Source organism: Lentzea sokolovensis (assembly GCF_033949975.1).
GTDB lineage: Bacteria > Actinomycetota > Actinomycetes > Mycobacteriales > Pseudonocardiaceae > Lentzea > Lentzea sokolovensis.
Genome location: NZ_JAXAVU010000010.1, coordinates 621,416 through 676,723, shown reverse-complemented (window position 1 = coordinate 676,723; position 55,308 = coordinate 621,416). Strand labels below are relative to the sequence as shown.

Annotated in this window: 61 protein-coding genes (2 of these 61 only partly in view); 47 read left to right on the top strand and 14 right to left on the bottom strand. The window is 68.6% G+C overall.

Features of this window, described 5'->3' with window-relative positions:
* From SK854_RS25220 to SK854_RS25180, 9 genes are all read left to right on the top strand, one after another.
* Positions 1-1,300: the 3' portion of an FtsX-like permease family protein gene (locus SK854_RS25220; protein ID WP_319977571.1), read on the top strand. 479 nt of this gene lie to the left of the window's left edge; only the last 1,300 of its 1,779 coding nucleotides appear in the window; its start codon lies off the left edge, out of view; it ends in the stop codon at positions 1,298-1,300.
* 256 nt (positions 1,301-1,556) lie between these two features.
* Positions 1,557-2,900 (top strand): ammonium transporter, encoded by a 1,344-nt coding sequence (locus tag SK854_RS25215; RefSeq protein ID WP_319977570.1) that lies wholly within the window; start codon positions 1,557-1,559, stop codon positions 2,898-2,900.
* Complete coding sequence (locus SK854_RS25210; RefSeq protein WP_030479675.1) at positions 2,897-3,235, top strand: P-II family nitrogen regulator; 339 nt, start codon at positions 2,897-2,899, stop codon at positions 3,233-3,235. Before SK854_RS25215 ends, SK854_RS25210 begins: the two co-directional genes overlap by 4 nt.
* A gap of 17 nt (positions 3,236-3,252) precedes the next feature.
* The gene (locus SK854_RS25205; protein WP_319977569.1) at positions 3,253-5,577 is read left to right on the top strand and encodes a [protein-PII] uridylyltransferase; all 2,325 of its coding nucleotides are present in this window, start codon (positions 3,253-3,255) and stop codon (positions 5,575-5,577) included.
* A gap of 281 nt (positions 5,578-5,858) precedes the next feature.
* The gene (locus tag SK854_RS25200) at positions 5,859-6,869 is read left to right on the top strand and encodes a hypothetical protein (RefSeq protein WP_319977568.1); all 1,011 of its coding nucleotides are present in this window, start codon (positions 5,859-5,861) and stop codon (positions 6,867-6,869) included.
* Positions 6,870-6,938: 69 nt separating this feature from the next.
* Positions 6,939-7,499, top strand: a complete 561-nt coding sequence (locus SK854_RS25195) for an AAA family ATPase (protein WP_319977567.1) — start codon at positions 6,939-6,941, stop codon at positions 7,497-7,499.
* A complete protein-coding gene (locus SK854_RS25190; protein WP_319977566.1) occupies positions 7,496-8,110 on the top strand; it encodes an HAD family hydrolase in 615 nt (204 codons plus the stop codon). Before SK854_RS25195 ends, SK854_RS25190 begins: the two co-directional genes overlap by 4 nt.
* A 26-nt stretch (positions 8,111-8,136) precedes the next feature.
* Positions 8,137-9,702 carry a signal recognition particle protein gene (gene ffh / locus SK854_RS25185; RefSeq protein WP_319977565.1) on the top strand — a complete coding sequence of 522 codons (1,566 nt, stop codon included), beginning with the start codon at positions 8,137-8,139 and terminating at the stop codon, positions 9,700-9,702.
* Between the two features lie 2 nt (positions 9,703-9,704).
* Positions 9,705-10,760 (top strand): amidohydrolase family protein, encoded by a 1,056-nt coding sequence (locus SK854_RS25180; protein WP_319977862.1) that lies wholly within the window; start codon positions 9,705-9,707, stop codon positions 10,758-10,760.
* On the opposite strand, the gene SK854_RS25175 is transcribed toward SK854_RS25180, so the two are convergent.
* Complete coding sequence (locus SK854_RS25175; RefSeq protein ID WP_319977564.1) at positions 10,757-11,236, bottom strand: carboxymuconolactone decarboxylase family protein; 480 nt, start codon at positions 11,234-11,236, stop codon at positions 10,757-10,759. The two genes, SK854_RS25180 and SK854_RS25175, sit on opposite strands and share 4 nt — an antisense overlap.
* A gap of 115 nt (positions 11,237-11,351) precedes the next feature.
* Between SK854_RS25175 and SK854_RS25170 the strand changes: the two genes are divergently transcribed.
* From SK854_RS25170 to dprA, 15 genes are all read left to right on the top strand, one after another.
* Positions 11,352-12,227 carry an RNA polymerase sigma-70 factor gene (locus SK854_RS25170; RefSeq protein WP_319977563.1) on the top strand — a complete coding sequence of 292 codons (876 nt, stop codon included), beginning with the start codon at positions 11,352-11,354 and terminating at the stop codon, positions 12,225-12,227.
* Between the two features lie 320 nt (positions 12,228-12,547).
* Positions 12,548-13,324, top strand: a complete 777-nt coding sequence (locus SK854_RS25165) for a CPBP family intramembrane glutamic endopeptidase (protein ID WP_319977562.1) — start codon at positions 12,548-12,550, stop codon at positions 13,322-13,324.
* Positions 13,324-14,055: a LamB/YcsF family protein gene (locus tag SK854_RS25160; RefSeq protein WP_319977561.1), complete on the top strand. Its 732-nt coding sequence runs from the start codon at positions 13,324-13,326 to the stop codon at positions 14,053-14,055. Before SK854_RS25165 ends, SK854_RS25160 begins: the two co-directional genes overlap by 1 nt.
* 124 nt (positions 14,056-14,179) lie before the next feature.
* On the top strand, positions 14,180-14,623 hold the full coding sequence (gene rpsP, locus SK854_RS25155; protein WP_319977560.1) for a 30S ribosomal protein S16: 444 nt from the start codon (positions 14,180-14,182) through the stop codon (positions 14,621-14,623).
* Entirely contained in the window at positions 14,620-14,859 is a 240-nt protein-coding gene (locus SK854_RS25150) for an RNA-binding protein (protein ID WP_030479664.1), read from the top strand. Before rpsP ends, SK854_RS25150 begins: the two co-directional genes overlap by 4 nt.
* Positions 14,860-14,878: 19 nt before the next feature.
* Positions 14,879-15,394 (top strand): ribosome maturation factor RimM, encoded by a 516-nt coding sequence (rimM, locus tag SK854_RS25145; protein ID WP_093593367.1) that lies wholly within the window; start codon positions 14,879-14,881, stop codon positions 15,392-15,394.
* A complete protein-coding gene (gene trmD / locus SK854_RS25140) occupies positions 15,384-16,130 on the top strand; it encodes a tRNA (guanosine(37)-N1)-methyltransferase TrmD (RefSeq protein WP_319977559.1) in 747 nt (248 codons plus the stop codon). The genes rimM and trmD overlap by 11 nt, the downstream gene beginning before the upstream one ends.
* A 153-nt stretch (positions 16,131-16,283) precedes the next feature.
* Positions 16,284-16,643 (top strand): 50S ribosomal protein L19, encoded by a 360-nt coding sequence (gene rplS / locus SK854_RS25135; protein WP_319977558.1) that lies wholly within the window; start codon positions 16,284-16,286, stop codon positions 16,641-16,643.
* 3 nt (positions 16,644-16,646) lie between these two features.
* Entirely contained in the window at positions 16,647-17,387 is a 741-nt protein-coding gene (lepB, locus tag SK854_RS25130; RefSeq protein WP_406601825.1) for a signal peptidase I, read from the top strand.
* 4 nt (positions 17,388-17,391) lie between these two features.
* On the top strand, positions 17,392-18,255 hold the full coding sequence (lepB, locus tag SK854_RS25125) for a signal peptidase I (RefSeq protein WP_319977557.1): 864 nt from the start codon (positions 17,392-17,394) through the stop codon (positions 18,253-18,255).
* Positions 18,252-19,043, top strand: a complete 792-nt coding sequence (locus SK854_RS25120) for a ribonuclease HII (RefSeq protein WP_319977556.1) — start codon at positions 18,252-18,254, stop codon at positions 19,041-19,043. The genes lepB (SK854_RS25125) and SK854_RS25120 overlap by 4 nt, the downstream gene beginning before the upstream one ends.
* A complete protein-coding gene (locus SK854_RS25115) occupies positions 19,043-19,366 on the top strand; it encodes a DUF2469 domain-containing protein (protein ID WP_030468024.1) in 324 nt (107 codons plus the stop codon). Before SK854_RS25120 ends, SK854_RS25115 begins: the two co-directional genes overlap by 1 nt.
* A gap of 221 nt (positions 19,367-19,587) precedes the next feature.
* Complete coding sequence (locus SK854_RS25110) at positions 19,588-19,959, top strand: YraN family protein (protein ID WP_319977555.1); 372 nt, start codon at positions 19,588-19,590, stop codon at positions 19,957-19,959.
* Position 19,960: 1 nt separating this feature from the next.
* On the top strand, positions 19,961-21,481 hold the full coding sequence (locus SK854_RS25105) for a YifB family Mg chelatase-like AAA ATPase (RefSeq protein ID WP_319977554.1): 1,521 nt from the start codon (positions 19,961-19,963) through the stop codon (positions 21,479-21,481).
* A 1,197-nt stretch (positions 21,482-22,678) separates the two neighbouring features.
* Positions 22,679-23,824 carry a DNA-processing protein DprA gene (gene dprA, locus SK854_RS25100; RefSeq protein WP_319977553.1) on the top strand — a complete coding sequence of 382 codons (1,146 nt, stop codon included), beginning with the start codon at positions 22,679-22,681 and terminating at the stop codon, positions 23,822-23,824.
* Between the two features lie 25 nt (positions 23,825-23,849).
* Here the strand turns inward: dprA and SK854_RS25095 are convergent, their stop codons facing one another.
* Together SK854_RS25095 and SK854_RS25090 are read right to left on the bottom strand one after the other, a co-directional pair.
* Positions 23,850-25,382 (bottom strand): M48 family metalloprotease, encoded by a 1,533-nt coding sequence (locus tag SK854_RS25095; RefSeq protein ID WP_319977552.1) that lies wholly within the window; start codon positions 25,380-25,382, stop codon positions 23,850-23,852.
* Entirely contained in the window at positions 25,379-25,915 is a 537-nt protein-coding gene (locus SK854_RS25090; RefSeq protein WP_319977551.1) for a hypothetical protein, read from the bottom strand. The genes SK854_RS25095 and SK854_RS25090 overlap by 4 nt, the downstream gene beginning before the upstream one ends.
* A gap of 157 nt (positions 25,916-26,072) precedes the next feature.
* On the opposite strand from SK854_RS25090, the gene SK854_RS25085 reads away from it, so the two are divergent.
* A complete protein-coding gene (locus tag SK854_RS25085; protein ID WP_319977550.1) occupies positions 26,073-27,050 on the top strand; it encodes a tyrosine recombinase XerC in 978 nt (325 codons plus the stop codon).
* Entirely contained in the window at positions 27,025-28,020 is a 996-nt protein-coding gene (locus SK854_RS25080) for a FliA/WhiG family RNA polymerase sigma factor (protein WP_319977549.1), read from the top strand. Before SK854_RS25085 ends, SK854_RS25080 begins: the two co-directional genes overlap by 26 nt.
* Positions 28,021-28,555: 535 nt before the next feature.
* Here SK854_RS25080 and SK854_RS25075 read toward each other — a convergent pair.
* Complete coding sequence (locus SK854_RS25075) at positions 28,556-29,029, bottom strand: M23 family metallopeptidase (RefSeq protein ID WP_319977548.1); 474 nt, start codon at positions 29,027-29,029, stop codon at positions 28,556-28,558.
* Positions 29,030-29,401: 372 nt separating this feature from the next.
* Between SK854_RS25075 and rpsB the strand changes: the two genes are divergently transcribed.
* The 5 genes from rpsB (at position 29,402) to SK854_RS25050 (ending at position 33,517) form a co-directional block, all read left to right on the top strand.
* Complete coding sequence (gene rpsB / locus SK854_RS25070; RefSeq protein ID WP_319977547.1) at positions 29,402-30,250, top strand: 30S ribosomal protein S2; 849 nt, start codon at positions 29,402-29,404, stop codon at positions 30,248-30,250.
* Positions 30,251-30,322: 72 nt separating this feature from the next.
* On the top strand, positions 30,323-31,138 hold the full coding sequence (tsf, locus tag SK854_RS25065; RefSeq protein WP_093593403.1) for a translation elongation factor Ts: 816 nt from the start codon (positions 30,323-30,325) through the stop codon (positions 31,136-31,138).
* A 126-nt stretch (positions 31,139-31,264) separates the two neighbouring features.
* A complete protein-coding gene (gene pyrH / locus SK854_RS25060) occupies positions 31,265-31,975 on the top strand; it encodes a UMP kinase (protein ID WP_396426237.1) in 711 nt (236 codons plus the stop codon).
* Between the two features lie 61 nt (positions 31,976-32,036).
* On the top strand, positions 32,037-32,594 hold the full coding sequence (frr, locus tag SK854_RS25055) for a ribosome recycling factor (RefSeq protein ID WP_090066386.1): 558 nt from the start codon (positions 32,037-32,039) through the stop codon (positions 32,592-32,594).
* 68 nt (positions 32,595-32,662) lie between these two features.
* On the top strand, positions 32,663-33,517 hold the full coding sequence (locus SK854_RS25050) for a phosphatidate cytidylyltransferase (protein WP_319977546.1): 855 nt from the start codon (positions 32,663-32,665) through the stop codon (positions 33,515-33,517).
* A 4-nt stretch (positions 33,518-33,521) separates the two neighbouring features.
* On the opposite strand, the gene SK854_RS25045 is transcribed toward SK854_RS25050, so the two are convergent.
* Positions 33,522-34,340 carry a VOC family protein gene (locus SK854_RS25045; protein ID WP_319977545.1) on the bottom strand — a complete coding sequence of 273 codons (819 nt, stop codon included), beginning with the start codon at positions 34,338-34,340 and terminating at the stop codon, positions 33,522-33,524.
* Between the two features lie 95 nt (positions 34,341-34,435).
* Between SK854_RS25045 and SK854_RS25040 the strand changes: the two genes are divergently transcribed.
* Both SK854_RS25040 and SK854_RS25035 read left to right on the top strand, forming a co-directional pair.
* On the top strand, positions 34,436-35,179 hold the full coding sequence (locus tag SK854_RS25040; protein WP_319977544.1) for a class I SAM-dependent methyltransferase: 744 nt from the start codon (positions 34,436-34,438) through the stop codon (positions 35,177-35,179).
* Positions 35,180-35,200: 21 nt separating this feature from the next.
* Positions 35,201-36,178 (top strand): aldo/keto reductase, encoded by a 978-nt coding sequence (locus tag SK854_RS25035; protein ID WP_319977543.1) that lies wholly within the window; start codon positions 35,201-35,203, stop codon positions 36,176-36,178.
* A gap of 1 nt (position 36,179) precedes the next feature.
* On the opposite strand, the gene SK854_RS25030 is transcribed toward SK854_RS25035, so the two are convergent.
* Positions 36,180-36,566, bottom strand: a complete 387-nt coding sequence (locus SK854_RS25030) for a PadR family transcriptional regulator (RefSeq protein ID WP_319977542.1) — start codon at positions 36,564-36,566, stop codon at positions 36,180-36,182.
* Between the two features lie 194 nt (positions 36,567-36,760).
* Between SK854_RS25030 and rlmN the strand changes: the two genes are divergently transcribed.
* Genes rlmN through SK854_RS25010 form a run of 4 tightly spaced genes read left to right on the top strand, consistent with a single transcriptional unit; the run spans position 36,761 to position 39,629 of the window.
* Positions 36,761-37,867 carry a 23S rRNA (adenine(2503)-C(2))-methyltransferase RlmN gene (rlmN, locus tag SK854_RS25025; RefSeq protein WP_319977541.1) on the top strand — a complete coding sequence of 369 codons (1,107 nt, stop codon included), beginning with the start codon at positions 36,761-36,763 and terminating at the stop codon, positions 37,865-37,867.
* Between the two features lie 44 nt (positions 37,868-37,911).
* A complete protein-coding gene (locus tag SK854_RS25020; RefSeq protein WP_319977540.1) occupies positions 37,912-38,547 on the top strand; it encodes a hypothetical protein in 636 nt (211 codons plus the stop codon).
* Complete coding sequence (locus SK854_RS25015) at positions 38,544-39,188, top strand: hypothetical protein (RefSeq protein WP_319977539.1); 645 nt, start codon at positions 38,544-38,546, stop codon at positions 39,186-39,188. Before SK854_RS25020 ends, SK854_RS25015 begins: the two co-directional genes overlap by 4 nt.
* Before the next feature lie 12 nt (positions 39,189-39,200).
* Positions 39,201-39,629 (top strand): hypothetical protein, encoded by a 429-nt coding sequence (locus SK854_RS25010; protein ID WP_319977538.1) that lies wholly within the window; start codon positions 39,201-39,203, stop codon positions 39,627-39,629.
* On the opposite strand, the gene SK854_RS25005 is transcribed toward SK854_RS25010, so the two are convergent.
* Both SK854_RS25005 and SK854_RS25000 read right to left on the bottom strand, forming a co-directional pair.
* Positions 39,626-40,117, bottom strand: a complete 492-nt coding sequence (locus SK854_RS25005; RefSeq protein WP_319977537.1) for a beta-class carbonic anhydrase — start codon at positions 40,115-40,117, stop codon at positions 39,626-39,628. The two genes, SK854_RS25010 and SK854_RS25005, sit on opposite strands and share 4 nt — an antisense overlap.
* 117 nt (positions 40,118-40,234) lie before the next feature.
* Positions 40,235-41,428 carry a ricin-type beta-trefoil lectin domain protein gene (locus tag SK854_RS25000; protein ID WP_319977536.1) on the bottom strand — a complete coding sequence of 398 codons (1,194 nt, stop codon included), beginning with the start codon at positions 41,426-41,428 and terminating at the stop codon, positions 40,235-40,237.
* Between the two features lie 138 nt (positions 41,429-41,566).
* On the opposite strand from SK854_RS25000, the gene SK854_RS24995 reads away from it, so the two are divergent.
* Positions 41,567-43,126 (top strand): serine/threonine-protein kinase, encoded by a 1,560-nt coding sequence (locus tag SK854_RS24995; protein WP_319977535.1) that lies wholly within the window; start codon positions 41,567-41,569, stop codon positions 43,124-43,126.
* On the opposite strand, the gene SK854_RS24990 is transcribed toward SK854_RS24995, so the two are convergent.
* Positions 43,116-43,478, bottom strand: coding sequence for a winged helix-turn-helix transcriptional regulator (locus tag SK854_RS24990; protein WP_319977861.1), 363 nt, complete (start codon positions 43,476-43,478; stop codon positions 43,116-43,118). The two genes, SK854_RS24995 and SK854_RS24990, sit on opposite strands and share 11 nt — an antisense overlap.
* Before the next feature lie 103 nt (positions 43,479-43,581).
* On the opposite strand from SK854_RS24990, the gene SK854_RS24985 reads away from it, so the two are divergent.
* The gene (locus SK854_RS24985) at positions 43,582-44,481 is read left to right on the top strand and encodes an NADP-dependent oxidoreductase (RefSeq protein ID WP_319977534.1); all 900 of its coding nucleotides are present in this window, start codon (positions 43,582-43,584) and stop codon (positions 44,479-44,481) included.
* On the opposite strand, the gene SK854_RS24980 is transcribed toward SK854_RS24985, so the two are convergent.
* A complete protein-coding gene (locus tag SK854_RS24980) occupies positions 44,478-44,735 on the bottom strand; it encodes a DUF2631 domain-containing protein (RefSeq protein ID WP_319977533.1) in 258 nt (85 codons plus the stop codon). The genes SK854_RS24985 and SK854_RS24980 overlap by 4 nt on opposite strands.
* Before the next feature lie 155 nt (positions 44,736-44,890).
* Between SK854_RS24980 and SK854_RS24975 the strand changes: the two genes are divergently transcribed.
* Both SK854_RS24975 and SK854_RS24970 read left to right on the top strand, forming a co-directional pair.
* Positions 44,891-46,030 (top strand): ABC transporter ATP-binding protein, encoded by a 1,140-nt coding sequence (locus tag SK854_RS24975; RefSeq protein WP_319977532.1) that lies wholly within the window; start codon positions 44,891-44,893, stop codon positions 46,028-46,030.
* Positions 46,023-47,156: a polyamine ABC transporter substrate-binding protein gene (locus SK854_RS24970; protein ID WP_319977531.1), complete on the top strand. Its 1,134-nt coding sequence runs from the start codon at positions 46,023-46,025 to the stop codon at positions 47,154-47,156. Before SK854_RS24975 ends, SK854_RS24970 begins: the two co-directional genes overlap by 8 nt.
* Here the strand turns inward: SK854_RS24970 and SK854_RS24965 are convergent.
* A complete protein-coding gene (locus SK854_RS24965; RefSeq protein ID WP_319977530.1) occupies positions 47,143-48,255 on the bottom strand; it encodes a cytochrome P450 in 1,113 nt (370 codons plus the stop codon). The genes SK854_RS24970 and SK854_RS24965 overlap by 14 nt on opposite strands.
* Positions 48,230-48,769 carry a TetR/AcrR family transcriptional regulator gene (locus SK854_RS24960; protein ID WP_319977529.1) on the bottom strand — a complete coding sequence of 180 codons (540 nt, stop codon included), beginning with the start codon at positions 48,767-48,769 and terminating at the stop codon, positions 48,230-48,232. Before SK854_RS24960 ends, SK854_RS24965 begins: the two co-directional genes overlap by 26 nt.
* A gap of 114 nt (positions 48,770-48,883) precedes the next feature.
* On the opposite strand from SK854_RS24960, the gene SK854_RS24955 reads away from it, so the two are divergent.
* From SK854_RS24955 to SK854_RS24945, 3 genes are all read left to right on the top strand, one after another.
* Positions 48,884-49,723, top strand: coding sequence for an ABC transporter permease (locus SK854_RS24955; protein ID WP_319977528.1), 840 nt, complete (start codon positions 48,884-48,886; stop codon positions 49,721-49,723).
* Positions 49,720-50,526, top strand: a complete 807-nt coding sequence (locus SK854_RS24950) for an ABC transporter permease (RefSeq protein ID WP_319977527.1) — start codon at positions 49,720-49,722, stop codon at positions 50,524-50,526. The genes SK854_RS24955 and SK854_RS24950 overlap by 4 nt, the downstream gene beginning before the upstream one ends.
* A 77-nt stretch (positions 50,527-50,603) precedes the next feature.
* Positions 50,604-51,446 (top strand): ArsR/SmtB family transcription factor, encoded by an 843-nt coding sequence (locus SK854_RS24945; RefSeq protein WP_319977526.1) that lies wholly within the window; start codon positions 50,604-50,606, stop codon positions 51,444-51,446.
* Between the two features lie 72 nt (positions 51,447-51,518).
* Here SK854_RS24945 and SK854_RS24940 read toward each other — a convergent pair whose 3' ends face one another.
* Complete coding sequence (locus SK854_RS24940) at positions 51,519-51,977, bottom strand: peptidase inhibitor family I36 protein (RefSeq protein WP_319977525.1); 459 nt, start codon at positions 51,975-51,977, stop codon at positions 51,519-51,521.
* A 185-nt stretch (positions 51,978-52,162) separates the two neighbouring features.
* Between SK854_RS24940 and SK854_RS24935 the strand changes: the two genes are divergently transcribed.
* Positions 52,163-53,767, top strand: coding sequence for a sensor histidine kinase (locus tag SK854_RS24935; RefSeq protein ID WP_319977524.1), 1,605 nt, complete (start codon positions 52,163-52,165; stop codon positions 53,765-53,767).
* On the top strand, positions 53,764-54,414 hold the full coding sequence (locus SK854_RS24930; protein ID WP_319977523.1) for a response regulator transcription factor: 651 nt from the start codon (positions 53,764-53,766) through the stop codon (positions 54,412-54,414). The genes SK854_RS24935 and SK854_RS24930 overlap by 4 nt, the downstream gene beginning before the upstream one ends.
* A gap of 107 nt (positions 54,415-54,521) precedes the next feature.
* On the opposite strand, the gene SK854_RS24925 is transcribed toward SK854_RS24930, so the two are convergent.
* Positions 54,522-54,788, bottom strand: a complete 267-nt coding sequence (locus SK854_RS24925) for a GlsB/YeaQ/YmgE family stress response membrane protein (RefSeq protein WP_319977522.1) — start codon at positions 54,786-54,788, stop codon at positions 54,522-54,524.
* Positions 54,789-54,923: 135 nt separating this feature from the next.
* Between SK854_RS24925 and dxr the strand changes: the two genes are divergently transcribed.
* Positions 54,924-55,308, top strand: partial view of a 1-deoxy-D-xylulose-5-phosphate reductoisomerase gene (gene dxr, locus SK854_RS24920; RefSeq protein ID WP_319977521.1) — the beginning only. 746 nt of this gene lie beyond the right edge of the window; only the first 385 of its 1,131 coding nucleotides appear in the window; its start codon is at positions 54,924-54,926; its stop codon lies off the right edge, out of view.

Here is a 55,308-nt window from a genome sequence, read left to right as displayed (position 1 = left end):
TGCCGAGCCTGACCACGCGTTCTTCGCGTTCACCCGGATCGTTCTCGGGATCGCGGCGTTGCTGCTGCTCGTACCGGTCGCGGTGTTCGTGGCGATGGCGACCAGGATCGCCGCGGCCCAGCGGGAACGCCGCCTGGCCGCGTTGAGGCTGGTCGGCGCCACCCGATCGCAGACGGCGTTGATCGCGGCCGCCGAGACCGGGATCGCGGCTGTGGCGGGAACGTTCGCGGGGTGGCTCGCCTATGAGGGCCTGCGTCGAGTGCTCGCTTCTTCCGTGACGTACGAGGGGTTCCCGTTCCACGCCGCCGATGTGCGCGCGCCGTTGGCCGTGCTGGCTCTCGTGCCGTTGCTCGCGGTCGTGGTCTCCGTGGTCTCGTTGCGCCGGGTCGACATCGGGCCGCTCGGGATCATCAGGCGTGCCGCGTCGAAGCCGCCGACCGCGGTGCGCGTGCTGCCTCTGGTGCTCGGCCTCGGCGGGTTGTTCCTGGTCACGTACACCTCGTCCGCCGGTTTCGACGAGCTGGCGCCGTTGTTCGGGATCGCGACTGTTGTCGGCGTGGCGATCGTGGGGCCCTGGGTGTGCCTGCAGATCGGACGGCTGCTCGCGCACGCCTCCAACGCCACGACGGTGCTGGCCGCGCGCCGGATCGAGCAGGACCCGAAGGCGTCGTTCCGGGCCGCGAGCGCGCTGGTGTTCGCGGCTTTCGCGGCTACCTACCTCAGTGGTCTGGTCAGCGCGTACGGCGATCTGCCCGGCGCGGCCACCCCGCCTGGCGTCGTGACCGTGTTCGACGGCCGCGACCGTCAGATCGTCAGCGACGGCACGGTGGCCGACGAGGAACGCATCCGCACTCGCGAGGCCGTCGCCGCACCACGAGCCATCATCAACACCCGCCGCGAGTTCGTGCTGCGCGAGCAACGGCTCTGGGACGACGTCGAGTCCGTCGTCCACTTCGCTCTTGTCGTCGTGGTGGTGGTCGCGGGGTGCGGTCTGGCGGCAGGGGCGGTGGGAGGGGTGCTCGAACGGCGGCGGTCGTTCGCGTTGCTGCGGGCGTCCGGCACGACGCTCGGCCAGCTGCGCAGGGTCGTGTTGCTGGAGACGGGTGTGCCGCTGGTGGCGATGACCGGGCTCGGCGTGGCGCTCGGCGTGCTCACGCTGGTCGCGACGAAGGGACCGTTGCCGACGCTCGGGTTCGCGGTCGTGGCCGCGTGCGGGCTGGTGGCGGCGTTGCTGATCGCCTCGACACCGCTGGCACTGCTGGGGCGGAGCACCGGGCCGGAGTCGGTCCGCCGCGAATGACCGTGGACTCGGAGTGGCCGGCGGACCCGTCGCGCACAGTCGCGATGCCCCGGAAGGGGAGCCTCCGACTACTTCCCGCGACTACTTCTCGTTATCACCCCGACGCCGTGAGGTGGCCGAATCGAGTCCGTGAACGCCGCGAAACGTGGACGTAACACGTCCACGTCGACAGTTCACCTCCGCGAAACGTTGGGCGTGGGTGGGTGAAACAGGACCTCTCGATGCTCCCTGCAACCGACGTGCAGTGGAGGTCGAAGTGGATACAGGGGACACCGCCTGGGTGCTCACCAGCGCCGCATTGGTGCTGCTGATGACGCCGGGCCTTGCCTTCTTCTACGGAGGCATGGTCCGTTCGAAGAGCGTGCTCAACATGATGATGATGAGCCTGGGCGCGATGGCCGTGGTCGGTGTCCTCTGGGTGCTGTTCGGGTACTCGACGGCATTCGGCGCGGACGTCGGCGGAGGCCTGCTGGGCAAGCCGTTCGAGTTCTTCGGCCTTGACGGGCTGCTGGGCGCCGACTCGCTGGCGGGCAAGATCCCGAGCACCGTGTTCGTGGCGTTCCAGGCGATGTTCGCGATCATCACGGTCGCGCTGATCTCCGGTGCGATCGCGGACCGAGCCCGCTTCGGCCCGTGGCTGCTGTTCGCCGGCCTGTGGGCGACGATCGTGTACTTCCCGGTCGCGCACTGGGTGTTCGACTTCGACGGCAAGGACGAGGCCGGCAACGTCATCGACCCCGGTGGCTGGATCGCCAACAAGCTCCTCGCGATCGACTTCGCCGGTGGTACGGCGGTGCACATCAACGCCGGTGCCGCTGGTCTGGCTCTCGCGATCGTGCTCGGCAAGCGCGTCGGCTGGCCGAAGGAGCCGATGAAGCCGCACAGCCTGCCGCTGGTCGTGCTCGGCGCCGGTCTGCTGTGGTTCGGCTGGTTCGGGTTCAACGCCGGTTCGGCTCTCGGTGCCAACGGCCTCGCCGGTGTCACGTTCATCAACACGCTCGTCGCCACCTGCGCGGCGATGCTCGGCTGGATGCTCACGGAACGCATCCGTGACGGCAAGGCCACCACGCTGGGTGCCGCGTCCGGTGTCATCGCCGGCCTGGTCGCGATCACGCCCGCCTGTTCGTCGGTCACCCCGGTCGGTGCCATCGCGGTCGGTGCGATCACCGGTGTCCTCTGCGCCCTGGCCGTGTCGCTCAAGTACCGCTTCGGCTTCGACGACTCGCTCGACGTCGTCGGCGTGCACCTCGTCGGTGGTCTGTCCGGCACGATCCTGATCGGCCTGTTCGCCAGCGAGGCGGCCCCGGCCAAGATCAACGGTCTGTTCTACGGCGGCGGCGTCGACCAGCTCTGGCGTCAGGCCGTCGGTGCGTTCGCGGTGCTCGGTTACTCCTTCGTCCTGAGCCTCGCGCTCGGTTACCTGGTGAAGTTCACCGTCGGCTTCCGCGCGTCGGAAGAGGCCGAGGTCGCGAGCATCGACGAGGCTGAGCACGCTGAGCGCGCCTACGAGTACGGCAGCCTCACCAGCGCGCGTGGTACCGGCAAGCCGAGCGTGGCCGCGGGCGCGACCGCGGTTCTCGAGGGGAGCAACAAGAAATGAAGCTGGTCACCGCGATCATCAAGCCGTTCACGCTGGACGACGTGAAGGGCGCCCTCGAACAGCTCGGGGTGCTGGGCATGACGGTCAGTGAAGTGCAGGGCTACGGGCGTCAGAAGGGCCACACCGAGGTCTACCGCGGTGCGGAGTACTCGGTGGACTTCGTGCCCAAGATCAAGATCGAGGTCGTCATCGACGACACCGCCGTCGAGAAGGTGCTGGAAGCGGTGGTCGAGGCCGCCCGCACCGGCAAGATCGGCGACGGCAAGGTGTGGGTGACTCCGGTCGAAACCGTCGTTCGTGTGCGCACGGGCGAACGTGGATCGGACGCGCTTTAACAACTAGGAGACGGCCCGTGGAGAACAACCAAACGGCCGTCGTCACGGCTGACGACCTGGTGCGAGCACGCGAAAGGCTGCTCGTGCCAGGTCGTCGTCGCTTGGCCGCCGAACCTTTGCGCGAAGCACTCGTGGACCTGCACGAGTTCTGGTTGACCAAACATGCGGGGGGAGCGGGGATATCCGGATCGGGTATCGCGCTCGTGGCGGTCGGCGGGCTGGGGCGGCGCGAGCTCGTGCCCTATTCCGACCTGGATCTGGTCCTGGTGCACAACGGCGTCAAGAACGTCGACGAGATAGCCGAAAAGCTTTGGTATCCACTGTGGAACTCCGGCATCGGGCTCGACCACTCGGTCCGCACGGTCGGTGAAGCCCTGAGGGTCGCCGCGGGAGATCTGCGCACCGCGTTGGGACTGCTGGACATCCGCCACATCTCGGGCGACCCCGAGGTCACCCAGAAGCTCGCCGAAGGTTCGAAGCAGGCGTGGCGCGGGAACGTGCGCAACCGGCTGGACGAGATCGCCGAGTCGTCGCAGAAGCGCTGGGGCCGCAGCGGCGAGATCGCACACCGCGTCGAACCCGACCTCAAGCACGGCCGCGGTGGATTGCGGGACATCACGATCCTGGACGCCCTGTCGGTCGCGCAGGTGGTGGACAGACCGTCCGCCGACGTCGACGAAGCCCGCAAGCTGCTGCTGGACGTGCGCACCGAACTTCGTCGTGCCGCACGGAAACCTCGTGACGTGCTGCGGGCGCAGGACGGAGACGAGGTGGCGTCCGCGCTCGGTCTGACCGACCGCTTCGCTTTGGCCCGTTCGCTTTCCTCCGCCGCACGCACTGTCGTCTACGCGTTCGACGTGGCTATGCGGACCGCCCGTGCGGCCGCCCCGAAGCGTGGTCTCGGCGCGTTCCTGAGGGGACAGCCGCCGCGCAGGCCGTTGGATGAAGGCGTTGTGCTGCACGGGTCTGAAGTCTCGCTCGCGCGTGACGCGATTCCCAGCCGTGATCCGGCATTGTTGTTGCGCGTCGCGACGGCGGCGGCACGCAGCAAGCATCCGATCGCGACCGGAACGTTGTCCCGGCTCGCGGACTCGGCGCCGGAGCTGCGCCAGCCGTGGCCGCGCGAGGCCCGCGAGGAGCTGCTGGCGTTGCTGGGCAGCGGCAGTGGGCTCGTGGACGTCGTGGAAGCGTTGGACCGCACGGACCTGTGGGGCCGGCTGTTCCCCGAGTGGGGTGCGGTGCGGGACCTGCCGCCGCGCGACGCCGCGCACGTGTGGACGGTCGACCGGCACCTGGTGCAGACCGTCGCCCACGCGGCCCGGCTGGTGACCACGGTGTCGCGGCCCGACCTGTTGCTGCTGGGCGCGTTGATCCACGACATCGGCAAGGGCCGGCAGCAGGACCACTCCGAGGTCGGGGCCGCGCTGGCGACCCAGATCGGCGAGCGGATCGGGCTGTGGCCGCAGGACGTCGAGACGTTGTCGATGATGGTGCGCCACCACCTGCTGTTGCCGCACACCGCGACCCGGCGCGACGTCGAGGACGAGGCGACCGTGCACCGCGTGGTGGAGACGCTCGGCGGCGACGCGGTTCTGCTGGAACTGCTGTACGCGCTGGCGGAGTCGGACTCCATCGCGACCGGTCCCGGCGTGTGGACGGACTGGAAGGCCGCGCTGATGGCCGACCTGGTCTCCCGCTGCCGCAAGGCGATGGCGGGGGAGGCGTTGCCCAAGCCGGAACCGCTCGACCCCGTGCACGTGGCGATGGCGGAACGCGTTGCGGCGTCGGGGAAACCGGACGTGCTGTTGGAGAAGCAGGACCACGCGGCGGTCGTGACGGTGATCGCGCCGGACCGTCCAGGACTGCTGTCCAAGGCCGCCGGCGTGCTCGCGTTGAACTCGCTGGAGGTCCACGCGGCGACGTTGCACTCGCACGGCGGAGCGACGGTGGACGCGTTCACGGTGTCACCGCGGTTCGGCTCGCTGCCGGACGCGGCGCTGCTGCGCGAACAGCTGTCCAGGGCCATCGACGGTTCGTTGCCGTTGGCCGACAAGCTCGCCGCGAAGGAACGCGACTACGGCGGCCCGCCGCTCGACCCGCCGCCCTCGAAGGTGCTGTGGTTCGACGACGAGGCGACCGGCGCGGTGGTGCTGGAACTGCGGGCCGCCGACCGGATCGGGCTGCTGCACCGCGTGGCAGGGGCGCTGGAGCAGTGCGGTGCCGACGTGCAGTGGGCGCGCGTGTCCACGTTGGGCGCGACGGTCGTCGACTCGTTCAGCATCGCGGGCTCCGACCTCGACCGGCGCCGGATCGAACGGGCGGTGCTCGACGCGGCCAGGTAGAGGTTGAGTAGCTCTACGCACAACCTCTCCGGGTGCTCACGCTCCTGCGCGGTTCCGAAACACGGCAGTGTTCGTGGTGTCCGGAAAGCGTCCTCGAGGGGTGGATCGCTTCCCGGACGGGCAGAGGGTGGTGGTGACGAGTGACGGCGCCGGGGGAGGTACCGCGCACTCGCACCACCGCCGCTGTTTCCCGGTTCTGACAACGAGACAGCTTCCTGGACAACCTTCGCGCCGTCCGGGCAGTGTCAGGTTCTCGTTGTTCTGACTGGGGAGGAAGAACGTTGAGAACCGCCATGGTGGCCGCCGTCGTCGCGGCCCTGATCATTCCCGCCACCGCTCAAGCGGCCCCGCTGGCCGTGGAAGACCTCGGCACGTTGCCGGGTGATCTCCGGAGCACGGCGATCGACATCAACGACTCCGGCTCGATCGCCGGCGTCTCCTACGGCACAGGCACCTCGCAGCACGCCGTGCGCTGGGACCGTTGGGACGGCATCAAGAAGCTCGCGGACCTCGGCTTCGACTCGTGGGCGGCAGCCATCAGCCGCGACAACGTCGTCGTCGGTTATGCCGTGACCTCCGCGGGCGCGACACAGGCCGTGAAGTGGAACTCCTCCGGGACTCTGGTCCAGTTGGCCGTCGCGGGGGCGACGAGTTCGGTCGCCTACGACATCAACGATTCCGGCACCGTCATCGGCACCGCCACGATCAACGGCGTCAGCCAGGTGGTGCGGTGGGAGTCGTGGGGCGAGGCGAGGGTCCTCGGCACGGGCAGCGCGTTGCGCATCACCAACGGCGACTGGGTCATCGGCACCAGTGGTGCCGACGTGGTCCGGTGGAACGCTTCTGGCGTGCGGACCGTGCTCGACACGGGCACGTTCGCCGGGGTCAACCAACTCGGCGACGCGGTCGGCACCACGAGCGCGGGTGGCGTGCTGTGGTTGCGCAGCGGCAAGACCCAGCTGGGAGCCGGCGCGCGGCCGTCCGACATCAACGACAACGGGGCGGCGGTCGGCGTCGTGTCGTCCCAGGCGACCCGTTGGGACGTCTTCGGCGGTGGGGTGGAGACGCTGGCATCCGCGCCGTCGACCGCTTCCGAGGTGAACAGCTCCTGGCTCGTCGCGGGCACCGTCGGCACCTCCGCGGCGACCTGGGACATGGCGGGCACGCAGACGTTGCTGCCGACGCTGCCGGGTGCCGCACGTCACTCCGTGAGCGGACTGAGCGATGTCGGGCAGGTCATCGGTGTCGCGAACTTCGCCAACGGCACCTATCGCGCCGTTGTCTGGCGCTGAACCCCCGTGCATTTCAGCCGAAATCGGACCAAACTGAACGAGAAGGATGGTCAAGACGTCTTCTAGGACATGACCGCCGTGTTGAACACGCAGACCGCAGTCGTCCGAGTGCGCCCGCGCTCGCTCGTAGTCCTCGCCGGGATTCCCGGCGCGGGCAAGACGACGCTGCTCACCCGCCTCGACGCGGACGAGCCGGTCACCGTGCTCGACTCCGACCAGGTGCGCTCGTGGCTGGAACCGCGCGTACCCCTCCCGTACAAGTACTGGCGCGTCTTCGTGCACCTCACGCACCGGCTGCGCGTGTTCTGGGCAGCGATGTTCTGCGCGGGCCTGCTGGTGGTGCACGAGCCGTCCACCAGGCCCGGCACGCGCTTCATGCTGGTGCTCGCCGGACTGCTGTCGGGGCGTTCCCGCCACTTCCTGTGGCTGGACGCCTCGGCGGCCCAGGCCCTGGACGGCCAGATCGCTCGAAAGCGCGTCGTCCGCACTCACGCTTTCGAGCGACACGTCCGCCGCGGTTCGTCGATGCGCGCGCAGTTCGAGGCTGGTTGGGTGCCGTTCGGATTCAGCGGCGTGACGCTCCTCACCCGTGCGAGGACGTCGGGTGGTCTGCGCATCATGGTGTCGTGATCAAGGCTGTCCTCTTCGACTTCGCAGGCACCCTCTTCGGGCGCCCGACCTACCAATGGCTCTCGCCGCGGCACCTCACGGTGCTGCGGGCCCCGGCGCCGTTCGTGGCGCGAATGAACGCCGCCGAGCGCGCGGTGTGGGACGCCCGTGACCTCACGGCGCTGGCCAACCGTTCCGCCCACTGGACCCTGTTCCGGCTGGCGGGGCTCACGATGACCGACGAGTTGTTCCAGCGCCTGCACAACCCGGCGTTCTGGCTGCCCTACACCGACACGGCCGCGGCCCTGAACGTCGTGAAGCCGCTGAAGGTCGGGGTGCTGAGCAACATCTCGTGGGACATCCGCCGCGTGTTCGCGCGTGAGTCGCTGTCCGTGGACGCCTTCGCCTTGTCCTACGAGATCGGCGTCTCGAAGCCGTCCGCACGCGCTTTCGACGCCGCCTGCGTCCGGCTCGACGTCGAGCCGTCCGAGTGCCTGTACGTCGGCGACGATCCGGTGGCGGATGGAGCAGCGGTGTCGGCCGGGCTGCGGTTCGCGCAGATCTCCACTGCTCCGGTCGGACGTCGTGAGCCGGTGCTCCTGGATGCCCTGGCGAGCCACGGGATCGGGTGAACGTTCGGTTAGCTAGTCTGGACGACGTGTTCTCCACGCTTTCCGACCGGCTGACCACGGTTCTCCAGGGCCTTCGCGGCAAGGGCCGGCTCAGCGACGCCGACATCGACGCGACCGCCCGCGAGATCAGGGTCGCCCTGCTCGAGGCCGACGTCGCGCTGCCCGTTGTGCGCAACTTCATCGCGAAGGTGAAGGAGCGCGCCAAGGGCGCCGAGGTCCACCAGGCGCTGAACCCGGCGCAGCAGGTCGTGAAGATCGTCAACGAGGAGCTCGTCAACGTCCTCGGTGGCGAGACGCGGCGGCTGAACCTCGCGAAGAACCCACCTTCGGTGATCATGCTGGCGGGTCTGCAGGGTGCCGGTAAGACGACGCTCGCGGGCAAGCTGGCCAAATGGCTCAAGGGCCAGGGCCACACCCCGCTGCTCGTCGCCGCCGACCTGCAGCGCCCGAACGCGGTGACGCAGCTCCAGGTCGTCGGTGAGCGCGCGGGCGTGCCCGTCTTCGCTCCCGAGCCCGGCAACGGCGTGGGCAACCCCGTCGAGGTCTCGCGCCTCGGCATCGCGGAGGCCAAGGCCAAGCAGCACGACATCGTTCTCGTCGACACGGCCGGCCGGCTGGGCGTCGACGAGGAGATGATGCAGCAGGCCATCGACATCCGGGCCGCCGTCAGCCCCGACGAGATCCTGTTCGTGGTCGACGCGATGGTCGGTCAGGACGCGATCAACACCGCCACGGCGTTCCGCGACGGCGTCGGCTTCACCGGTGTCGTGCTCACCAAGCTCGACGGTGACGCCCGCGGTGGTGCCGCGCTGTCGGTCCGCGAGGTCACCGGCCAGCCGATCCTCTTCGCGTCCAACGGTGAGAAGCTCGAGGACTTCGACGTCTTCCACCCGGACCGGATGGCGTCGCGCATCCTCGGCATGGGTGACGTCCTCACCCTGATCGAGCAGGCCGAGCAGCACTTCGACCAGGATCAGGCCGAGAAGGCCGCGGCGAAGCTGCACTCCGGCCAGTTGACGCTGGAGGACTTCCTCGAGCAGATGCTCGCGATCCGCAAGATGGGCCCGATCGCGAACCTGCTCGGCATGCTGCCCGGCGCCGGGCAGATGAAGGACCAGCTCGGGATGCTGGACGAGAAGCACCTCGACCGCATCCAGGCGATCATCCGCGGCATGACCCCGGCCGAGCGCGACGACCCCAAGCTGATCAACGGCTCCCGCCGGCTGCGCATCGCGAACGGGTCCGGCGTCAAGGTCAGCGACGTCAACGACCTGGTCAACCGCTTCTTCGAGGCCCGCAAGATGATGGCGTCGATGGCCGGCCGGATGGGCTTCGGCGGCGGTGGCGGCAGCAAGACCCGCAAGGGCAAGAAGGGGAAGAAGGGCAAGGGCGGACGCGGCCCGACGCCCCCCAAGATCAAGGGCGGCTTCCCGCCCGGGATGTTCCCCGGTGGCATGCCGGGCATGCCTCCCGGCGGGATTCCGGGCATGCCTCCCGGTGGTGGCCTGCCGAACCTGGGCGGCCTGAACGAGCTTCCGCCCGGTTTCGACCCGACGAAGTTCAAGTTCGACGGGGACGACAAGAAGAAGTGACCATGCACCTGCGCGGCGTCGTCCTGCCGGACGGCGAGCCGCGGGACCTGTGGGTCGTCAACGGCCGTGTCCGCACCCAGCCGGTGCCGAACGCGCAGACCGTCGTCGACGGCGGGTTCCTGGTTCCGGGCCTGGTCGACGCGCACTGCCACGTCGGCCTGGGCCCGCAGGGCGGCGTCGAGCTGCCAGAAGCCGTCGAGCAGGCGCTCACGGACCGCGCCGCGGGCACGTTGCTGATCCGCGACTGCGGCTCACCGATCGACACGACGCCGTTGCAGGAACGCCTCGACCTGCCGCGGATCATCCGGTCCGGCCGGCACATCGCCCGCCCGAAGCGCTACCTCCCGCACATCGGCGTGGAGGTCGAGTCGGATCTGGCGACGGCCGTGGCCGAGCAGGCCGCGTACGGCGACGGCTGGGTCAAGCTCGTCGGCGACTGGATCGACCGCGGCGAGGGCGATCTCGCTCCACTGTGGACGGACGAGGAGCTGGCCCAGGCCATCAAGGTCGCCCACGCCGCCGGCGCGAAGGTCACGGCCCACGTGTTCGGAGAGGACGCGCTGCCGGGCCTGATCAACGCGGGCATCGACTGCATCGAGCACGGCACCGGCCTGACCGGCGACACGATCTCGCTGATGGCCGAGCGCGGCACCGCGCTGGTGCCCACGCTGATCAACATCGAGACGTTCCCCGGCATCGCGGACAAGGCCGGCAAGTACCCCAAGTACGCGAACCACATGCGTGACCTGCACGCACGCGTCTCCACCACCGTGGCGTCCGCGATCGAGGCGGGCGTCCCGGTCTACGCGGGCACCGACGCGGGCGGTGGCATCCAGCACGGCCGCATCGTCGACGAGATCGTCGCGCTGCACGGCGTGGGGATGAGCGCTCTGGACGCCATCGGCGCCGCGTCGTGGGGTGCTCGCGAGTGGCTCGGCTTCCCGTCGCTGACCGAGGGCGCGGCCGCGGACATCGTCGTCTACGACGAGGACCCGCGGGAGAACCTGGAGGTCCTCCGGACGCCGCGCATGATCATGCTCAGGGGCCGGATCCACTAGTCCTGGAACTGGGCCATTGCACCGATCTGGTACGAGCCGCCCTTCTGGTGCGTGATGACGGCCATCCGGTTGGCGGCGTTGATCAGCCCGAGCAGGCAGATCAGCGCCGCGACCTGCTCGTCGTCGAAGTGCTTGCGGACGTTCTCCCAGGTCTCGTCGCTCACGCCGTCCCTGGTGAGCAGGGTGCCCTCCTCGGTGAACGCCAGCGCGGCCTGCTCGGCCTCGGTGAACACCGTGGTCTCGCGCCACCCGGCCACCAGGTGCAGGCGCAGCGGGTCCTCGCCGGCCGCGATGGCCTCCTTGACGTGCATGTCGAGGCAGAAGCCGCAGCCGTTCAGCTGGCTCGCCCGGAGGCTGACCAGTTCCGCCGTGATGGTGGGCAGCGACGTCTGGTGCACGGCCTGCCCGAGGCCCGCGAACCGCTTCGCGATCTTGCTGCCGGTCTCGGTGCCGAAGAGGTTGAAGCGCGGTTCCATGACTGTTTCCTCCCTCGTGGACTTGCTTGACGACCACGAGATGCCGCTGCCCCCGATCCTGTGACTGTGATCCAGCCCACTGTCACAAACGGCCGCCGGCTGGTGTCTTGTGTCCATGGACGCCGCCACCGACACGTTCGTCAGCCACCGCAACCTCCTCTTCACGATCGCCTACGAGATGCTCGGCTCGGCCGCCGACGCCGAGGACGTGCTGCAGGAGACCTGGCTGAAGTGGTCGGGCGTGGAGCACGGCTGCGTCGAGAACCACCGCGCCTACCTGGTCCGGATCGTCACCCGCCAGGCCCTCGGCCGCCTGCGCACCCTGGGCCGCCGCAAGGAGTCCTACGTCGGCTCCTGGCTGCCGGAGCCGTTGCTGACTGCCCCGGACGTCGCCGAGGACGTCGAACTGGCCGACAGCGTCTCGATGGCGGTGATGCTGGTCCTCGAAACCCTCACCCCGACCGAGCGGGCGGTCTTCGTCCTGCGCGAGGTCTTCGACCTGGACTACGACGAGATCGCCGCCGCCGTCGACAAGAACCCGGCCGCCGTCCGCCAGATCGCCCACCGGGCCCGCTCGCACGTGGCCGCCCGCCGGCCGCGCGAGGTCGTGACGCAGGCGGCGTCCCGCGAGGCACTGGCGGCCTTCCGGCGCGCCACCGAAACGGGTGATCTCCAGGCCCTGCTGGACCTGCTGGCACCGGACGTCGTGTTCCTCGGCGACGGCGGCGGCGTGAAGCAGGCGGTCCCGCGTCCCGTCACGGGTGCTTCGAAGGTGGCGCGGATGCTGCTCGGCGGCCTGCTGAAGGTCACCGGATGGACGATGGAACCCGCCCAGGTCAACGGATACCCGGCTCTGGTCGTGCGGTTCGACGGCGAACTGGACACCGTGATCGCGGTGCGCGTGGAGGACGGCCGCATCAGCGGCCTGTACGCGGTGCGCAACCCGGCCAAGCTCTCGCACATGGGGCAGGAGACGACGCTGCGGCGCTGATGATCAGCGGCGCAGGGGTTTAGTCGCAGCCTTTGTTCGCCGATCCACACACCAGGAGTGGGACATCCGGCGGGGACTCGATCTGACCATCTTTTGGCCAGGTGCTTGGCCCCGTTCGTGTCGGTGCCGCACAGTAGCCTCGGATTCGGGGGCGGCAGCGTCCCCCGAGGGGGCTCGCGGTCCCCACTCCAAGCGTATCGCGAGGCACCGACAGCGCATCGGTGCTTCAGAAGCCGTCGATCGCGAGGTGGGCTGATCATGAGTGTGTCAGTGCCTGCTGTTCGTCCGCTGGTAGCCGCCGCGTGACTAGATTGCAGAGCGTGAGTGAAGCGGAATCCCTGGAGCCGAAGCGCGGCTTCATCGAGAGCGTGCGGGACATCAGCCGCAACCCGGAGCCCGAGCGGGTCGGCCAGCGCTGGGGGTTCGGCGCGTTCCTGCTGGTGGAAGCCGTTTTCATCCTGAGTGCCGTGTTCATCACGGCGATCACGAAGCAGTTCGGCGTGAACCTGTTCGAGTCGGTGCCGCTGGTCCTGGTCGGCTTCATCGTGCCGACGATCCTCGCGGCCGGCACCGCCATCGTGATCACGTACGTCCGCGGCAACGGTCCGAAGATCGACCTGCGCCTGAGCATGACCAAAGAGGACCTGGCCACAGGTCTGAAGCTGGGCATCCTCGGCCTCGTCCTCACCTACTCCGCCGCCACGCTCTGGACGATGGTCGTCGGCGAGGAGAACGCCACGAGCGCGGTCGGCGACCTGCTGTCCGGCTCGACGCTGCCGCTCTACGCGGCGATCACGATGTTCCTCTACGTGAGCCTCATCGGGCCGGTCTGCGAGGAGATCATCTACCGCGGCCTGCTGTGGGGCGCCGTCGAACGCCAGGGCTGGAGCCGCTGGGCCGCGTTCGGGCTCACCACGGTGATCTTCGCGATCGGTCACTTCGAGCCGCTGCGCACGTCGTTGCTGCTGGTGATCGCCATTCCGATCGGCATAGCCCGGCTGCTCACCCGCAGGCTCGGAGCGAGCATCGTGGCGCACGTGATGAACAACTTCCTGCCGGGACTCACGCTCCTGCTCGCCTCGGTCGGGGTCATGTGATGGACCTGAACAGCGATCTCGGCGAGGGCTTCGGCATCTGGAAGCTCGGCGACGACAGTGCGCTGCTGGGCGTCATCACCAGCGCCAACGTCGCGTGCGGCTTCCACGCCGGTGATCCGTCCACGATGCGCAAGGTCTGCGAAGAGGCCGCCAAGAACGGCGTGAAGATCGGTGCCCAGGTCAGTTACCGCGACCTGGCCGGGTTCGGGCGGCGGTTCATCGACGTCGATCCCACCGAACTGGCCGACGAGGTGCTGTACCAAATCGGTGCGCTCGACGCGTGTGCGCGAGCAGCAGGCGCCGAGGTCGCGTACGTGAAGCCGCACGGCGCGCTTTACAACGCGACGGTGCACCACGAGAAGCAGGCCAAAGCCGTGGTCGACGGCGTCAAGGCGTTCAAGGACCTGCCCGTTCTCGGCCTGCCCGGCTCCCAACTGCTCGAGAAGGCCGCTCTGGCAGGTCTGAGGCCGGTCCAGGAGGCGTTCGCCGACCGCGGCTACACCCCGGAAGGCACGCTGGTCCCGCGCAGCCAGCCGAACGCCCTGCTCACCGACACCGCGCAGATCGTCGAACGGGCGCACCGGCTGCTCCAGGGCGAACTCGTCGCCGTCGACGGCACGGTCCTCAAGACCAGCGCGGAGTCGTTGTGCGTGCACGGCGACACGCCAGGAGCGGTCGCGCACGCGCGTGCCGTGAAGGAAGCGCTCGGCGCCGTGGAGCCGTTCGCGTAGGACCCGATTCGGATCCACCGGTCCCCATCTGGCAGAATTGCTCGCTGTCCGTCGTGGCCGGCCCCTCTGCCCGGGCCACGACTGTGCGAATCATCAACACAGAGCTTCGAGGAGTACCAGGCCAATGGCCGTCAAGATCAAGCTTCAGCGTCTCGGCAAGATCCGCCAGCCGTACTACCGCATCGTGGTCGCCGACGCGCGCACCCGTCGCGACGGCAAGGCCATCGAGACGATCGGCAAGTACCACCCCAAGGAAGAGCCGTCGTTCATCGCGGTCGACTCCGAGCGCGCGCAGTACTGGCTGGGTGTCGGCGCGCAGCCGACCGAGTCGGTCCAGCGCCTGCTGGAGATCACCGGTGACTGGCAGAAGTTCAAGGGCCTGCCGGGCACCGAGGGCACGCTGCGCGTCAAGGAGCCGAAGACCCCGAAGGCCGAGCTCTTCGCCGCCGCGCTCGCCGCCGCGAACGAGGAGCCGATGACCGACGCCACCACGCCGAAGGCGAAGAAGGCCAAGAAGGCCGACGACGCTCCCAAGGCTGAGGCCGAGGCGCCCAAGGACGAGGCGTGAGTTTGTTGGCTGACGCCCTCGAACACCTCGTTCGCGGCATCGTCGACCACCCGGACGAGGTCCGGGTGAATCTCGTCACGACCCGCCGCGGCCGCACCCTCGAGGTTCACGTCCACCCGGACGACCTCGGCAAGGTGATCGGTCGTGGCGGTCGCACCGCGACGGCTCTGCGCACCGTGATGGCCGGTATCGGTGGTCGTGGTGTCCGGGTCGACGTCGTCGACACCGACCGCTGAACGAAGCTGCAAAGGGCAAATGGACGTCGTCGTCGGCCGTGTGGCCAAGGCGCACGGGATCACTGGTGAACTGGCCATTGACGTGCGCACTGATTCACCCGAGTTGCGTTTCGCGCTCGGGCAGAAGATTCAGGCCAAGCTGCGTGACGGCACGTCCCGAAGCCTCACCGTGTCAGCCGCCCGGCCTCATGCCGGGCGGCTGCTCGTGCGTTTCGAGGAAGTCGTCACGCGCGACGTCGCGGAGTCGTTGCGCGGCACGTTGTTGCTGGGCAGCACCGACGACCTGCCGCCGACCGGCGACCCCGACGAGTTCTACGACCACGAGCTCGAAGGGCTCACGGCCGAACTCGTCGACGGCACGAAGATCGGCACGGTCAAGGAGATCCTGCACGGCCCCGGCGGTGAGCTGCTCGTGGTCATCCGTGACAGCGGGGAAGCGCTGATCCCGTTCGTGCGCGAGATCGTGCCCACTGTGGACGTTCGCGGCGGCCGTGTCGTGATCGACCCGCCAGAGGGCCTGCTCGATGCAGATTGACGTCGTCACGATCTTCCCCGAGTACCTGGCGCCGCTGCGTGCCGCGTTGCTCGGGAAGGCGATCGACAAGGGCCTGATCAGCGTCGGCGTGCACGACCTGCGTGACTGGACCCAGGACGTGCACAAGGCTGTCGACGACAGCCCGTACGGCGGTGGGCCCGGCATGGTCATGAAGGCCGACATCTGGGGTCCTGCCCTGGATGACGTCTGCACGGACGAGACGCGTCTCATCGTGCCGACGCCGGCCGGACGTCCGTTCACGCAGGAAGTCGCGCACGAGTACGCGAACGAGTCGCATCTCGTGTTCGCGTGTGGTCGCTACGAAGGCATTGACCAGCGTGTGGTCGATGACGCCGCACGGCGCGTACGCGTCGATGAGGTGTCCATCGGGGACTACGTGCTCGTCGGTGGCGAAGTGGCGGTGCTCGCGATCGTGGAAGCGGTCGCACGGCTGCTGCCCGGCGTGCTCGGCAACCCGAAGTCGCACGCCGAGGACTCGTTCCAGGACGGGCTGCTCGAAGGGCCGAGTTACACGCGGCCCGAGGTGTGGCGCGAGCTCGCGGTGCCGGACGTGCTGCGTTCCGGCAATCACAGGCTGATCAATCGCTGGCGTCGTGACCAGTCACTCGCCCGAACCTTCGAACGGCGTCCTGACCTGCTGGAATCGCTGCCGGCGGAGGCGTTCGACAAGCACGACCGAGCCCTGCTCGCGCACCTGCGCGAGGGCGAGGAGTAGTTCCGATTTCATTCCGGAGTGCCTGGTCTGGCACACTGGAACAGTTGCCGCAGCCGGTGTCATGTCGGCGTGCGCACCAAGCCGAGCCCCCACCATGTCGTGCACAGCCATGGAACATGCTCTGGGGAGTTCAAGACACGTGAGGAACCACCGATGAACATCCTGGACGCGCTTGACGCCCAGTCGCTGCGCACTGACATCCCGGCCTTCCGCGCCGGTGACACGCTGAAGGTTCACGTCCGCGTCATCGAGGGCTCGCGCGAGCGCGTCCAGGTGTTCCAGGGCGTCGTGATCCGTCGTCAGAACGGCGGCATCCGCGAGACCTTCACCGTCCGCAAGGTCTCGTTCGGCGTCGGCGTCGAGCGCACCTTCCCGGTGCACTCCCCGAACATCGCCGAGATCGAGGTCGCCACCCGCGGTGACGTGCGTCGCGCCAAGCTGTACTACCTGCGCGACCTGCGCGGCAAGGCCGCCAAGATCAAGGAGAAGCGCGAGGCCCGTCCGGTCTCCTGACCGGTGGCTTCAAGCCCAGAAGACTTCGAGGACGCCTCCGCACCGGATGAACCGGAGCGGGGGCGTACTCCTGTCTGGAGAGAAATTCTCTACGTCGTCATGACGGCCGTCGTGCTGACGGTGCTCATCCAGGCGTTCGTGGCGCGGGTCTACGTGATCCCCTCGGCGTCGATGGAGAACACGTTGCACGGCTGCACCGGCTGCGAGAACGACCGCGTGCTGGTCGACAAGATCACCTACCGCTTCGGCGACATCGAGCCGGGCGAGGTGGTCGTGTTCCGCGGCCCCGAGGCGTGGACCTCCAACGACTTCCGCGCCGCCCGGTCGACGAATCCCGTCGCGGGTTTCGTGCAGAACATCGGTTCGCTGCTGGGCATCTCGCCCGCGAACGAGCGCGACTTCGTCAAGCGCGTGATCGCGTTGCCCGGTCAGACGGTGATGTGTTGCGACGAGCAGCACCGTGTCGTTGTGGACGGAAAATCGCTCGACGAGCCGTATGTGTACTGGCAGCAAGGCACTTCGCCCGCTGACCACGAGCCGTTCGAGCCGATCCGGGTGCCGGATGGACGGTTGTTCGTCATGGGGGACAACCGGATGAACTCCACGGACTCGCGCAAACAGGGCGGCGGGGGCGTAGCGGGCACGGTGCCCGTCGAGAACGTCATCGGGAAAGCCCGGTACGTCGTTTTCCCGAAAGATCGGTGGAGTGTTGTGTCGGATCACAACCCCCAGCCCCTAGGCTGATCTCGTGGTCGACGACGCTCCAGAGCAGAACCCGTCCGGTGACGAGCCCAGTTCGGACGCTTCGGACAAGCCCGCGAAGCAGAAGAAAAAGGGCAACTTCTGGAAGGAACTGCCCGTCCTCATCCTGGTCGCGTTCGGCCTCGCGATCGGCATCCAGATCTTTCTCGGCCGCGTCTACATGATCCCCTCCGAGTCGATGGAGGCGACGCTGCACGGTTGCACCGACTGCTACGGCGACCGGGTGCTCGTGGACAAGGTCACCTACCGCTTCACCGATCCGTCGCCGGGTGACGTGATCGTGTTCCGCGGGCCGCCGTCGTGGCAGAACGACTTCATCTCCGACGAGCCGGCCAACCCGATCTCGCAGGGGCTGTCGTGGCTCGGGTCGCTGATCGGGCTGCCGTCGGCGAACGAGGAGGACTTCGTCAAACGCGTGATCGCCGTCGGCGGGCAGACGGTGAAGTGCTGCGACGAGCAGAACCGCGTGACGGTCGACGGCAAGGCGCTGGACGAGCCGTACAAGCACTTCGACGAGGGCACGCCGGCCGAGCAGGAGTCGTTCGAGGAGCTCAAGATCCCGGACGGCATGCTGTTCGTGCTCGGCGACAACCGCAACCACTCGTGCGACTCGCGTTGCCAGGGCCAGGGCGGCCTCAACGGCCTCGTGCCGGTGGACGACGTGATCGGCAAGGCGCGCGTGATCGTGCTGCCTCCGTCGAGGTGGGGCGGGGTGACGGACCACGATCCGCAGGCCCTGTCGATGGGTGCGCCGGGATGGCAGCAGAACGTCCCGCTGGGGCTCGGTATCGTCGCGGCGTGGCCGCTTCTGCTGCTCGGACGTCGAGTGCGAGACCGATTCCGCCGATGACCATGCTGATGCCGCCTCGCGCGGTGGTGCGGGGCTCGTCCGGGAACTGGGCTTTGCAAAGCACGCTGGAGCGCCGGGGCCTGGGGCCCGTCGCCGGCGTCGACGAGGCAGGGCGCGGGCCGTGCGCCGGCCCGTTGGTGATCGCCGCGTGTGTCCTTCGACCGGGTGATGCTTCGCGGTTCGAGGGGCTGAACGACTCGAAGCTGATGACGGCGTCGGCACGCGATCGGATGTACGACCTGGTGCTCAAGCGTGCGCTGGATCACTCGGTCGTGGTCGTGTCGCCCGCCGACATCGACTGGCTGGGCATCCACGTCATGAACATCGAGGGCATGAGGCGTGCGGTCGCGCAGATGGCGACGCACCCCGGCTACGTGCTGACGGACGGCTTCAAGGTGCCGGGGATGCCCGCGCCGAACGTGGCGGTGCTCAAGGGCGACCAGGCGGCTGCGTGCGTGGCGGCGGCATCGGTGCTGGCCAAGGTCACGCGGGACCGGATCATGGCCGACCTGCACACCCGTCACCCGCAGTACGGGTTCAACGTGCACAAGGGGTACTGCACGCCGGAACACACGGCGGCGTTGATGGAGCACGGGCCGTGTGCGGAGCATCGCTGGTCGTATGTAAATGTGGCAGCGGCGGCCACCAAGCACGGCCTCGCCGCGCCGCACAGGGTGGCGCGCGGCACGACCGCGCAGGCTGTGGTCCAGAATGATGCAACCCCGGCTGACGCCGGGGAGCTCGCGACGAGTGAGGGCGCGGAGCAGATGACCCGCGCGGAGGCGTAATGAGTGCAGAGGATCTCGAGAAGTACGAGACCGAGATGGAGCTGTCGCTGTACAAGGAGTACCGCGACATCGTCAGCCAGTTCTCGTTCGTCGTGGAGACCGAACGGCGTTTCTACCTGGCCAACTCGGTGGACGTGCAGGTGCGCAACGCCGATGGCGAGGTGTACTTCGAGGTGCGCATGTCGGACGCGTGGGTGTGGGACATGTACCGCCCCGCGAGGTTCGTCAAGAACGTTCGTGTCATCACGTTCAAGGACGTGAACGTGGAGGAGCTGGACAAGCCGGACCTGCGTTTGCCGGAAAGCGGGCCGTTCCCCACGTAGGCCACTGGTGGCGTGACCCGAAACGTTGGCGCGAATTCGCGCGGCAACGGTTCAGGCCACGCCACTAGCACACCCCACCGACAAATCCGCCGTTTCAAGATCCACAACGGCCGACTTGTCCACAGGCGCTGAGTTGTCCACAGATTCCCCTCAGCCCCGTCGCTCCTCCCGCCCCGCCCTGCAAGGTCGTACCAACGACCCGCAGGGAGGCGAGGGCAGTGGTGGCACAGGCATCGGTCGAGACCAGGCAGCAGGAGAAGGGGCGTCAGGGCGAGGACCTGGCGTGCAGGTACCTGGAAGAGCAGGGCCTGGTGGTGCTGTCGCGGAACTGGACGTGCCGCGACGGTGAACTCGACGTCGTGGCCGTGGAGGGCGACCGGCTGGTCGTCTGCGAGGTCAAGACCAGGTCCGGCCCTGCCTGGGGCCGCCCGGACGAGGCGGTGGACGAGCGCAAGCTCTCACGCCTGCGCCGGACAGCCCTGCGGTGGCTGGCGGCGCACGGCGTCGGCTGGTGCAACGTCCGCGTCGACCTGATCTCAGTCACCTGGCCTCCCTCCGGTGAAGCGCGCCTGCAGCACCTGCGGGGAGCCTGAGATGGGCTTGGCGCAGGCGTGGTCCGTCGCCCTCTACGGTGTCGACGGCCTGGCGGTCGAGATCGAGGCCGACGTGGGCGTGGGCCAGCCCCGCACCCACCTCCTAGGGCTTCCTGACGCGTCCTTGCACGAGTCGAAGGAGCGCGTGAAGGCCGCCGTCCGCAACAGCGAGGAGGAGTGGCCGAAGCAGCGCATCGTCCTCGGCCTGTCCCCGGCGAACCTGCCCAAGGGTGGCAGCAGCTACGACGTCGCCATCGCCTGCGCCACCCTCGCCGCCGCCGGCTCGGTCCCGTGCGATCGCCTGGCCACCACCGTCCTGCTGGGCGAGCTGGCCCTGGACGGCCGGGTCCGCCCGATCCGCGGCGTCCTGCCCGCCCTGCTGGCCGCACGCCGAGCAGGCCTCAAGGCGGCCGTCGTCCCGGTCGACGCCCTGCCGGAGGCCGCCCTGGTGGACGGCATCGAACTCCACGGAGCCCAGACCCTCCGCGAGGTCCTGGCCTGGCTGCGCGGCGAGGACGTGACGCTGCAACCCCCACCGGCCTGCGCGGACCCACCACTGCCGGACGTCCCGGACCTGGCCGACGTGGTGGGTCAGCCAGAAGCCCGCTGGGCCCTGGAGGTGGCCGCGGCAGGCGCCCACCACCTCCTCCTGACGGGCCCGCCGGGCACCGGAAAGACGATGCTGGCCGAACGCCTCCCCGGCCTGCTCCCACCGCTGTCGCGCCAAGATTCCCTGGCGGTGACAGCCGTCCACTCGGTGGCAGGCGTCCTGTCCTCGGACTACCCGCTGGTGGCCAGCCCGCCGTTCGTCAACGTCCACCACACGACGTCGATAGCGGCCCTGATAGGCGGCGGCAGCGGACTGGCCAAGCCAGGCGCGGCCTCCCGCGCCCACAAGGGCGTCCTCTTCCTCGACGAGGCCTGCGAGTTCGGCCAGAAGACGATCGACACCCTCCGCACCGCCCTGGAAGAAGGCGAAGTCCGCATCGCCCGCCGCGACGGCATAGCCCGCTACCCGGCCCGCTTCCAGCTGATCCTCGCCACCAACCCGTGCCCGTGCGCCCCGCCGAAGGAAGTCGACTGCATCTGCACGGCCACAGTCCGCCGCCGCTACCAGTCCCGCCTCTCCGGCCCACTGCTCGACCGCGTGGACCTCAGGGTCCGAATGAGGGCCACCACAGCCATGTCCAACGCCGACGCCGCGCCACCAGAACCGACATCGGTCGTCCGCGAACGAGTGCTGAAAGCCAGATCCCGAGCCGCCACCCGCTGGTCGGCCCACGGCCACACCTGGCAGGCCAACGCCCTGGTCCCAGGCCCAGCCCTACGCCGAGAGTTCGCCCTGCCAAGACCAACCACGGCCCTGCTGGACCGAGCGCTGGCCGTAGGCGCCCTGACGGGCAGAGGCGCCGACCGCTGCCTACGAGTCGCCTGGACCCTCGCCGACCTGGCCGAAGCCGACCGCCCAACCCAGGACCACGTGGCCGCAGCCCTCCAGTTCCGAGAACGCAGAGCCCCCTGACCACACCCGCACGCCACCACCAGCCACCCCGACACCAGCCGCAGAGCCACATCGCTCCACCTCCATGCCGTAGGCGGCTCCACGCCACAGCCCGAGCCGTGAGCAGCGCAGCTTCGCGCTGCGCCCAAAGCCACCACCTGCGGAGCTTGCCGCTCTACCCCAAGCCGTCGGCCGCGGAGAGTCAACGCCCCGACTCCGCGTCCGGCCTCAACAGAGCGGGCGCTCGTCCCCCTGCGAGCGCCCGCTCACCCTCCAGACACCTCAACCCGCTCGCGCAGGTTGCACAGCCCCAGTCCCGCCGCCCCAGTCCCACCAGCTCAGGTCTGCCTGGGCATCCATGCGTGCCTAGGTCCGATGCCCATCCGGGTCCCAGACCTGCCGTTCAGGCGCGAGCTACCCAGCATCAGCGCCCTCTCCAAGCAGCCCGGCGCGGAGTCCCACTCCCACTCCGCGCCCGGCACCAGATCCACCGAGACGTTCGGACGCCTGTCCCAACCCAGGCGTCCGAACCACCGGACACGAGCCTCGAGCCGCGGCTCGTGTCCGGTCCCGAGCGGGTCGCCCGCCTTTCCCAGCGGGCGACCCGCTCACCTACCACTTCACGAACCTCAGCACCTTCGAACAAGGAGCCCGACCCATGACCCCTCTCCTGATCCCAGCCGCGGCCTCGGCAACTGCCCTCACGGCCGCTGTGCCCGCTTTCCTGCAGCTGCAGTGCACAGTCCGGAAGCGCACATCCGGTGCCAGCCCGCCAAGTCCGTGGCGCCCCGACCCCTGGCACCGCTGGCTGCCCTGGTGGTGGTTCCGGTGACTACAACGCCAACCCCACTCATCGCGTCGCCGACTGCTGCGCCCGACGACCCGGCCACCACCGGAGCCGTCGACCCGGTCGCCGTTCCAGCAACCAATCCGGCCGGCGAATCCGCTGTCGCGCGCGTCGTGCTACCCAGCGCGCCGCCGGTCGGCACCCCACTCACCGCATCGCCCACCACCACTCGGCCCACCAGATCGCCTACCGCCACCACTCGGCCCACCAGATCGCCTACCGCCACCACTCGGCCCACCAGATCGCTGGCTGTTCCGGCAGCTCACCAAGCCGCCGTACCAACCGCCGGCCCGGCCGCCACCCGAGCCGCCAACCCGGCTGCCACCAGAGCCGTCGACCCGGCCGTCACTCAAGCGGCCGACCTGGCCGTCGTGCCAGCGAGCGCCCCCGCCACCGATGCCGTTCGTCTGGCGAGGGCCTACCTGTCCCGTGTCGCAGAGCCCTACCCGGCGGCCCTCGCGGCGCTGGTCGCCGAAGTCGGGCCCGTCGAGGCCGCGGATCGTGTGCGCGCCGGCGAAATTTCGCCGTCCGTGGCCAGTCAGACGGCTGCCCGGCGGGCGGAGGAGCGGGCTCACGCGGACCTTGTCGCCATTGCCAAGGCGGGTGGGCGGTTGGTCATTCCTGAAGACGAGGAGTGGCCGCGGTGGCCGTTGCTCGCGCTGGAGAACGCGGGCGGCCGTCGGTGTGGAGGTGAGCCGCTCGCGTTGTGGGTGCGTGGGCCTCATTTCCTTGCCGACGCGGTGGACAAGGCCGTGGCCGTGGTCGGGTCGCGGGCTTCCAGCGGGTACGGGGAGCAGGTTGCCGGCGAGTTCGCCTACGGGTTGGCGTTGGCCGGCATGACCGTTGTTTCCGGTGCCGCGTATGGGATTGATGGTGCGGCTCATCGTGGTGCGTTCGGTGCCGGTGGGCTGACGATCGCGGTGCTGGCGTGTGGGGCGGACGTCGCCTATCCCGCTGGGCACCAGGGGCTGCTCGCCAAGGTCGCGCGGGAAGGCCTGATCGTCAGCGAGTACCCGCCTGGCGTGATGCCCGCGCGGCATCGGTTTCTCACTCGCAACAGGCTCATCGCGGCGTTGGGCGGCGGCACTGTCGTCGTGGAGGCCGGGCGGCGTAGCGGGGCCAAGAACACGGCCGCGATCACGCTTGCGCTCGGGCGGCCGTTGATGGTGGTGCCGGGGCCTGTGACGTCGGCGAGTTCTGTTGGTTGTCACGAGTTGTTGCGGGACGGGCGGGCGGTGTCGGTGAGTTCGGTCGCCGAGATCGTCGAGTCGGTGGGGCGGTTCGGTGATGACCTCGCCACCGAGCCCGCCGAGAAGGAGAGCGACCTCGGTGCGCCGCACGGGGAGGCCATGCGGGTGTACGAGGCCCTCGGGAAGCGGAACGGGGTCAGCGACGAGGTCGTGTCGGTCGAGTCCGGGGTGCCGTTGGAGCGGGTGCGGGCGTTGCTGCCCGAGCTGGAACTCGCCGGGCTGGCGCTTCAGCTCGACGGGGGCTGGCAGAAGCTGGAGATGAGGTGAGTTCTGTCCACTGTGGATGGACGGGTCAGCGGGTGCGGAGGTAGCGCGGGACGGCGAGGGCTGTCACGACGACCGCGGCCGTGAGGATCGACCAGAACGTGATGCCGAAGTCCCTCGCGACCGTCATCGCGACGTCGGACTGCGGCGTCGGGGACTGGCAGATCGGCAGGTTCCTGGCCTCCTCGGCCGGACAGCCGAGGTAGATGCCACGCAGCCTGGCTGACCAGGTCCACAAGACCGCGAACAGCCAGCCGCCGGCAACGCAGGCGCAAGGCACGGCATACGTGAGGAAGGAGGACATTCGGGAAGCGCTCGGGTCGGTGCGGCGCCATGACCTGCCGAGGGCGTCCAGCCACCAGCACAGGCCGAAGATTCCCAGAGCGAGAGCGAGGAGCACGGATGGTGCGATCGGGACGCCGATCGGAGCCTGGTCGAAGATCTGGGTGTAGAGCGGCAGGTGGCTGCCGATCACCAGGCCGCTGAGCAGTGCGGCGGCGGTGAGCAGGGGGCGCAAGCGGTTGCGGTCTTCCTGCCAGGCGCCGCGCCACAGGCAGAAGGCCGCGAACAGAGTCAGCGGGATGCCGATCGCCACGCCGGTGAAGATCGGGGTGCTCCTGTCCTCGGTACTGCCGCTGAGGAGCATGTCCTGCAACGTCACGAAGGCCGTGCCTGCCGCTGCGGCGCCCAGCGACACCTGGCCCATCGGTGAGGCCAGCAGGCGCAGCGGGTTCGTCAGGGCCTGGGAGCGTTCGTCGGCTCCGGGGTGATGGCGCAGCCAGGAGCGGACCACCGAGCGGGTCTGGTCGGTCTCGTGCGCCTTGACGGCGGCCAGGAGGCCTTCCACGCCGAACTCGGCCGCGTGCAGGTCGGCGGCGTGTTCGCGGGCGCGCAGGAAGGCGCGGGCGATCAGTTCGGTGACGAGGGTCAGTGCGGCCAGGCGCAGTGTGCTCACGAGGAAGGAGGTGACGTCGCCGCGGTCCAGCAGGACTTCCAGCCACAGCACCAGCAGGGCGAAGAAGCCGGTGGAGAGGTTCGAGAACCGCAGGACGGTGGCCAGTTGGTACCACCAGAGGTCGCCTGCGTGCACGTGGGCGAGTTCGTGGCGCACCACGGCGTCGAACACGGCTTTGCGTTCGCCGGGCATCGAGTGCAGGGCCAGGAGTTCCGGTCCCAGCACGACGATCGGCTTGCGCGGCGCGCCGGTGACGTAGGCGCGGCTGCCCAGGCGTTTGCCGAGGCGCACGTCCACGTGGCGCGGCGGGTTCACCTGCCGCACGAGCTCCGCCACCGCCTTGCCGGCCTCGCGGAGGCCGGTGCCGGCGATCGGTGTGGAGCGGCGGACGCGGACCGCGGTGTAGAAGCCGTAGGCCGCCAGGCCCGGCGTCAGGAGCATCTGCAGTTTCTGCAGGTAGGAGGCTGCGCCGCCCTGTTCGAGGCCGGACAGCCAGTTCGCGACGAAGAAGACGTTGAGCAGCACCGTCACGGCGAGGAGGAGAAGCAGGAGGATCATCTCGGACGGTAGTGCCCTGGGGTTGACCTGCGGCTTCTCTTCCGTCATCCCGAGGTGTCACCGGCCTCGCGTCTGGCGTCGCCGCCGCTGTCCTGGTCGTTGTCGCGCAGCACGAGGGCGGCGATGACGGCGTCCGCGAGCGCGTCGGCCTTCTGCTGGTCCATGCCGAGCGAGAGGGCGCGCTCAAGGGCGATCTGGCGCACCTCGGCGAGCTGCGTCGTGGTCAGCGGTGTGGACGGCAACTCGAGTGTCGCGGCGGGCTTGCCGCGGAGCTTTCGCCATGCTTTGCGCACGGCGTTGGTGGTGCCGTCGCTGACGGCCTTGCCGACGCTGTCGGAGACGGCGGTGATCACGCTGCCGGACACGAGGGCGATCACCGGGGTCGCCATCGCGACGATGTCGCCCAGGCCGAAGCCCAGCGGGTCGTCGTGGGCCTGGCGCAGGCGGCGTTCGGCCTGCTTGGGGCTCTCCAGGTAGGGAGCGGCGACGATGTCGAACGAGGACAGCTCCTCAGGAGCGATCTTGCGCACGACTCGGCGAGCGAGCTCGTCGGCTGTTCGGACGGTGGTGCTGGCTGCCATCACTACTCCGAAAGGTGATCTGTGCGTGCCGCCAAACCCCTGCTCGTCACAGGGAGTTGAAACGTTATCGTGTTCCCGATCATGAGAGCGCTCTCAAATGGCGCGGGGGTGTGGCGATACTTGACCAAACGCCTCGACTGGCGCAGCGTCTTGGCCTATGTCCCCGCCGCCGCATGGTCGGACACGTCGTGTCGATCTCGTTCGCCTGCGCGAAAAACTGCCGGCGACCGTGGCAGACGTGGTGCGGCAGTACGAACGGCACCTGATGTTGGAGCGTGATCTGTCTCCGCACACGGTGCGCGCCTATATCGGTGACGTCGTGGCATTGCTTGGACACGTCGCGGGGAATATCCCGGAAAACGCGGATGTCGAGCGCATCGACCTGACGAATTTGCGGTCATGGCTTGCCGCACAACGCACTGCGGGTGCGAGCCGCACGACACTCGCGCGCCGTGCCGCTGCCGCGCGCACGTTCACCGCGTGGGCGCACAGAGCTGGGCATTTGGCCTCGGATCCGGGGCCTCGGCTCGCTGCTCCACGACCGCATCGGACGTTGCCGTCGGTGTTGCGCGAGGACCAGGCGAAGGACGCGATGCGGGCCGTATCCTCTGGCGCGTCCCAAGGCGATCCGGTTGCGCTGCGTGATCAGGCCGTGGTGGAGTTGCTGTACGCCACAGGTATCCGCGTGGCCGAACTCTGTGGTCTTGATCTCGACGACGTGGACTACTCCCTAAGGGTGATTCGAGTTCTGGGCAAAGGTGGACGCGAGCGCAGCACGCCGTTCGGCGTGCCTGCCGAGCGAGCGCTGCGGCGGTGGGTGGACGAGGGAAGAAACGCCCTGGTAGCACCGGATTCGCCACCGGCGGTGTTCCTCGGCGCTCGCGGCGGCCGGCTGAACCAGCGAGCCGTTCGCACTCTTGTCCACGAGGTCGTCGCCGTCGTACCGGACGCACCGGACATCGGGCCGCACGGGTTGCGCCACTCCGCTGCGACCCATTTGCTGGAAGGAGGAGCGGACCTGCGCACCGTCCAAGAACTGCTTGGTCACGCTACGCTCGCAACGACTCAGCTTTACACACACGTCACTGTCGAACGGCTGAAGGCGATCCATGACCGAACCCACCCCCGTTCCTGACGCCGCAGGGGGAGGATCGCGTACGGCGACCGTGCCCCCTGAACCCGTCCTGCCCGCACCAGTGTCGAAGCAGGCGAGCAACGGGCACCGTCAGAACGGCGCGCCACGCACCGAGGAGACCCCCGAGCCCGGTGCCAACACGCATGTCAACGGCACGCCCGCTGCCGTTCCGACTGCGGTGACGCGCGCGGACGTGCGGTCCGGTGACGACGTCGAGGCCGGCATCGTCGCCCTGTGGCGCGGCTACGGCGAGTCCCGCGAGCAGAGCCAGCGCGACCGCCTGGTGCTGCACTACGCGCCGCTGGTCAAGTACGTCGCCGGCCGTGTCGGCACGGGCCTGCCCGCCCACGTGGACGTGGCCGACCTGATCCAGTCCGGCATCTTCGGCCTGGTCGACGCGATCGAGAAGTTCGAGCCGGAGCGAGGCCTCAAGTTCGAGACCTACGCCATGCAGCGCATTCGCGGTGCGATCCTCGACGACCTGCGCTCGCAGGACTGGGTGCCGCGCTCGGTCCGCAGCCGCGCCCGCGACGTCGAACGAGCCCTCGAACGCCTCGGCGCCAAGCTGCAGCGCACGCCCACCGACCGCGAGCTCGCCGCAGAGCTCAAGATCGGCCTGGCCGAACTGCGCGAGCTCTACGGCCAGCTCCAGCTCACCAGCGTCGTCGCCCTGGACGAGCTGATCGCCCCGAACAAGGGCGGCTCCTCGCTGGCCGAATCGCTGCCCGACGACGCCGCGGAAGACCCGGTGGCGAGCCTCGTCGACCAGGACAGCCGCCGTCAGCTGGCCGACGCGATCGCCCAGCTGGCAGAACGCGACCGCGTGGTCGTGACCCTCTACTACTTCGAGAACCTGACCCTCGCCGAGATCGGCAAGGTCCTCGGCGTGACCGAGTCCAGGGTCTGCCAGCTGCACACCCGCGCCGTCCTGCGCCTGCGCACCAAGCTCAACGAGCAGTCCGAGGCCTGACCGAACCTCGTCCCACCCCAGCGGCCTGGCGAGTGCCGGGCTGCCGGACACCCGTACCGAGAAGTCGTACGGGCCTCCTCAAAGTGGCTTGAACCCCCTTTCCGTCCGTTGCCAGGGCTAATTCACTCGAACGGGTGGCCCTCGGGCCTGCTCTCAGCACGCCCCGTGCCCATTCGGGCATCCCGGCGAACGCCTGACCCCGGAACCGGGCGGCGAACGGCCCGGTGCGCCGAGCGTCGCGCGGACGCCGAACAGGAGTGGTCGTGGTCCTGCTGCCTGCGACAGCACCAGGCCAGCAGCCCGAAGACGGCCGGACCGCGGCCGCGCGGCAGCCGCCTCGGGCGTCGCGGGAACCGGGCAACGGGCGAACAGGCAGGCCGGGAGACGGGCGAGGTGAGGGGACAGCCGTCTCCCGGCCACCTGACGGGCGCTTGCGGCGTGTGTCGGGGTGCGCCGCTGCTCAACCGCCGTGGGAACGGCGGGAAGCGCCCGATCGGAGCGCCGCGCGGGGACAGTGCCGCGCGACGGAGGCCGGCTAGCCGCCCCGGGAGGGCGTGGTGAGGGGCAGCAGCCGCACCCGGCCCAGGCTGACCAGGCGGAGCGGGTCCAGGTACGCGTGGCCTCTGCGGGCGCCCCAGTGCAGGCAGGGAGCCGGGCAGTGCCCGGCTTCCAGGTGACCGATCACCTCGCCCCGGCGCACCGGGCGACCGGCCGCGACGGTGGGGGCGATCGGCTCGTAGGTGGTGCGCAGGCCGTTGCGGTGCTCCAGGGACACCAGGGTCCTGGCGGCCACCGCGCCCGCGAACACCACGGTGGCATCGCCCGCGGCCAGGACCGCTGTGCCGGCGGGCGCGGAGAGGTCCACGCCCCGGTGACCGGGACCGAACGGGGAGGCCGGCGCCTCGAACGCGCGCACCACGGAGTGGGGCGGTGGCAGCGGCCAGGCGAACCGGACCGGGGCAGGGGCCAGGAGCGTCGAGACGAGCAGCGCGGCGGGGAGGAGGGGCATGGGTCAACGGTCGCGGGAGGGGGTGCCGGGGACCAGCGGGTATTGGGAATCTGTGGATTACTCGCCGGTTGTGGACAACTACCTCCGGCGAGGTGGGGGCGATTCGAAGTTTGTCGGGGGTGAGGAGTAGACTTTTGGGCGCGTCCCGTCTGTGCGCGGGACGACTTCGCGTGCCAACGCAGATCCGACCGGCTGATCCCAGCAGGGTCGAGTCACGACGTTCGACGGTCCCAACGGCGCAGAGATGCTCCGCGGGTGCGAACGGCGGCTTCGGCACCAGGGCTGAAGGCCGAACCCGGCCGGAAGCGAAAACCGAACTGACGCGCAAAGGTGAGACCTCGCGCGTCCCGACAGATGAGGTGCGAACCGGCCATGGCCGTCGTAACCATGAAGCAGCTGCTTGACAGCGGCGTGCACTTCGGGCACCAGACCCGGCGCTGGAACCCGAAGATGAAGCGCTACATCCTCACTGAGCGCAACGGCATCTACATCATCGACCTGCAGCAGACGCTGACCTACATCGACCGGGCTTACGAGTTCGTGAAGGAAACGGTCGCGCACGGCGGGTCGATCCTGTTCATCGGCACGAAGAAGCAGGCGCAGGAGGCCATCGCCAACGAGGCTCTCCGCGTCGGCATGCCCTACGTGAACCAGCGCTGGCTGGGCGGCATGCTCACCAACTTCTCGACGGTCCACAAGAGGCTTCAGCGCCTCAAGGAGCTCGAGTCGATGGAGCAGACCGGCGGTTTCCAGGGTTTCACCAAGAAGGAAATCCTGATGATGAACCGCGAGAAGGACAAGCTGGAGCGCACGCTCGGCGGTATCCGCGACATGTCCAAGGTGCCCAGCGCCGTGTGGATCGTGGACACCAAGAAGGAGCACATCGCGGTCGGTGAGGCTCGCAAGCTGAACATCCCGATCGTCGCGATCCTCGACACCAACTGCGACCCGGACGAGGTCGAGTTCCCGATCCCGGGCAACGACGACGCGATCCGTTCCGCCGCTCTGCTGACCAAGGTCGTGGCCGAGGCCGCCGCCGCCGGTCTCATGCAGCGCTCCGGTGCTCGCCGCGACGCCGCCGAGGGCCAGGACAAGCCCGACGTCGCCGCCGACGAGCCGCTGGCTGAGTGGGAGCAGGAGCTCCTGACCACCAACGCCGCCGTCGCGACCGAGGCCCCGGCCGAAGCCCCGGCTTCGACCGAGCAGCCCGTCCAGTCCTGATTTCCCCCACGAGGTGCCCGCCCACAAGCGGGCACCTCGTGACCTAAGCGCGTACATCGCAGAAGGAAAACGATGGCGAACTACACCACCGCGGACGTCAAGAAGCTCCGCGAGCTGACCGCCGCCGGCATGATGGACTGCAAGAAGGCGCTGGACGAGGCTGACGGCGACTTCGACAAGGCCGTCGAGATCCTGCGCATCAAGGGCGCCAAGGACGTTGGCAAGCGCGCCGAGCGCACCACGTCCAACGGCCTCGTGGCCGTCAAGGACGGCGCGATGGTCGAGCTCCGCTGCGAGACCGACTTCGTGGCCAAGAACGCCGACTTCATCGCCCTGGCCGACGACATCGTCGCGCTCGCCAAGGCCAACAAGGTCGCCGACGTCGAGGCCCTCAAGGCCGTCGAGGTCGACGGAAAGACCGTGGACGCGCTGGTCCAGGAGTTCTCCGCCAAGATCGGCGAGAAGCTCGAGCTGGCCAAGGCCGTCGACTACGACGGCACCGTCTCGGTCTACCTGCACAAGCGCGCTGCCGACCTGCCGCCCGCCGTCGGCGTGCTCGTCGAGTACACCGGTGACAACGCCGAGGTCGCCAAGGGTGCCGCGATGCAGATCGCCGCGATGCGCCCGAAGTACGTGACCCGTGACGAGGTCCCCGAGGAGCTCGTCGCCAACGAGCGTCGCATCGCCGAGGAGACCGCTCGCGAGGAGGGCAAGCCCGAGGGCGCGCTCCCCAAGATCGTCGAGGGTCGCGTCAACGGCTTCTTCAAGGACGTCGTGCTCACCGAGCAGGCTTCCGTGACGGACAGCAAGAAGACGGTCAAGGCTCTTCTGGACGAGGCCGGCGTGACGGTTACCCGTTTCGCTCGGTTCGAGGTCGGCCAGAGCTGATTCGCATGAGGGCGGGGTTGCAGGTACCAGCGACCCCGCCCTTGGCGTGTCCACAGAAGTTTCCAGGCCAAAAGCGCGAGGAGAGGACCTGTGAGCGAAGAAGGTAGCCACGGCTACAACCGGGTGATGCTCAAGCTCGGTGGCGAGATGTTCGGCGGTGGTGGCGTCGGTGTCGATCCCGATGTCGTCCAGACAGTGGCCAAGCAGATCGCGGCCGTCCACAAGTCCGGCGTGCAGGTCGCCGTCGTGATCGGTGGTGGCAACTTCTTCCGCGGGTCCGAGCTCCAGCAGCGCGGGATGGACCGTTCGCGCGCCGACTACATGGGCATGCTCGGCACGGTCATGAACTGCCTGGCGCTGCAGGACTTCCTCGAGCGCGAGCACGGCATCGACACCCGCGTGCAGACCTCCATCCAGATGACGCAGGTCGCGGAGTCGTACATCCCTCGCCGCGCGATGCGTCACCTCGAGAAGGAACGCGTCGTGATCTTCGGTGGCGGCGCCGGCCTGCCGTACTTCTCCACGGACACCACGGCCGCCCAGCGCGCGTTGGAGATCGGCTGCGAGATCGTCCTGATGGCCAAGGCCGTCGACGGCGTCTACACGGCCGACCCCAAGATCGACCCGGACGCGCTGATGTTCGACAACATCACCCACCGCGAGGTGCTGGAGCGCGGCCTCAACGTCGCCGACGCGACGGCGTTCAGCCTCTGCATGGACAACAACATGCCGATCCTCGTCTTCAACCTCCTCACCGAGGGGAACATCGCGCGCGCGGTGCGTGGTGAGAAGATCGGCACACTGGTCAGCACCCCCGGTGGCCGTCCGGCCTTCTAGACCTGGTGGGATCTCTCCAGGACCGGGAATTGGGCACGAACACGCAGAGCAAGGAGCAGTCGTGATCGACGAGACCCTCCTCGACGCCGAGGAGAAGATGGAAAAGGCGGTTTCGGTGGCGAAGGAGAACCTCTCCTCCGTCCGAACCGGTCGTGCGACTCCCTCGATGTTCAACCGAATCCACATTGACTACTACGGCTCGATGACGCCGCTCAACCAGATGGCGAGCATCACCGTTCCCGAGGCGCGCATGGCGGTCGTGAAGCCGTACGACGCGGGCCAGCTGAACGCCATCGAGAAGGCGATCCGGGACTCCGACCTGGGCGTCAACCCGAGCAACGACGGCGCGATCATCCGCATCGTCATCCCGCAGCTCTCCGAGGAGCGCCGCCGGGACATGGTGAAGGTCGCGAAGTCGAAGGGCGAGGACGCGAAGGTCTCCCTGCGCGGCGTGCGTCGCAAGGCGAAGGAAGAGATCGACAAGCTCGTCAAGGACGGCGAGGTCGGCGAGGACGACGGCGCGCGTGGTGAGAAGGAGCTCGAGGCTCTGACCCACCGCTACGTGGCGCAGGTCGAAGAGCTCGTGAAGCACAAGGAAGCCGAACTTCTCGAAGTCTGATGTTCCACTGATGGTTCGCCCGGCCGAGTCGCCGCAGGCGTGATTGCCCAGGCCGGGCGGAGGTCTTGATGGGAGCACAGGTGGCAGGCGGTCCCGCGGACGTCCCCACGTCGAAGCCGTCGCGCGCAGGGCGTGACCTGCGGTCGGCGATTCTGGTCGGCGTCGGGCTCGGCGCCTTGATCCTCGTGTCGCTGCTGACGGTCAAGGAGACCTTCATCGGCATCGTCGCGGCCGCCGCGGCGGTGTCGACGTGGGAGATCGCGAACGCCTTCAAGAAGGCCGGCATCAACGTCGCACTCTGGCCCGCGCTGATCGGCGGCCAGGCGATCATCTGGCTGTCGTGGCCGCTGGAGCGCTCCGGCATGATGACCGCGTTCGTGGTCACCGTGCTGGTGTGCATGATCTGGCGGTTCCGCGGCGGCTCGGACGGCTACCTGCGAGACCTGAGCGCGTCGGTGTTCACCGTCGCGTACATCCCGTTGTTCGCGGCGTTCGCGGCCATGCTCGTCGTTCCTGAAGACGGTGCGGGCCGCGCGTTCGCGTTCATCATCGGTGTCGTGCTCTCCGACGTCGGCGGCTACGCGGCCGGTGTCTTCCTCGGCAAGCACCCGATGGCGCCGACGATCAGCCCGAAGAAGTCGTGGGAGGGCTTCGCCGGCTCGTTGACCGCCGGTGCGGTCGGCGGCGCGATCACGGTGACGACGCTGCTCGACGGCCAGTGGTGGCAGGGCGCGCTGTTCGGCGCCGTGCTCGTCGTCACGGCCACCGCGGGCGACCTGGTCGAGTCGCTGATCAAGCGCGACCTCGGCATCAAGGACATGGGCACGCTGCTGCCCGGCCACGGCGGCCTGATGGACCGGATGGACTCGCTGCTCCCGTCCGCCGTCGCCTCCTGGCTGCTGCTGCACCTCTTCGTGCAGTAGGCGCTCAGTCGTCGTACGGGTCGTCCACCTCGGTGCGCGGCTCGGCCTCGATCACGCGGGACTGGTCGATAACGGAGAACGCCATTCCCGCGTGGTCCTCGACCACGGTGATGCGTCCGAACGGGGTGTCGTAGGGCTCCACGGTCACCCGGCCGCCCAGTTCCAGCACCCGGTACGCCACCGAGTCGGTCCCGATCTCGGGCGCGGCGTTGAAGTACACCATCCAGTGGGAGCGCTCTCCGTAGGGGAACTCGCGCCCCATCTTCTGCCGGCCGATGACCTCGGTGCCCTCGACGGACCACGACGCGTAGTCCAAACGGTGGCCGTCGCCGATCTGCGTGATGTCGTAGTGGCACAACTCGCCGAAGAACTCGTCGGCCGCCGCGCCGTCACGGGTGTTCAGCTCGGCCCACGCGTAGGCGCCGTGCCCGCCCGTGCCGAACCGCCAGTCCGGTGGCACGTGCCGGAACCCGACGACGGCGCCGGTCGGGTCGGCGATCACCGTGCTCTGCGTGTGGTCGGCGGCGTCCTCGGGGTTGCGCAGCACCGATCCGCCGAGGTGGAAAGCCTTCTCCGCGGTTGCGCGCGCATGGGGCGTGACCAGGTACAACCGCCACTCGTCCGGTTCGCCCTGCGGTAGCCCGGCGACGGGAATGCCGTCCACCATGGCCACGGTGTAGCCGTCGTCGTCGGCGTAGTGCCAGCCGAACAGGCCGGTGTAGAACTCGATCGCGCCCTTGAGGTCGTCGACGGATCTTTCGACCCAGCACGGACTTCCGGACAGCAACGGCGCGAGCTGGGGCGTGTTGGGCGCGATCGACACTGCCGCCTCCTGCAGGGAAAGAAGTGCCATAACGCTACGCCGTAGGTGGACGAATTCGAACGGTCACCGGCAAATGGAGGCCCTACAGTGTCTTCGTGAGGGGATTCGTGCGAGCGGCGCTGAACGCGGTGCGTCCGGCAGAGGTCGTGCCCAGTCCGAACATCTGGCACTGGCCTGACGTCTACGAGGTCGAGAACCGCGCACAGGACGTCCACGGCGCGATTTGGGCGGCGTTAAGCGAAGAATGTCCGTTTGACGGTCAGGACGTGGTGGACGTCGGCTGCGGCGACGGATTTCACCTGCCGTTGATCGCGCGCACCGCGAAGTCCGTCACGGGTGTCGAACCGCACCCGCCTCTGGTCGTCCGGGCCAGGCACCGTACGGCCGAACTGGCCAACGCGCGCGTCGTTTCCGGTCCGGCGCAACGACTTCCGCTCGACGACGCTTCCGCCGACGTGGTGCACGCCCGCACCGCCTACTTCTTCGGACCGGGCTGTGAACCGGGACTGCGCGAGGCGGACCGCGTGCTGCGGCCGGGCGGCGCGCTCGCGATCGTGGACCTGGACGGCTCGGCCGATCCGTACGGGCCCTGGCTGCGTGCCGACGAACCGCGCTACGACCCGGCCGTGGTCGAGAAGTTCTTCGCGGACAACGGGTTCTCGCTGCGGCGCGTCACGGCGGAGTGGCGGTTCGAGAAGCGGGAGGACCTGGAGGCCGTGCTGCGCATCGAGTTCTCCGCGAAGGTCGCCGAACGGGCGATCGCCTCCGTGAACGGACTGAGTTTTCCGGTCGGCTATCGCCTGCACGTCCGGCGCAAGCCGACAGGGCTGATCGTGTGATCCGCGACTAGGCTTCGGTTCGTGGAGAAGCGAAACGCAGGCAGGTTGAACCGCCGGATCGGCGTCGTGGGGCTGGGCTGCTGGCAGCTCGGCGCAGACTGGGGCGAGGTGGACGAGAGCGACGCGCTCGCGCTGCTGCACGCCGCGGCCGACACGGGGGTCGACTTCTTCGACACCGCTGACGTGTACGGCGATGGTCGTAGCGAGACGCTCGTCGGTCGGTTCCTCAAGGAGCGCAAGGACGACGGGGTGTTCGTCGCCACGAAGATGGGGCGGCGGCTGCCGGCGCAGGTCGCGGAGGGCTACAGCCGGGAGAACTTCCTCGCGTGGAACGACCGGAGCCGCCGCAATCTGGGCGTCGACACGTTGGACCTCGTGCAGCTGCACTGCCCGCCTACCGCGGTGTACAGCCGGGACGAGGTGTACGACACCTTGGACGAGATGGTTGAGCAGCAACGGATCGCTGCCTATGGCGTGTCGGTGGAGAAGGTCGAGGAGGCGCTGGAGGCGATCAGGCGTCCGCACGTGGCCAGCGTGCAGATCATCCTGAACGCGTTCCGGCTCAAGCCTCTCGAAGAGGTGCTGCCCCAGGCCGCCGAGGCGGGGGTCGCGATCATCGCGCGGGTGCCGCTCGCGTCCGGGTTGCTGACCGGGAAGTACGACAGGGCAACGACTTTCGGTGCGGACGATCACCGCAACTACAACCGCAACGGCGAGGCCTTCGACGTCGGCGAGACCTTCTCCGGGGTTCCCTACGAGGTGGGCCTGGAGGCGGTGGAACGCCTGCGGCCGTTGGTGCCGGAAGGTGCCACGATGGCGCAGTTCGCGCTCAGGTGGATCGTGGACCAGCCCGGCGTCACGGTGGTGATCCCCGGTGCTCGCAACGTCGAGCAGGCACGGGCCAATGCGCAGGCCGCTGAACTGCAGCCGGTGGACGAGAAGGCCGTCGCGGCGGTGTACGACGAGCTGATTCGCCCGCACGTGCACGAGCGGTGGTAGGTCACTCCTCGGCGAGGATCGCGTACAGCTTGCGGCGCAACTCGTTGTAGAGCTCGGCGGTGCGGGTCTTCTGCTCGGGCGTGCCCGCGTGGGAGATCTGCTCCATCGCGGCGCCGAGCAGCCGGACCGCTGTGCGCAGTTCGCCGTCGACCGGGTCGAGCTGGATGTCGATGTCGTGCCAGGGCGGAGCCGTGTGCTCCGTCCTGCCTTGCTCGGTGAGGTTGAACAGCTTCTTGCCGCCGTCCTCCGCCGCGGAGACGAGGCCTTCGTCAGCGAGCATCTGCAGCGTCGGGTAGACCGAGCCGGGGCTCGGGCTCCACACGCCGCCGGTGCGCTTGGCGATCTCCTGAATGATCTCGTAGCCGTGCATCGACCGTTCTGCCAGCAAGGACAGAACCGCCGCCCGGACGTTGCCGCGCCTCTGGCGGCCGCCCCTGCCGCCGCCCCCGAAGGGACCGCGGCGATGCCTGTGGTGGTGCTCTCTGTGGTGTGGTTTCATCATCATGTCGTTAACGATATATCGGAACCTATCGCGATGCAACGGTCTTGTGTTGGTGAAGTTCGTGGGACACTAGATGTGCTATGACCTCGCTTCCCCTTGTCTTCGACGCGCCCAAGCGCGGCCTGCCGCCGCGCCACCTGGTCGACCTCTCACCCGCCCAACGCGCGGAAGCCGTTGAGGCCCTGGGGGAGAAGCCGTTCCGGGCGAAGCAGCTGTCGAACCACTACTTCAGCCGCCTGACCGTCGACCCGGCCGAGATGACCGACATCCCGGCCGGCACGCGCGACAAGCTCGTCGCCGACCTGATGCCGCCGTTGTTCACGGTCGTGCGCAAGGTCACGGCAGACGAGGGCACGACGTCGAAGACGCTGCTGCGCGCGCACGACGGCACGCTCATCGAGTCGGTGCTGATGCGCTACCCGGACCGCGCGACGCTGTGCATCTCGTCGCAGGCCGGCTGCGGCATGGCGTGCCCGTTCTGCGCGACCGGCCAGGGCGGCCTGCAGCGCAACCTGTCGACCGCGGAGATCGTGGACCAGGTGCGGATGGGTGCCGCCGCCATGCGTGACGGCGACCTGCCCGGCGGCCCCGGCCGGCTCTCGAACATCGTGTTCATGGGCATGGGCGAGCCGCTCGCGAACTACAAGCGCATCCTCGAGGCCGTTCACCGCATCTGCGACCCGGCGCCGGACGGCCTGGGCATCTCGCAGCGCCACGTGACGGTGTCGACGGTCGGCCTCGTGCCCGCGATCAAGAAGCTGACCGAGGAGAACCTCCAGGTCCGCCTCGCCGTGTCGCTGCACACGCCGGACGACGAGCTGCGCGACACGCTGGTGCCGGTCAACACGAAGTGGAACGTCGCCGAGGTGCTGGAGGCGGCGCGCGGCTACGCGGACAAGACCGGTCGGCGCGTGTCGATCGAGTACGCGTTGATCCGCGACATCAACGACCAGGGCTGGCGCGCGGATCTGCTCGGCAAGAAGCTGCGCAAGCACCTGGGGCAGCTCGTGCACGTGAACCTGATCCCGCTGAACCCGACGCCGGGATCGAAGTGGGACGCGTCGCCGAAGCCGGTGGAGCGGGAGTTCGTGCGGCGCGTGCGTGAGCAGGGTGTCGAGTGCACCGTGCGGGACACGCGTGGGCAGGAGATCGCGGCTGCCTGCGGTCAGCTCGCCGCCGAGGGCTGAAATCGGTCGCCGTAACCGGTGACCTGCCTCTAGCGTTCCCCGCGATGAAACTCGAGGGGGAACGCTGGCGCACGCTCGTCAGCACGGTCAGGCTGGGCAAGGACGAGTACCGCGTGGTGCGACCTGCCCTGCCGTTGCGTCATGCGCCGCTGTACGAGGGGTACATGGGCGTTGAGATCTGCGTGGACAAAGCGGCCGCACGGACGATCGCCATGGCTTGGGCGTTCGCGATGAGGTCACCGCGCACGGTGGTGTACCTGCCTTTGCGAGAGACCGCCTGTGAGTGCCGGAGCAACGACGGGCCCGCGCTGGATCTGGTGCTGTTGCACCACGGCCTCGGGTTCCGGCGGTCGAGGTGGAAGGACGTGCGCGCCAAGCTGCGGGACGCGCGACCGCACACCGTTGTGTGCCAAGGGATGCCGGAAGAACGGCCGGTGCCCCGGTGGACACCGGAGACGCTGCGCGGAGAGATCGCGGAAAGCACCGTGTTCGTCGTGGGGGACAGGCCTGCGTTTCAGGCCGGCGGACGGGCGTTGCGGCAGCTGGTCGAGGACTGCCCGCGGCACATGCACGGGGCTCCCGGCACGCACTGTTGCGCCGAGGTCACCGCCAAGGACCGGCACTGGAACTGGTTGCACGTCGTGTACTGCGATGAGCACCGGGTGAGCACGCGCCGATGAAACTCGAGGGGGAACGCTGGCGCACGCTCGTCAGCACGGTGATGCTGGGCAAGGACGAGTACCGCGTGGTGCGGCCTGCTCAGCCCGTGAAGCACGCACCGCTGTTCGAGTCGTGGGTAGGCGCCGAGTCGTGTGTGGACAAAGCTGCGGCACGGACGATTGCGATGGCTTGGGCGTTCGCGATGAGGTCGCCGCGCACGGTGGTGTACTTGCCGTTGAAGCAGACTGACGCCGAAGAGTGCGCCTGGAGCGACGGCCCGTTCCTGGACCTGGTGCTGATGCACCACAGTCTGGGTTTCCGGCTGTCGAAGTGGAAGGAAGTGCGGGCCAGGCTCGGCCCCGGGCGGCCGCACACCGTCACCTGCCAAGGCTTTGGGGCGGAACCCGACTACGAACGGCTGCACCGCAAGGACAACCGGGACGTGCTGCGCGGGGAGATCTCGGGCGACACCGTGTTCATGGTGGGGAGCGCACCTGCGTTCCACTCGCAGGGACAGGAGTTCCGGAGACTGGTCGAGGACGGCCCTCAGTTCATGCACGAGAATCCGGGCGAGCACTGCTGCGCGGAGATCACCGAAGACCAGCGGCACTGGAAGTGGTTGCACGTGATCTACTGCGAAGAGCATCGCGTACATGCCTGAGGGGACCTCGAAATGGGCGTCTTGTACGACTACTTCGTCGCATCGTCGGACGAACTCGCTGCCGCCGCGATCGACGGCGGGCCGGTGGGGCTGTTTCGGACGGTCGAGACCAAGTCACTCGATCCCGCCGTGGTCATGGGGCAGCTGGAGGAGTTGCTCACCGGCCGCTCCTACGACGACGTCTCCGAGGATCCGCGGTGGGGCGACGCCCTCGTGATGAAGCATGACGGTGAGGTGCTGGTCCTCACCGTCACCGACGGGCTGCGGGACGGGCTTGCCGCGGCCGACGACCTGGCCGGGACGGCGGTGGCCTGGGCGAAGATCGAAGAACTGCAAGGGTTCGATCCCGTTGTGCTGGCCGACTTGCTGCAGCAGCTCCAGGCCCTCGCCGTGGAAGCCGTGAAGAACGGCGAACGGCTCTACTGCTGGGCGTCCCTCTAGGGCTTCACCTCGGTCAGCACGCCGGTCGCCACGTCGAACACGAAGCCGCGCACGGAGTCCTTCACCGGTACGAACGGGTTGCCGACGATGCGCGCGAGAGACTGGCGCACGTCCTCCTCCAGGTCGCCGAAGGCTTCGGCGGCCCAGGAGGGCTTCACGCCGACCTCGTCCTGGATCGAGCGCTTGAACTCGTCGTCGGTGAACGTCAGCATGCCGCAGTCGGTGTGGTGGATGAGGATGATCTCGCGCGTGCCGAGCAGGCGCTGGCTGATGGCGAGCGAACGGATCTCGTCCTCGGTCACGACGCCGCCGGCGTTGCGGATGACGTGTGCTTCGCCCTCCTGAAGACCCAGTACGCGGTACACGTCGATGCGGGCGTCCATGCACGCCAGGACGGCCACGTGCTTGGCCGGTGGCAGGGGGAGCGGGCCGGAGAACTGGGCGGCGTACGTGGCGTTGTTGGCGAGCAGTTCGTCGGTCACCGACATGATTCATGTCCTCTCACCTGGATGTACAGGTGAGCAAACTGTTGTATGCGCATACCTGCAACTGCGCCCGAAGGATGAGAAAGGCCCCCACTCAGACACAAGCGGGGGCCGACACATCTACAGCTGCCAGTTCTGGTTCGCGCCGCCCGTGCACGTCCAGATGTTCAGTCTCGTGCCGTCAGCGGAGGAGTTGCCGGCGGCGTCGAGGCACTTGCCGGACTGCGGATTGCGCAACGTGGTGCCCACGCGCGACCACACCTGGGCGCCGGTTCCGTTGCACGTCCACAGCTGCACGACCGTTCCGTCCGCGACGCCCGAGCCGTTGACGTCCATGCACTTTCCCAAGGCGCGCAACGTGTCCCCGACGCGTGACCACTGCTGGGCGCCGCTGCCGTTGCAGCCCCAGAGCTGGATCGCGGTGCCGTCGGCGGTGCCGGAGTTGCTGATGTCGACGCACTTTCCGCCTGTGCCCACGATCGTGCCGGACCCCGACGAGGTCAGGAACTGGCTGCGCGCCACGTTCCAGTGCGTCGCCAGGTAGGAACCAGAAGCAGGGTTGGTGTGGAAGTAGTCGTCGCCGCCGCAGTCGAGCTGGTTCTCCGGCGCGCCGGGGCAGACGTTCACCAGGCCGCCGGGCGGGTTCGGGATGCCGCCGTCGTTGTAACACATGATGTCCTGGTCGTCCCAGCAGTGACCGAACGCCGTGGAGTGCGGTGCCGAACGCTGCACGGCGCCCAGCGCGTGCAGCAGTTCGTGGCCGCTTGCCTGCCACGTCCAGCAGCCCGTTCCCACTGCGGCGTAAGAAGGTCCGGAGTTGTAGCCGTTGTCGGCGCCGGGACGGTCGTCGCCCGGCGCGCCCCACGCCACGCCGCAGCCGCCGGAGTCGTGCCAGAACAGGTACTTGCGATCGGTGCGGTTGTAGCCGCGAACAGCCAGTTGATCCGCGACAGCCGAAGGGGAAGACATCGCAGCCTGAGGTACGACAACGTTGTCGACCTTCGCGCGACAGTCGGTCTGCGTCACGAAACGCACGTGCCGAACGCCTCCGCCCAGGCGTGAGGCCGCTTCGACGAACGAGTTGTCGATCTGGTCGGCGAACGTCTGGAACTGGGCCACGAGCTGCGGATACCGGTCCGCGGACTGGTCGCCGCGCACGTACACGGCCTGAACGCGCTTCCCGCTCACCCCGTCGCCGTCACACACGACGGACTGGACGGAGAGGGCGGGCGAAGGCTGCCGGAACTCGTCCGGCAGGTCGTCCACGATGGGACTGAACAGGGAAAACGCCGCGAGCAACACGCCAAAAGACATGAGAAAGACCGCCTTCAACGCGATGACAGGGAAGCGGTCTAGACCATCTCGAACGGTAGCGAACCGCGCACGCACTGTCAGCGGACAGAACCGGACAGGAAACCGGCCGACACGACCGTGCGGCTACCATGCGGCCTCGTGGGGGAAGAGACGAGGCTGGTCGCGGGCAGATACGCGACGCTCAGAGAGCTGGGCCGGGGCGGCATGGGGGTCGTCTGGCTCGCCGAGGACCGGGTCATCGGACGGCAGGTCGCGCTCAAGGAGCTGCGGACCACCGAGACCGAGCGGGTGTTGCGGGAGGCCCGCACGGCAGGCCGCCTGAACAGCCCGAACGTCGTCGGCATCTACGACGTCATCGTCGAGCACGGCGCGACGTACCTGGTCATGGAGCTCGTCGAGGCGCCCACGCTCTCCGAGGTCATGACCCGCAGGGCTCTCACCGAGGACGAGGTCGCGGACATCGGTCTGCAGACGCTCAACGCGCTCGAAGCGGCCCACGCGGCGGGCATCGTGCACCGGGACGTCAAGCCCAGCAACATCATGGTGCTGCCCGACGGACGCGTGAAGCTCGCCGACTTCGGCATCGCCCGCGCGATGGACGATCCGGGACTGACCGCGACCGGTGGCATCATGGGCTCGCCCGGCTACATGGCGCCGGAACTGTTCGCGGGCAAGCAACCTTCGCCGGCGAGCGACCTGTGGGCGTTGGGCGCCACCATGTTCCACGCGATCGAGGGCCGCTCGCCGTTCCAGCGCGACACGACCGCGGCCACCATGCACGCGATCATGTACGAGGAGCCGGTCCTGCAACGGACCAGAGGGCCGCTCGCCGACACGATCATGGCGCTGCTCACCCAGGACGACACCCGCCGGCTCACGGCGGCTCAGCTGCGGGAACGACTCAGTGGTGCCACCACCACGGTCAAGCCGCTGACTCCGTCCGAGCAGACCGTCGTCATCGAACCGGTCACCACCTACGTCACGCCGAACACTCCGACGCACGCGGACTGGGACGCGAAACCCAAGTCCCGCAAGAAGATCGGTGTGTTCGCCGGTGCCGCGGCCGTGCTCGTGGTGATCGCGCTCGTCGCCGTGTTCCTCCTCAAACCCGATGCCCAGCAAGGGATCGCCGCCGCGCAGCCGAACATCGGCGCGACGACGACCACGGCCCCGTCGTCCAGCGAGGCGACGAGCAGCAGTTCCGCCGCTCCGAGCAGCAGCCAGGCGTCGAGTTCGGCGCCGTCGAGCACGCCGAAGTCGACTCAGGCGCAGGCCCAGCCCCCGCAGCCGACGACGCAGCCGAAACCGGCGCGCAAGACGGTCGCGATCACCCGCTACATCAAGCAGGGCACGCCCTTCCACTTCAGCGGCGTGCCGGGCGCGGGGCCTCCCGCGGGGTTCACCGCCGAGAACACCGGAGGGCTCGGCAGGCTGCTGGTGAACCAGGAACCGGGCACCAAACCGCTGGTCGCGTGCCGTGTGAAGGGCTCGGGCGACCACATGACGTCGCCGTGGCCGGACTGCGAAGGGCACGACAAGCTCTGGGACCTCGGCTACGTCTTCAACGACAGGCCGGCCGACGTTCCCGCGTTGCAGCTGTACCGCTGCATCTTCGAGGGCGCCCACTTCGACTCGCTCGACCCCCAGTGCGAGGGCCAGAAGACGGAGTGGTCCTACGGCTGGGTCGTCACCGGCTAGTGGCGGGTTCCAGGCCGAGGGGTTCGGAACTGTCGAACGTTTCGCGCGCCTCGGCCACGGACTCGTAGTTCTTCTGCGCCCACAACCGCAGCGCGGCCAGCGGCTCCGTGACGCTGCGTCCGAGTTCGGTCAGCTCGTACTCGACGCGCAACGGCACCGAGGGGTACACCGTGCGCGTGACGAGCCCATCGCGCTCCAACGTGCGCAACGTCTGCGTGAGCATCTTCTGGCTGACGCCCTCCAGCCGGCGCTTGAGCTCGCCGAACCGCTTGGGCCCGTCCTCCAGGTCGCCGATCACCAGCGCCGTCCACTTCGACGCGACCATGTCCAGCAGGTCGCGGCACGGGCACATCTTGAGGTAAACGTCCCTGATCACGGCTAGTTTCTACCAGGTACCTAGTGCACAAGATAGTGCCTAATTGCGAAGAGTGACCAACTCTCCCATGCTGGACAGCATGCGAGCGATCATCCAGAACGAGTTCGGCGGCCCCCTCACCCTCAGCGACGTGCCCAAGCCCGCGCCACTCCCGACGGAGGTCCTGGTCAGGGTGCACGCGGCCGGCGTCAACCCGGTCGACTGGAAGACCCGCGCCGGCAGCGGCATGGCCGGGATGCAGACCTTCCCGTTCATCAACGGCTGGGACGTCTCCGGTGTGGTCGAGGAGGTCGGCTTCGGCGTCACGACCCTCAAGCCCGGCGACGAGGTCTACGGCATGCCGTGGTTCCCGCGCGCCGCGAGCGCCTACGCCGAGTACGTCACCGCGCCGTCCCGCCACTTCGCGAAGAAGCCGACGAGCCTCACCCACGTCGAGGCGGCCGCGTTGCCCCTCGCCGCGCTCACCGCGTGGCAGATCCTCGTCGACACGGCGGACGTGCAGCCGGGGCAGAAGGTGCTGATCACGGCCGCGGGAGGCGGTGTCGGCCACCTCGCGGTCCAGATCGCGAAGGCGCACGGCGCGTACGTCATCGGCACCGCGCGTGAGCCCAAGCACGCGTTCCTGAAGGAGATCGGCGCCGACGAGGTGATCGACTACACGAAGGGCGACTACGCGGGCAACGACGTCGACCTGTTCGTCGACCTGGTCGGCGGCGCGTCACCGGACTCGGTGCGTCCCGGCGGGCTGTTCGTCGGCGTGCCGTCCGGAGTGGACAGGCCGATCCGCGGCGACATCAGGACCAGCCCGATCCTGGTGGAACCCGACCGCGCCGGCCTGCGGGCGATCGCGGCGCTGGTCGAGTCGGGCGAGCTCAAGGTGCACGTCGACGCGACGTTCCCCCTGGAAGACGCCGGAAAAGCACATGCCCTGGGCGAGACGGGCCGCACCCAGGGCAAGATCGTGCTCGAGACGCTCTAGCGGCGCCAGGACGTCCGGCGGCGAGCCGTGTCCCACACCAGGAAGGCGATGATCGAGACGCCGGTGGCGATGAGGAAGATGTTCTCGGTCTTGCCGTGGTGGTTGCCGATCAGCATCAGGAAGCAGAAGCCGGCCGAGAGCCAGCCCGCGATGCGGGTGCCCTTCGGGAACGTGCCGTGCCAGCCCCACTCGTGCGACGGTTCCTCGTGAGGGTCGACGGCAGGACGCTTGTCCAGTTCCGAGGACGTAGCCACGGTTTCCTCCACTGCTCATCCGGATTACGAGGTCATCGTCGCACATGACGGCGAGCACGGAGGTGTGAGGTCGCGCGCGCACGACTGACGAGCGAGGTCGCCCGGGTCTAGGCTCTTCGAGGCCTACCCGTTCGATCTTGCGAAGGCGCCTCGACTTGACCGGCTTCTCTCCCGCCGAGGCCTCCACCCCGGACACGTTCGCCCCCGTCGAGATCGGTCTCCACGGCGTGCGCAAGCGCTTCTCCGACCAGGTGGCGGTCGACGGCGTCTCGCTGAACGTCCACGAGGGCGAGTTCTTCTCGGTGCTCGGCCCGTCCGGCTGCGGCAAGACCACGGTCCTGCGCATGATCGCCGGCTTCGTCGACCCCGACGAGGGCCGCATCGAACTCGACGGCAACGACATGGTGGGCGTCCCTCCCTACCGGAGGGACGTCAACACCGTCTTCCAGTCGTACGCCCTGTTCCCGCACATGTCGGTGTGGGACAACGTCGCCTACGGCCTCAAGCGCAAGAAGATCCGCGGCGACGAGCTGAAGAAACGCGTCGGCGAGCACCTCGAACTGGTGCGGTTGTCACAGTTCGCCAAGCGCAGGCCCACGCAGCTCTCCGGTGGTCAGCAGCAGCGCGTCGCCATCGCCCGTGCGCTCGCCGCAGGTCCACAACTGCTTCTGCTGGACGAGCCGCTCGGCGCCCTTGACGCGAAGCTCCGCAAGGAGTTGCAGATCGAGCTGATGCGCATCCAGCGCGAGGTCGGCACGACGTTCCTCTACGTCACGCACGACCAGGAAGAGGCGCTGGTCCTCTCGCATCGGATCGCTGTCATGAACGCGGGCAGGATCGAGCAGGTCGGCTACCCGGAGGACGTCTACGAACGTCCCGCGACCCGGTTCGTCGCCGGGTTCATCGGCACGTCGAACATCCTCGACGCCGAGGTGTCCGGTGTGGACGGTGAGTTCGCCGCGCTGACGGCTCCTGGCGCCACGAACCTGCGTGCCAAGTTCTCCGGCAAGGTCGGCCACGGCCAGAAGGTCGCCGCGACCGTGCGCCCGGAGAAGGTGCACCTGTTCAACGAGACCGCCGAGCCGCCGACCGGCTGGTGCGTGCTCCAGGGCGTCGTTCAGGACGTCGTCTACACCGGCGTTTCCACGCAGTTCGTGGTCGACACCCCCGGTGGCGTGCTCACGGCGTTCGTGCAGAACGCCCAGCGCATCGACGACGCCGGCGCGCCCGGCCAGACGGTGCGGATGGCCTGGGACCCCGAGTTCACCGTGCTGCTGGAGCAGAAGGATGGCTGAGCACGTCCGGATCGCCCGGCTGTGGGACGTCGACAGCCCTCGGGTGACCCGCCGCACGATGCTGGGCTCGATGGCCTTCTTCGCGCTCGCCGCCTGCGCGGTCGGTCCCGCGCCCACGAACACCGGCGGGCCGAGCGCGGGCAAGGCCGTGAACCTGACCGACGAGCCCAAGCTCAACTTCTACAACTGGACCGACTACATCGCACCGGAGACGTTGCCGGGCTTCACGGCCGTGAGCGGCATCGAGGTCACGTACGACAACTTCTCCACCAACGACGAGATGGAAGCCAAGATCGCGTCCGGCCAGGCGGGCTACGACCTGGTGGTGCCGAGCGACAACTTCCTGCGCCGGTTCCTGCGGTCCGGCCTGCTGCAGCCGCTGGATCACGACGCGATCGGCAACCTGCGCAACCTGGAGCAGCGGTTCGCCGAGGCCGAGTACGACCCCGGCAACAGGTACTCCGTGCCGTGGGCCTGGGGCACAACGGGTCTGGCGTACTCGAAGTCGCAGATCGGCGGCGACGTCACCGGGTTCGACGCCTTCGACCTGCCGGACGCGCAGGGGCGCAGCTCGATCCTCGACGAGGCCCGCGACGGCATGGCGATCGGGCTCCTGAAGCTCGGCCACGACCCGAACACCACGGACGCGAAGCAGATCGACGACGCGGCGAACTTCCTGCTGTCGTTGAAGAAGAAGCTCGGCCAGATCACCTCCGACGTGATCGAACCGCTGACCTCGGGCCAGGTGCGGCTCGCGCAGTCGTACTCCGGTGACGCGTTCCAGGCGCGCGCCGCCAACGACGACATCGGGTACGCCATCCCGACGGAGGGCGGACTGTCCTACGTGGACCTGCTCGTCATCCCGAAGGACGCGCCGCACGCCGCGAACGCGCACCGGTTCATCGACTACGTCCTCGGTGCGGAGGCGGGTGCGGCGCTGTCCAACGCCGTCCGGTACGGCAGCCCCAACGCCGCCGCGAAGCCCTTGATCGACAAGGAACTGCTGAACGACCCGGTGGTCTATCCGCCGGAGGACCAGCTGAAGAAGCTCCCGTTCACCAAGGACCTCGGCGGCGACGCCGAAGCGCTCTACGCCGACGCGTGGACGAAGGTCAAGACCGGCTGACCGGCATGCTCTTCATCCCGCGGATCACCACCGAGTCGCGGAACACCACCGGACCCGTCTGCCGCAGGTCCGGCATCCGGCGGGCCAGCGCGCGGAACGCCACCTCGCCCTCCATGCGCGCGAGCGTCGCACCCAGGCAGTAGTGGATGCCGCTGGAGAACGCGAGGTGTTCCGGCTTGTGCACGCGCATCACGTCGAACTTGTGCGGCTCCGGGTAGACCTCCGGGTCGCGGTTCGCGGCGGCGATCAGCAGCGTCACGACCTCGTCCTTGCCGATCCGGTGGACCTGCTCGTGTGCGATCCGGCTGGTCATGTGCACCGGCGGCGCCCACCGCAACGTCTCCTCGACCACCGCGGACGCCAGTTCCGGGTTGGCCTTGAAGAGCTTCCACTGCGACGGGTGGTCGAGCAGCGCGCGCGTGCCGTTGCCGATCAGGTTCACCGTGGTCTCGAAGCCCGCGACCAGCAGCAACACCAGGGTGCTGAGCATCTCCTGCGGGGTGAGCCTCTTCTCGGCCTCGGCGGCGACCAGAGAACTGATCACGTCGTCACCCGGCGTCCGGCGGCGTTGCGCGATGAGCCGGTCGAACAGTTCGAGCACCTTGTCGTTGGCGTCGGCCATTTCCGCGGTGACGCCGGTGTCGATCGACGCGGCGACGAGCGCGCCGTAGTCGGCGAACTCGGCCGTGTCGGCGTCCGGGATGCCCAGCAGGTCGCTGATCACCGAGATCGGCAGCGGCGCCGCGAAGTCCCCGATCAGGTCGAACTCGTCGCGGTCGAGCAGCGCGTCGGCGACCTTCTCGACGCGCGCCCGGTACTCGTCGATCTTCTTCGGGCTGAACGCCGGCGTCGCGATCCTGCGCAGCCGGGTGTGGTCCGGCGGGTCGAGCTCCAGGAACGACTCGGCCAGCAGGCTGCCGTTGACCGGACGGCTCCCGTCGGAGAACCGCATGCCGAACCGCCGGTCGCGCAGGATCGTGTTGGCCACCGGGTGGCTCGTCGTGACCCAGAGGCCGCCGTCCCCGCTCAGCGACCCGAGTGCGCGCAGCCGCTCGTAGATCGGATGCGGGTCCTCATGTCCGGTCAACTGCTCGAACATCACTTACCCCCTCGAACACCGTGGACAGCACGAACCGGGGAGCGTCCAGCGGCGCGAGACGGCCGTCGCTGATCGCCTCCCAGGCGTTGAAGAGCCCGGCGTAGAGGGTGTTCAGGATCCACCACGCGGGCAGGTCGCGGCGCAGCTTCGTTCCCTGCAGCCGGGCGATCAGGTCGAGCACGGGCCGGTCCATCTCGCGGATGCGGGCCGCCAGCTCCTCGTCGCGGTCGAGGCCGGGGAAGCGGAGCAGGAACTCCACCCGCGGGCCGAGCGCGACCAGGCGCGTCATGAGGTCTTCCAGCGCGTCGTCGCTGTCGAAGTCGACGTGGCACGCCACCGACTCGATCAGGTCCAGCGCGTCGCTCGCGAGGGCGCGGACGAGTGCCGTCCGGGTGGGAAAGCGCTTGTGGAGTGTGGTCCTGCCGACACCTGCCGCCCGCGCCACGTCGCCCAGGGACGCGGTCGGGTCCTTGAGCAGCACGGACGTCGCCGTCTGCAGCAGGTGAACACTCATGTTCACAAACGTACACTGATGTTCACTCGGCTTGGTGGTCGAAATCGGCGAAGCCCATTTCGACCACCAAACGAACTTCGGCTTCTAGGAGTGTCACTGGCAGGATGCTGATCCGTGCTTCGACGCTGGCTGAAGGCCAACGCCCTCCTCGCCCCGACCGGGATCTGGCTGGGGTTCTTCCTGATCGCGCCGCTCGTCGTGGTCGTCGAGTTCAGCTTCGCGACGCGCAACACGGGGGTCGCCCGCGCGGTGCTGCCGTGGACGACGCAGGCGTACCTGACGGCGCTGGACCCGGCGTTCCTGCCGATCTTCGGGCGAACCCTGCTCTACGCCGGCGCCACGACCGTCGCCTGTCTGCTGCTCGGCTTTCCACTGGCGTGGTTCATCGCGCGGCACGGTGGCAGGTACCGCACGGCGTTGCTCGCGGCGGTGCTGATCCCGTTCTGGTCGAGCTACCTCGCGCGGATCTACGCGTGGAAGGCGCTGCTGGACGGCGAAGGGCTCGTGAACACCGTGCTCGGGTGGGTCGGGCTGGACCGCGACGGCGGTTTTCTGCTCACGCATGGAGCGGTGATCCTCGGTCTGACGTACGGCTTTCTGCCGTTCATGGTGCTGCCGCTGTACGTGGCGTGCGAGCGGTTCGACGTCCGGTTGATGGAGGCGTCGTACGACCTCGGGCACGGCCGCGTGTCGACGTTCTTCCGCGTGGTGCTGCCGGGGGTGTTGAGCGGTGTGCTGGCCGGGTCGTTGCTGGTGCTGGTGCCCGCGGCCGGTGACTTCGTGACGCCTAAGCTGCTCGGCGGGGTCGAGCAGTCGACGTTCGGGTCGGTGATCGACGACCAGTTCCGCGGCGGCAACAACTGGCCACTGGGCTCGGCGATGGCCGTGCTGCTGCTCGTGCTGGTGGTGTTCGTGCTCGTGTTGCGCGGGCGGCGTGGGGAGGACGTGCTGTGAACCGTCGTCCGTGGGCGCTCGGTGCTGTCGTGGCCCTGGTCTTCCTGTTCTTGTACGCACCGATCGGGTGGCTCGCCATCGCGTCGTTCAACTCGTCGCGGTCGTTGTCGCGGATCAGCGGGTTCTCGTTGCGGTGGTACGCGGAACTGCTCGACGACACGCGCGTCTTCGCGTCGTTGCAGCTGACCTTGCAACTGGCGCTGGCGTCGGCGGCGATCTCGACGGTGATCGGGACGCTGGCGGCGTTCGGGCTGCGGCGCGCGTTTCCCGGCCGTGGGCTCTGGACGGTGTTGCTGTCACTGCCTTTGGTGGTGCCCGAGGTCGTCATGGGCGTGGCGATGCTGGGGTTCTTCGTGCGGCTCGCCGGGATTCCACTCGGGTTCGGCGCGCTGTTGTTCGCGCACGTGGCGTTCTCGCTGAGCTTCGTGGTCGTGGTGGTGCGGTCACGGGTGTCCGGAATGGACGTTCGGATGGAGGAGGCCGCGGCCGACCTCGGGGCGTCGCCGTTCGTGGCCTTCCGGACCGTGACGCTGCCGCTGGTGGCGCCCGCGGTGGTGGCGGGTGCGGCGTTCGCGTTCCTGCTGTCGTTCGACGACGTGGTGATCTCGTCGTACCTGACCGGGGTCGGATCGACGACGTTGCCGGTGTTCGTCTACGCACAGGCTTCCAAGCGGGGGATCTCGCCGGAGATCGTGGCGCTGTCGACGTTGATGGTGACCGCGACGGCGCTTCTCCTGGTCATCGGCGTGGTGATCGCGTCGTGGCGGGCGCGCAAGGCGGGAGCTGTCGCTCGGCTGGCCTAACTTCTTGCCAGGGCTGTATCTCCGCCTCGGCGCGGACGACTTCTCCAGTGGAGGCCAGTTCCTTGGGGGAGGACGACGTGCCGCAGCTGCACATCCAATTCACTGATCGGGACGTCGCGCAGACGCGGTTGAAGCTGGAAGCCGACCTGCTGTGGGAGATCGTCGGCAGCGCTCAGATGCTGCGACGCGGGGAGTGCGACCTGTCTTTCGGTCCATGGCGCCGACAGGTGCGCGAGCTGGCCGCACGCGACCCGGACCTGCGGATGGCACTGCACACCGTGATGACAGCGGCACCGCACGCGGCTTGTTGCTGGCCGGACGACCTCTCCACGGCCGGGTCCGCCGCGCTTCGTCAGGCATTGCACGTCTACCGCCGGTGCGTGATCGAGCCGCACCTGCCGATCATCGAGGACGGCCTGTGCACCGACGCGGCGGCCAGGATCCACCAGTACCTGCACCGCGGCCCGGAAGGGCTCCTGAGCACGCTCGGGGCCGCCACCCGATGGCATCCGCCCGTGCTGTCCGTCGACCACCCGCACGACCGGGAGCTGGGTCTGCACGGTCGGGGTCTCACCCTGATCCCCTGTTACTTCGCCCCGCGTCACCCGGTCGCCCTGGCGGATCCGCCGGCACTGGTGTTCCCGATCCGGACCGAGTCACGCCTGCTGGCCGGCGGACGCGCGGGCGGTGACCAGCTGACGGCGCTGCTCGGTGCCACCAGGGCGTCGATCCTGAGATCGGTGATCGGCGGGAGCACCACCACCAGGCTGGCGAAGACGGTGGGCGTGGCGCCTGCCACGGTGAGCCATCACACCGGCGTGCTGCGCGAGGCGGGCCTCATCGCGACCGAGCGCGAGGAGAACTTCGCCCGGCACCTGATCACCCCGCTGGGACTGCGGGTGCTGGCCGCCGGTCGATGAGAACGCGGCCGAGGGCCGTCGCGACGAGCATCCACTTCGGACGCTGCCGGACGGCCCTCGGCTGTCATCCGGTCACCAGCAGGTGTTTCCGGTGACCCACTTGTGGGAGCGGATCAGCGCGTTCGGGAAGTTCGGTGCCTCCACGCCTCGCGGGATGTAGTAGGCGACGCTCCCGGTGTAGTTCGCGCCCGGATACAGGCACACCCTGGCGTAGGCCGTGCTGGCCCCGGCGTTCTCGGCCGCCCGCACCTGACGGCTACCCGACCATGAGCACCTGACGTCCCCGCCCTGCCAGTCGGGGTCGGCGGTGCCCCAGCTGCAGCGGCTGCTGCTGCCGTCGCCGACCGGCCACGCGCACATGTTGCCGCTGCCGCACGACAAGGCCTGAGCGGACACGTCCGGCTGCGCCGGCGCACCCACCTCCGCGGGACCGCTCAGGTTGATCTCGGTCGGCGTCGCCGCTGTCGCCGTCCCCAGCAACGACATCAGCGCCAAAGCGGCGGCGAACAGCACACACAACGCTTTTCTCATGTTTCCCCCTGAGATTGATGTGCAGGAGGCGGAGTATGCCGAGACGATCATGGGCCGAACGGGTCCTTCGAACCTCGTCTAAGGGCTTCCAGGCGACGTGGATCAACCGCGGAGTCAACTTTCGTCGCGTGAATTCGATACTCCAGCGTGCCGCGCGGACATGGGACGTCTCGTAGCTTGAGAGCGTGATTACTGCTGTGCGGACCAGGGCCGAGGCGGCGCTCGCCGACACCCTGGCCCGGTTCCGGGCGCTGACGCCGGTGCGGCTCGTCGGCGACCTGCTCGTCATGGTCGGCGCGATCCTGCTGGACCTGTGGCCGGGGCCGTGGGCGGAGACGAGGGTGTCGGGCTGGCTGCTCATCGCCTACGTCGCGGCCTACCTGGTGCTGCTGCCGTTGCGGCACGTGCTGCCGGCGGTGGTGCTGATCGGCGCCGCGGCCCTTCCGTTCGGCGGGCCCGCGTTGATGGTCCTGGTGAGCTACACGGCGGGGCGCCGGATCGAGTCGTGGATCAAGGCGGTGGTGACGACCACGCTCACGTTCGTCGTCGTCGTGCTGCTGTGGGACTGGGATCAGCGCCCGCTCGACATCGAGCCCGTCTACGGGATGCTGATCCTGATCACGATCTTCGGCGTGGGCGTGGCGCTGCCGTTCCTCGTCGGACGGTACCTGGCACAACGCGAGGCGCTGGTGCAGGCCATGCAGGACCGCGAGGCGCGCATGCGCGGCGAGCACAAGATGCTGTCGCGGCAGGTCCGCCTGCGCGAACGCAGTCGCATCGCCCAGGACATGCACGACAGCCTCGGTCATCGCCTGTCGCTGATCTCCGTGCACGCCGGCGCGCTGGCGCTGGACCCGTCGCTGAGGGACAAGCAGCGCGAGGCGATCGGGGTGCTGCGCTCGGCCGCGTTGACCGGCATGGGGGAGCTGCGGTCGATCATCGGCGTGCTGCGGGCCGAGGACGGTCCCGACGACGACCCCGCCACACGGACCGCGGAGTCCATCGACTCGTTGGTGAGCGACGCGCGCAAGGCCGGTGTTCTGGTCAGTCTGGTGCGCGGTGGACAGGCACACCCGTTGCCGTCACGTGTCTCTCACGCCGCCTATCGCGTGGCGCAGGAAGGCCTGACCAACGCCGCCAAGCACGCGCCGGGCGCCGCGGTGCAGGTGACGGTGAAGTACGAGCCGGACGCCCTGGTCGTGGAGGTGCGGAACAACCCGTCGCGCAACGGGTCACCGGTCCAGGAACCGGGCGTCGGACTGATCGGCCTCACCGAACGCGTCCGCGTGGCCGGCGGAATCCTGCACGTCGGCGCGCTGCCGTCCGGCGGCTTCCGGATCGCCGCCGTGCTGCCGTACGAGGAGACACCGCTCCCCGACGAGCCAGAAGACGAGCAGGACGAGACCGAGTCGCCGCGCGGCATCCGCAAGTGGGCGGGCGTCGGCTCGATCGCGGGCGCGTCCCTGGTGCTGACGACCATCATCGGCGGCTTCACCTACCTCGGCGCCCAGCCGGTGACCGAGGTCGTGTCGCAGGAGAACCTCGACCGGATCCAGGAGGGCCAGTCCGAGGCGGACGTGCTCGCGCTGCTCCCGGCCGGGGACGAACCACTGGTGGCGGACGGTGAACGCAAGTCCCAGGCCAGCCCCGAACCGCCCGGCGCGCGCTGCGTCTACCACATCACCGACGAGCAGTCGTACCTCGCGAAGGGCACCCGAGTGGTGCGTTTCTGCTTCCGAGACGGCAAGCTGGTCGAGAAGAAGATCCACGTGCAGAGGACAGGTCAATGATCCGGGTGCTCATCGCCGACGACGAGCCGCTGATGCGCGCCGGCATCAAGGCCATCCTCGGCACCGCCGACGACATCGAACTCGTGGCGGAGGCCGGCGACGGCCGCGAGGCGCTGCAGATCGTCCGCGAGCGCCGAGTCGACGTGGCCGTGCTCGACATCCGCATGCCACGCATGGACGGCCTCGCGTGCGCCAAGGAACTGCGCGTCGTCGCACCGACCGTGCGCGTCGTCATGCTGACGACGTTCGGCGAGGACGACAACATCGTGCGCGCGCTGTCCGACGGTGCCGCCGGCTTCCTGCTGAAGGACTCGGCGCCGGAAGAGCTTCTCCGAGCCGTGCGCGCGGTGCACAACGGCGAGGCCTATTTGTCGCCGATGGTCACCTCACGCGTGGTCGGCATGGTGGCGACCTCCGGGCAGCCGAAGCGGCAGGAGGCCCAGAAGGCCGTCGAAGGGCTGACCGACCGCGAGGTCGAGGTGCTGGCGCTGCTCGGGCAGGGCATGTCGAACGCCGACGTCGGCGCGAAGCTGCACATGTCGGAGGCGACGGTGAAGACGTACGTGTCGCGGTTGCTGGCCAAGCTGGGGCTGACGAACCGGGTGCAGGCGGCTCTGCTGGCGCGGGACGCGGGCATCGCCACCTGACCTACGCGAGTTCGTGCTTCTCGACGAACTCGCCGCTGTCTGCGAAGCAGCGACCAAAAGCAGAGGCCGTTCGGGTGACACCCGAACGGCCTCAAACGTCTGTGCGGCTAAGCGTGACTGCGCCTGCCCGTCACCAGGCGGTAGATGCCCAGCAGGATCAACGATCCGACGATGGCCAGCAGCCAGGTCCTGATCTCGAAGAACGAGCCGAGGTCGGTCTCGAAGAGCGCGGATCCGATGAATCCGCCCAGAATCGCACCCACGATGCCGATCAGCATCGTGATGATGAAACCACCGGGGTCGTTACCAGGCATGATTGCCTTGGCGATGGCGCCTGCCAGCAGACCGAGCACGATCCATCCGAGGATGCCCACGGAGAGTCTCCTTCCAACGACTTGACGCCGATGGAATGCCCTCGAACTGGCGACTTCACACCTTCAAGACCGCTCCGTTATCAAAGTAGCGGGCTGTGCCGGGCTCTCAGGCACTCTCCGGAACAATGAGGAGCGATGAGTACTCCACGCACTGTCCTGATCCTGGGCTCGACCGGCTCTGTCGGCACCCAGGCGCTCGACGTCATCCGGCGCAACCGCGACCGCTTCAAGGTCGTCGGGCTCGGCGCGGGTGGACGTCAGCTCGACCTGCTCAAAGCGCAGGCAGCAGAGTTCGACGTGAAGACAGTCGCCGTGGCCAACGGCGCTGAGGTGCCCGGTGTCAGGACGCTGACCAGCATGGTCGACCTGATCGAGGCGTGTCCCGCGGACGTGGTCCTCAACGGCATGGACGGGTCCAGGGGGCTGGAGCCGTCGCTCAAGGCGCTCGAGACCGGGGCCGTGCTCGCGCTCGCGAACAAGGAGTCGCTCATCGCGGGCGGGGCGCTCGTGCTGAAGGCGG

What these genes read in the sequence shown, in the direction of transcription:
- SK854_RS25050 (WP_319977546.1), top strand. Translation starts at nt 32,663, where the DNA reads ATGGGAGCACAGGTGGCAGGCGGTCCCGCGGACGTCCCCACGTCGAAG.
- SK854_RS24965 (WP_319977530.1), bottom strand. Translation starts at nt 48,255, where the DNA reads ATGTTCGAGCAGTTGACCGGACATGAGGACCCGCATCCGATCTACGAG.
- SK854_RS25160 (WP_319977561.1), top strand. Translation starts at nt 13,324, where the DNA reads ATGGACCTGAACAGCGATCTCGGCGAGGGCTTCGGCATCTGGAAGCTC.
- pyrH (WP_396426237.1), top strand. Translation starts at nt 31,265, where the DNA reads ATGCTCAAGCTCGGTGGCGAGATGTTCGGCGGTGGTGGCGTCGGTGTC.
- SK854_RS24960 (WP_319977529.1), bottom strand. Translation starts at nt 48,769, where the DNA reads ATGAGTGTTCACCTGCTGCAGACGGCGACGTCCGTGCTGCTCAAGGAC.
- SK854_RS25210 (WP_030479675.1), top strand. Translation starts at nt 2,897, where the DNA reads ATGAAGCTGGTCACCGCGATCATCAAGCCGTTCACGCTGGACGACGTG.
- rlmN (WP_319977541.1), top strand. Translation starts at nt 36,761, where the DNA reads ATGACCTCGCTTCCCCTTGTCTTCGACGCGCCCAAGCGCGGCCTGCCG.
- SK854_RS25000 (WP_319977536.1), bottom strand. Translation starts at nt 41,428, where the DNA reads ATGTCTTTTGGCGTGTTGCTCGCGGCGTTTTCCCTGTTCAGTCCCATC.
- SK854_RS25170 (WP_319977563.1), top strand. Translation starts at nt 11,352, where the DNA reads ATGGACGCCGCCACCGACACGTTCGTCAGCCACCGCAACCTCCTCTTC.
- SK854_RS25115 (WP_030468024.1), top strand. Translation starts at nt 19,043, where the DNA reads ATGAGTGCAGAGGATCTCGAGAAGTACGAGACCGAGATGGAGCTGTCG.
- SK854_RS25010 (WP_319977538.1), top strand. Translation starts at nt 39,201, where the DNA reads ATGGGCGTCTTGTACGACTACTTCGTCGCATCGTCGGACGAACTCGCT.
- SK854_RS25175 (WP_319977564.1), bottom strand. Translation starts at nt 11,236, where the DNA reads ATGGAACCGCGCTTCAACCTCTTCGGCACCGAGACCGGCAGCAAGATC.
- SK854_RS25015 (WP_319977539.1), top strand. Translation starts at nt 38,544, where the DNA reads ATGAAACTCGAGGGGGAACGCTGGCGCACGCTCGTCAGCACGGTGATG.
- SK854_RS25005 (WP_319977537.1), bottom strand. Translation starts at nt 40,117, where the DNA reads ATGTCGGTGACCGACGAACTGCTCGCCAACAACGCCACGTACGCCGCC.
- SK854_RS24990 (WP_319977861.1), bottom strand. Translation starts at nt 43,478, where the DNA reads ATGTGCCCGTGCCGCGACCTGCTGGACATGGTCGCGTCGAAGTGGACG.
- SK854_RS24985 (WP_319977534.1), top strand. Translation starts at nt 43,582, where the DNA reads ATGCGAGCGATCATCCAGAACGAGTTCGGCGGCCCCCTCACCCTCAGC.
- SK854_RS25090 (WP_319977551.1), bottom strand. Translation starts at nt 25,915, where the DNA reads ATGGCAGCCAGCACCACCGTCCGAACAGCCGACGAGCTCGCTCGCCGA.
- trmD (WP_319977559.1), top strand. Translation starts at nt 15,384, where the DNA reads ATGCAGATTGACGTCGTCACGATCTTCCCCGAGTACCTGGCGCCGCTG.
- SK854_RS25095 (WP_319977552.1), bottom strand. Translation starts at nt 25,382, where the DNA reads ATGACGGAAGAGAAGCCGCAGGTCAACCCCAGGGCACTACCGTCCGAG.
- rpsB (WP_319977547.1), top strand. Translation starts at nt 29,402, where the DNA reads ATGGCCGTCGTAACCATGAAGCAGCTGCTTGACAGCGGCGTGCACTTC.
- SK854_RS25195 (WP_319977567.1), top strand. Translation starts at nt 6,939, where the DNA reads ATGACCGCCGTGTTGAACACGCAGACCGCAGTCGTCCGAGTGCGCCCG.
- rplS (WP_319977558.1), top strand. Translation starts at nt 16,284, where the DNA reads ATGAACATCCTGGACGCGCTTGACGCCCAGTCGCTGCGCACTGACATC.
- SK854_RS25120 (WP_319977556.1), top strand. Translation starts at nt 18,252, where the DNA reads ATGACCATGCTGATGCCGCCTCGCGCGGTGGTGCGGGGCTCGTCCGGG.
- rimM (WP_093593367.1), top strand. Translation starts at nt 14,879, where the DNA reads ATGGACGTCGTCGTCGGCCGTGTGGCCAAGGCGCACGGGATCACTGGT.
- SK854_RS25180 (WP_319977862.1), top strand. Translation starts at nt 9,705, where the DNA reads ATGCACCTGCGCGGCGTCGTCCTGCCGGACGGCGAGCCGCGGGACCTG.
- SK854_RS25105 (WP_319977554.1), top strand. Translation starts at nt 19,961, where the DNA reads ATGGGCTTGGCGCAGGCGTGGTCCGTCGCCCTCTACGGTGTCGACGGC.
- SK854_RS25085 (WP_319977550.1), top strand. Translation starts at nt 26,073, where the DNA reads ATGTCCCCGCCGCCGCATGGTCGGACACGTCGTGTCGATCTCGTTCGC.
- SK854_RS25020 (WP_319977540.1), top strand. Translation starts at nt 37,912, where the DNA reads ATGAAACTCGAGGGGGAACGCTGGCGCACGCTCGTCAGCACGGTCAGG.
- SK854_RS25080 (WP_319977549.1), top strand. Translation starts at nt 27,025, where the DNA reads ATGACCGAACCCACCCCCGTTCCTGACGCCGCAGGGGGAGGATCGCGT.
- rpsP (WP_319977560.1), top strand. Translation starts at nt 14,180, where the DNA reads ATGGCCGTCAAGATCAAGCTTCAGCGTCTCGGCAAGATCCGCCAGCCG.
- SK854_RS24970 (WP_319977531.1), top strand. Translation starts at nt 46,023, where the DNA reads ATGGCTGAGCACGTCCGGATCGCCCGGCTGTGGGACGTCGACAGCCCT.
- SK854_RS25075 (WP_319977548.1), bottom strand. Translation starts at nt 29,029, where the DNA reads ATGCCCCTCCTCCCCGCCGCGCTGCTCGTCTCGACGCTCCTGGCCCCT.
- tsf (WP_093593403.1), top strand. Translation starts at nt 30,323, where the DNA reads ATGGCGAACTACACCACCGCGGACGTCAAGAAGCTCCGCGAGCTGACC.
- SK854_RS24930 (WP_319977523.1), top strand. Translation starts at nt 53,764, where the DNA reads ATGATCCGGGTGCTCATCGCCGACGACGAGCCGCTGATGCGCGCCGGC.
- SK854_RS24940 (WP_319977525.1), bottom strand. Translation starts at nt 51,977, where the DNA reads ATGAGAAAAGCGTTGTGTGTGCTGTTCGCCGCCGCTTTGGCGCTGATG.